The sequence below is a fragment of the Neorhizobium descurainiae genome, assembly GCF_051400715.1.
Classification (GTDB): Bacteria; Pseudomonadota; Alphaproteobacteria; order Rhizobiales; family Rhizobiaceae; genus Neorhizobium.
Window position 1 is genome coordinate 1 of sequence record NZ_JBLFFK010000019.1, and the last position, 54980, is coordinate 54980.

The 54980-nt window shown below is 62.6% G+C and carries 56 protein-coding genes; 19 read left to right on the forward strand and 37 right to left on the reverse strand.

Annotated features, from left to right (window positions below; genetic code table 11):
• Positions 1–600 precede the first annotated feature (600 nt).
• The 5 genes from ACMGE0_RS25260 to ACMGE0_RS25280 all read left to right on the forward strand — a co-directional run bounded on the left by ACMGE0_RS25260 (position 601) and on the right by ACMGE0_RS25280 (position 2596).
• Complete coding sequence (locus ACMGE0_RS25260) at positions 601–783, forward strand: hypothetical protein (protein WP_436818648.1); 183 nt, start codon at positions 601–603, stop codon at positions 781–783.
• 64 nt (positions 784–847) lie between these two features.
• Positions 848–1036 carry a hypothetical protein gene (locus ACMGE0_RS25265; RefSeq protein ID WP_436818649.1) on the forward strand — a complete coding sequence of 63 codons (189 nt, stop codon included), beginning with the start codon at positions 848–850 and terminating at the stop codon, positions 1034–1036.
• A gap of 436 nt (positions 1037–1472) precedes the next feature.
• Positions 1473–1685: a DUF982 domain-containing protein gene (locus ACMGE0_RS25270; protein ID WP_436818650.1), complete on the forward strand. Its 213-nt coding sequence runs from the start codon at positions 1473–1475 to the stop codon at positions 1683–1685.
• 114 nt (positions 1686–1799) lie between these two features.
• On the forward strand, positions 1800–2189 hold the full coding sequence (locus ACMGE0_RS25275) for a hypothetical protein (protein WP_436818651.1): 390 nt from the start codon (positions 1800–1802) through the stop codon (positions 2187–2189).
• A 107-nt stretch (positions 2190–2296) separates the two neighbouring features.
• Complete coding sequence (locus ACMGE0_RS25280; RefSeq protein WP_436818652.1) at positions 2297–2596, forward strand: GCG_CRPN prefix-to-repeats domain-containing protein; 300 nt, start codon at positions 2297–2299, stop codon at positions 2594–2596.
• A 7-nt stretch (positions 2597–2603) separates the two neighbouring features.
• On the opposite strand, the gene ACMGE0_RS25285 is transcribed toward ACMGE0_RS25280, so the two are convergent.
• The 5 genes from ACMGE0_RS25285 to ACMGE0_RS25305 form a co-directional block, all read right to left on the reverse strand.
• On the reverse strand, positions 2604–3326 hold the full coding sequence (locus ACMGE0_RS25285; RefSeq protein WP_436818653.1) for an enoyl-CoA hydratase/isomerase family protein: 723 nt from the start codon (positions 3324–3326) through the stop codon (positions 2604–2606).
• A gap of 32 nt (positions 3327–3358) precedes the next feature.
• Positions 3359–5704 (reverse strand): xanthine dehydrogenase family protein molybdopterin-binding subunit, encoded by a 2346-nt coding sequence (locus ACMGE0_RS25290; RefSeq protein ID WP_436818654.1) that lies wholly within the window; start codon positions 5702–5704, stop codon positions 3359–3361.
• 192 nt (positions 5705–5896) lie between these two features.
• Positions 5897–6676, reverse strand: a complete 780-nt coding sequence (locus ACMGE0_RS25295; protein ID WP_436818655.1) for an alpha/beta fold hydrolase — start codon at positions 6674–6676, stop codon at positions 5897–5899.
• 70 nt (positions 6677–6746) lie between these two features.
• On the reverse strand, positions 6747–7871 hold the full coding sequence (locus ACMGE0_RS25300) for an LLM class flavin-dependent oxidoreductase (protein WP_436818656.1): 1125 nt from the start codon (positions 7869–7871) through the stop codon (positions 6747–6749).
• A gap of 69 nt (positions 7872–7940) precedes the next feature.
• The gene (locus ACMGE0_RS25305) at positions 7941–8552 is read right to left on the reverse strand and encodes an NADPH-dependent FMN reductase (RefSeq protein ID WP_436818657.1); all 612 of its coding nucleotides are present in this window, start codon (positions 8550–8552) and stop codon (positions 7941–7943) included.
• 199 nt (positions 8553–8751) lie between these two features.
• On the opposite strand from ACMGE0_RS25305, the gene ACMGE0_RS25310 reads away from it, so the two are divergent.
• Positions 8752–9450, forward strand: a complete 699-nt coding sequence (locus tag ACMGE0_RS25310; RefSeq protein ID WP_436818658.1) for a GntR family transcriptional regulator — start codon at positions 8752–8754, stop codon at positions 9448–9450.
• Between the two features lie 17 nt (positions 9451–9467).
• Here ACMGE0_RS25310 and ACMGE0_RS25315 read toward each other — a convergent pair whose 3' ends face one another.
• The 8 genes from ACMGE0_RS25315 to ACMGE0_RS25350 form a co-directional block, all read right to left on the reverse strand.
• Positions 9468–10670, reverse strand: a complete 1203-nt coding sequence (locus ACMGE0_RS25315; protein WP_436818659.1) for an acyl-CoA dehydrogenase family protein — start codon at positions 10668–10670, stop codon at positions 9468–9470.
• Positions 10671–10684: 14 nt separating this feature from the next.
• Positions 10685–11839: an acyl-CoA dehydrogenase family protein gene (locus tag ACMGE0_RS25320; RefSeq protein ID WP_436818660.1), complete on the reverse strand. Its 1155-nt coding sequence runs from the start codon at positions 11837–11839 to the stop codon at positions 10685–10687.
• Between the two features lie 161 nt (positions 11840–12000).
• On the reverse strand, positions 12001–12843 hold the full coding sequence (locus tag ACMGE0_RS25325) for a p-hydroxycinnamoyl CoA hydratase/lyase (RefSeq protein WP_436818661.1): 843 nt from the start codon (positions 12841–12843) through the stop codon (positions 12001–12003).
• 11 nt (positions 12844–12854) lie between these two features.
• Entirely contained in the window at positions 12855–14297 is a 1443-nt protein-coding gene (locus tag ACMGE0_RS25330) for an NAD-dependent succinate-semialdehyde dehydrogenase (protein WP_436818662.1), read from the reverse strand.
• Positions 14298–14465: 168 nt separating this feature from the next.
• A complete protein-coding gene (locus tag ACMGE0_RS25335; RefSeq protein ID WP_436818663.1) occupies positions 14466–16589 on the reverse strand; it encodes an acetate--CoA ligase family protein in 2124 nt (707 codons plus the stop codon).
• A gap of 12 nt (positions 16590–16601) precedes the next feature.
• Positions 16602–17453 (reverse strand): p-hydroxycinnamoyl CoA hydratase/lyase, encoded by an 852-nt coding sequence (locus ACMGE0_RS25340; RefSeq protein ID WP_436818664.1) that lies wholly within the window; start codon positions 17451–17453, stop codon positions 16602–16604.
• Between the two features lie 59 nt (positions 17454–17512).
• Positions 17513–18241, reverse strand: coding sequence for an SDR family oxidoreductase (locus ACMGE0_RS25345; protein ID WP_436818665.1), 729 nt, complete (start codon positions 18239–18241; stop codon positions 17513–17515).
• 30 nt (positions 18242–18271) lie between these two features.
• Positions 18272–19078, reverse strand: a complete 807-nt coding sequence (locus tag ACMGE0_RS25350) for a helix-turn-helix transcriptional regulator (protein WP_436818666.1) — start codon at positions 19076–19078, stop codon at positions 18272–18274.
• A gap of 139 nt (positions 19079–19217) precedes the next feature.
• On the opposite strand from ACMGE0_RS25350, the gene ACMGE0_RS25355 reads away from it, so the two are divergent.
• Positions 19218–19751 carry a VOC family protein gene (locus ACMGE0_RS25355; protein ID WP_436818667.1) on the forward strand — a complete coding sequence of 178 codons (534 nt, stop codon included), beginning with the start codon at positions 19218–19220 and terminating at the stop codon, positions 19749–19751.
• A 285-nt stretch (positions 19752–20036) separates the two neighbouring features.
• Here ACMGE0_RS25355 and ACMGE0_RS25360 read toward each other — a convergent pair whose 3' ends face one another.
• Together ACMGE0_RS25360 and ACMGE0_RS25365 are read right to left on the reverse strand one after the other, a co-directional pair.
• Positions 20037–21215: an alpha/beta fold hydrolase gene (locus tag ACMGE0_RS25360; protein WP_436818668.1), complete on the reverse strand. Its 1179-nt coding sequence runs from the start codon at positions 21213–21215 to the stop codon at positions 20037–20039.
• Positions 21216–21304: 89 nt separating this feature from the next.
• A complete protein-coding gene (locus ACMGE0_RS25365) occupies positions 21305–22525 on the reverse strand; it encodes an FAD-dependent monooxygenase (protein WP_436818669.1) in 1221 nt (406 codons plus the stop codon).
• A gap of 465 nt (positions 22526–22990) precedes the next feature.
• On the opposite strand from ACMGE0_RS25365, the gene ACMGE0_RS25370 reads away from it, so the two are divergent.
• From ACMGE0_RS25370 to ACMGE0_RS25390, 5 genes are all read left to right on the forward strand, one after another.
• Positions 22991–23437, forward strand: a complete 447-nt coding sequence (locus ACMGE0_RS25370; RefSeq protein ID WP_436818670.1) for a tripartite tricarboxylate transporter TctB family protein — start codon at positions 22991–22993, stop codon at positions 23435–23437.
• A 3-nt stretch (positions 23438–23440) separates the two neighbouring features.
• Positions 23441–24946, forward strand: a complete 1506-nt coding sequence (locus tag ACMGE0_RS25375) for a tripartite tricarboxylate transporter permease (RefSeq protein ID WP_436818671.1) — start codon at positions 23441–23443, stop codon at positions 24944–24946.
• Positions 24947–24979: 33 nt separating this feature from the next.
• Complete coding sequence (locus ACMGE0_RS25380; RefSeq protein ID WP_436818672.1) at positions 24980–25963, forward strand: Bug family tripartite tricarboxylate transporter substrate binding protein; 984 nt, start codon at positions 24980–24982, stop codon at positions 25961–25963.
• Positions 25964–26013: 50 nt separating this feature from the next.
• On the forward strand, positions 26014–26994 hold the full coding sequence (locus ACMGE0_RS25385) for a Bug family tripartite tricarboxylate transporter substrate binding protein (RefSeq protein WP_436818673.1): 981 nt from the start codon (positions 26014–26016) through the stop codon (positions 26992–26994).
• An 83-nt stretch (positions 26995–27077) separates the two neighbouring features.
• Positions 27078–28061 (forward strand): Bug family tripartite tricarboxylate transporter substrate binding protein, encoded by a 984-nt coding sequence (locus ACMGE0_RS25390; RefSeq protein ID WP_436818674.1) that lies wholly within the window; start codon positions 27078–27080, stop codon positions 28059–28061.
• Between the two features lie 70 nt (positions 28062–28131).
• Here the strand turns inward: ACMGE0_RS25390 and ACMGE0_RS25395 are convergent, their stop codons facing one another.
• The 6 genes from ACMGE0_RS25395 to ACMGE0_RS25420 all read right to left on the reverse strand — a co-directional run bounded on the left by ACMGE0_RS25395 (position 28132) and on the right by ACMGE0_RS25420 (position 33817).
• The gene (locus tag ACMGE0_RS25395) at positions 28132–28944 is read right to left on the reverse strand and encodes a class II aldolase/adducin family protein (protein WP_436818675.1); all 813 of its coding nucleotides are present in this window, start codon (positions 28942–28944) and stop codon (positions 28132–28134) included.
• An 11-nt stretch (positions 28945–28955) separates the two neighbouring features.
• Entirely contained in the window at positions 28956–29930 is a 975-nt protein-coding gene (locus ACMGE0_RS25400; protein ID WP_436818676.1) for a 2-hydroxyacid dehydrogenase, read from the reverse strand.
• Between the two features lie 108 nt (positions 29931–30038).
• Positions 30039–31637 (reverse strand): thiamine pyrophosphate-dependent enzyme, encoded by a 1599-nt coding sequence (locus ACMGE0_RS25405; protein ID WP_436818677.1) that lies wholly within the window; start codon positions 31635–31637, stop codon positions 30039–30041.
• A gap of 214 nt (positions 31638–31851) precedes the next feature.
• On the reverse strand, positions 31852–33081 hold the full coding sequence (locus ACMGE0_RS25410) for an amidohydrolase family protein (protein ID WP_436818678.1): 1230 nt from the start codon (positions 33079–33081) through the stop codon (positions 31852–31854).
• A 36-nt stretch (positions 33082–33117) separates the two neighbouring features.
• Entirely contained in the window at positions 33118–33468 is a 351-nt protein-coding gene (locus ACMGE0_RS25415; protein WP_436818679.1) for a hypothetical protein, read from the reverse strand.
• On the reverse strand, positions 33455–33817 hold the full coding sequence (locus ACMGE0_RS25420) for a Rieske (2Fe-2S) protein (protein ID WP_436818680.1): 363 nt from the start codon (positions 33815–33817) through the stop codon (positions 33455–33457). The genes ACMGE0_RS25415 and ACMGE0_RS25420 overlap by 14 nt, the downstream gene beginning before the upstream one ends.
• A gap of 94 nt (positions 33818–33911) precedes the next feature.
• Here ACMGE0_RS25420 and ACMGE0_RS25425 point away from each other — a divergent pair, with 94 nt between their 5' ends.
• Both ACMGE0_RS25425 and ACMGE0_RS25430 read left to right on the forward strand, forming a co-directional pair.
• The gene (locus tag ACMGE0_RS25425; protein ID WP_436818681.1) at positions 33912–34703 is read left to right on the forward strand and encodes an IclR family transcriptional regulator; all 792 of its coding nucleotides are present in this window, start codon (positions 33912–33914) and stop codon (positions 34701–34703) included.
• Between the two features lie 91 nt (positions 34704–34794).
• Positions 34795–35286, forward strand: a complete 492-nt coding sequence (locus ACMGE0_RS25430) for a MarR family winged helix-turn-helix transcriptional regulator (RefSeq protein WP_436818682.1) — start codon at positions 34795–34797, stop codon at positions 35284–35286.
• 232 nt (positions 35287–35518) lie between these two features.
• On the opposite strand, the gene ACMGE0_RS25435 is transcribed toward ACMGE0_RS25430, so the two are convergent.
• From ACMGE0_RS25435 to ACMGE0_RS25470, 8 genes are all read right to left on the reverse strand, one after another.
• Complete coding sequence (locus ACMGE0_RS25435) at positions 35519–36052, reverse strand: 2,4'-dihydroxyacetophenone dioxygenase family protein (RefSeq protein WP_436818683.1); 534 nt, start codon at positions 36050–36052, stop codon at positions 35519–35521.
• Positions 36053–36079: 27 nt separating this feature from the next.
• Positions 36080–36838 (reverse strand): SDR family NAD(P)-dependent oxidoreductase, encoded by a 759-nt coding sequence (locus tag ACMGE0_RS25440; RefSeq protein WP_436818684.1) that lies wholly within the window; start codon positions 36836–36838, stop codon positions 36080–36082.
• A gap of 166 nt (positions 36839–37004) precedes the next feature.
• Positions 37005–38456 (reverse strand): aldehyde dehydrogenase, encoded by a 1452-nt coding sequence (locus ACMGE0_RS25445; protein WP_436818685.1) that lies wholly within the window; start codon positions 38454–38456, stop codon positions 37005–37007.
• 21 nt (positions 38457–38477) lie between these two features.
• Positions 38478–39191 (reverse strand): ABC transporter ATP-binding protein, encoded by a 714-nt coding sequence (locus tag ACMGE0_RS25450; RefSeq protein WP_436818686.1) that lies wholly within the window; start codon positions 39189–39191, stop codon positions 38478–38480.
• Entirely contained in the window at positions 39184–39912 is a 729-nt protein-coding gene (locus ACMGE0_RS25455) for an ABC transporter ATP-binding protein (protein ID WP_436818687.1), read from the reverse strand. Before ACMGE0_RS25455 ends, ACMGE0_RS25450 begins: the two co-directional genes overlap by 8 nt.
• The gene (locus ACMGE0_RS25460; RefSeq protein WP_436818688.1) at positions 39909–40856 is read right to left on the reverse strand and encodes a branched-chain amino acid ABC transporter permease; all 948 of its coding nucleotides are present in this window, start codon (positions 40854–40856) and stop codon (positions 39909–39911) included. Before ACMGE0_RS25460 ends, ACMGE0_RS25455 begins: the two co-directional genes overlap by 4 nt.
• Entirely contained in the window at positions 40853–41725 is an 873-nt protein-coding gene (locus ACMGE0_RS25465) for a branched-chain amino acid ABC transporter permease (protein WP_436818689.1), read from the reverse strand. The genes ACMGE0_RS25460 and ACMGE0_RS25465 overlap by 4 nt, the downstream gene beginning before the upstream one ends.
• Before the next feature lie 81 nt (positions 41726–41806).
• On the reverse strand, positions 41807–43048 hold the full coding sequence (locus ACMGE0_RS25470) for an amino acid ABC transporter substrate-binding protein (RefSeq protein WP_436818690.1): 1242 nt from the start codon (positions 43046–43048) through the stop codon (positions 41807–41809).
• A gap of 184 nt (positions 43049–43232) precedes the next feature.
• On the opposite strand from ACMGE0_RS25470, the gene ACMGE0_RS25475 reads away from it, so the two are divergent.
• Complete coding sequence (locus tag ACMGE0_RS25475; protein WP_436818691.1) at positions 43233–44132, forward strand: helix-turn-helix domain-containing protein; 900 nt, start codon at positions 43233–43235, stop codon at positions 44130–44132.
• A gap of 29 nt (positions 44133–44161) precedes the next feature.
• On the opposite strand, the gene ACMGE0_RS25480 is transcribed toward ACMGE0_RS25475, so the two are convergent.
• The 4 genes from ACMGE0_RS25480 to ACMGE0_RS25495 form a co-directional block, all read right to left on the reverse strand.
• The gene (locus tag ACMGE0_RS25480; RefSeq protein WP_436818692.1) at positions 44162–44566 is read right to left on the reverse strand and encodes a type II toxin-antitoxin system VapC family toxin; all 405 of its coding nucleotides are present in this window, start codon (positions 44564–44566) and stop codon (positions 44162–44164) included.
• Positions 44554–44790: a type II toxin-antitoxin system VapB family antitoxin gene (locus tag ACMGE0_RS25485; RefSeq protein ID WP_436818693.1), complete on the reverse strand. Its 237-nt coding sequence runs from the start codon at positions 44788–44790 to the stop codon at positions 44554–44556. The genes ACMGE0_RS25480 and ACMGE0_RS25485 overlap by 13 nt, the downstream gene beginning before the upstream one ends.
• A gap of 63 nt (positions 44791–44853) precedes the next feature.
• Entirely contained in the window at positions 44854–45357 is a 504-nt protein-coding gene (locus tag ACMGE0_RS25490; RefSeq protein WP_436818694.1) for an invasion associated locus B family protein, read from the reverse strand.
• A gap of 292 nt (positions 45358–45649) precedes the next feature.
• Positions 45650–47956: an FdhF/YdeP family oxidoreductase gene (locus ACMGE0_RS25495; protein ID WP_436818695.1), complete on the reverse strand. Its 2307-nt coding sequence runs from the start codon at positions 47954–47956 to the stop codon at positions 45650–45652.
• A gap of 177 nt (positions 47957–48133) precedes the next feature.
• Between ACMGE0_RS25495 and ACMGE0_RS25500 the strand changes: the two genes are divergently transcribed.
• From ACMGE0_RS25500 to ACMGE0_RS25515, 4 genes are all read left to right on the forward strand, one after another.
• Entirely contained in the window at positions 48134–48805 is a 672-nt protein-coding gene (locus tag ACMGE0_RS25500) for a TetR/AcrR family transcriptional regulator (RefSeq protein WP_436818696.1), read from the forward strand.
• Positions 48805–49665 (forward strand): amidohydrolase family protein, encoded by an 861-nt coding sequence (locus tag ACMGE0_RS25505; protein ID WP_436818697.1) that lies wholly within the window; start codon positions 48805–48807, stop codon positions 49663–49665. Before ACMGE0_RS25500 ends, ACMGE0_RS25505 begins: the two co-directional genes overlap by 1 nt.
• An 80-nt stretch (positions 49666–49745) precedes the next feature.
• Entirely contained in the window at positions 49746–50708 is a 963-nt protein-coding gene (locus ACMGE0_RS25510; protein ID WP_436818764.1) for a Bug family tripartite tricarboxylate transporter substrate binding protein, read from the forward strand.
• A 198-nt stretch (positions 50709–50906) separates the two neighbouring features.
• Positions 50907–51467: a GrpB family protein gene (locus tag ACMGE0_RS25515; RefSeq protein ID WP_436818698.1), complete on the forward strand. Its 561-nt coding sequence runs from the start codon at positions 50907–50909 to the stop codon at positions 51465–51467.
• A 60-nt stretch (positions 51468–51527) separates the two neighbouring features.
• Here ACMGE0_RS25515 and ACMGE0_RS25520 read toward each other — a convergent pair whose 3' ends face one another.
• From ACMGE0_RS25520 to ACMGE0_RS25535, 4 genes are read right to left on the reverse strand one after another with little or no spacing between them, the layout of a single operon-like run.
• A complete protein-coding gene (locus ACMGE0_RS25520) occupies positions 51528–52247 on the reverse strand; it encodes an ABC transporter ATP-binding protein (RefSeq protein ID WP_436818699.1) in 720 nt (239 codons plus the stop codon).
• Positions 52244–52993 carry an ABC transporter ATP-binding protein gene (locus ACMGE0_RS25525; RefSeq protein WP_436818700.1) on the reverse strand — a complete coding sequence of 250 codons (750 nt, stop codon included), beginning with the start codon at positions 52991–52993 and terminating at the stop codon, positions 52244–52246. The genes ACMGE0_RS25520 and ACMGE0_RS25525 overlap by 4 nt, the downstream gene beginning before the upstream one ends.
• Complete coding sequence (locus ACMGE0_RS25530) at positions 52990–54048, reverse strand: branched-chain amino acid ABC transporter permease (RefSeq protein WP_436818701.1); 1059 nt, start codon at positions 54046–54048, stop codon at positions 52990–52992. Before ACMGE0_RS25530 ends, ACMGE0_RS25525 begins: the two co-directional genes overlap by 4 nt.
• Positions 54045–54902, reverse strand: a complete 858-nt coding sequence (locus tag ACMGE0_RS25535; RefSeq protein ID WP_436818702.1) for a branched-chain amino acid ABC transporter permease — start codon at positions 54900–54902, stop codon at positions 54045–54047. Before ACMGE0_RS25535 ends, ACMGE0_RS25530 begins: the two co-directional genes overlap by 4 nt.
• Positions 54903–54980: the final 78 nt, after the last annotated feature.

Here is a 54980-nt window from a genome sequence, read left to right on the forward strand (position 1 = left end):
TCTGGACCGCAACAAGCCAAATCATCCTCGAAAAGGTCGAGCGCTTATGCAAAGCTATTTGCGGGACAGAACACTAGTCCCTACCGCGTCAGATCTTGTGCCGATACCAAGCTTCCAGAGCAGTGTTAGATTTCAGCCGTCTCAACCTCGGCGGAGTTCTTGTCATGGTTAAACTATTCATTTTGGCGCTGTCGCTCGTGCTGGTTGGCCTCTGGGGTTCTGTCGGCGTCTTGATGTACTCGTTGTTGATGTGATGGGCTTCCTGATCGAGGCTTATGGGAATTAAGTTCTTCGCATAGCCGAAACAAGATTTTTCGATTATTGTAACTCCCGGCGATGGAGGTTGCCACGGGAGGAACAGATGAACGACCCCCTATTCGGCTTTCTGTTGGCGGCTGAACTTTCAGCCCTTTTCTGGACGGGGCTGATTGTCGCCGTCTTTTAAGGCCGCTGGCTGTCTTTTTTTCTCAAGATCAGCCCAATTTAAGGCTTGATCGGCGCCAGCGGGAGGGCGAGCGTCCCGCCGGCGTCTCCGGGTCTTGCCTTTCCTCTCATGCCGTGCGTTCTTCAGGGCCGGCATGGATTAACTTGGCGATGAGGATGGCCTATATTGACCAGATGATCATGTTTTGCGCCGGTCTCTGGATGGCAGCGGTAGGCTTTGGCTATGTGCGATTCAACACCACCCAAGTTCCGTGGCTCGCCAAGCTGACAGGGCACTTTCGGTGGATGGGGCCGCTGTTGATCGTAATCGCTATCATTCTGGTGTTTGCGCCAAGATAGCTTCAGAATACTTGTGAGGCTCTATCCAGTCGGCTAACGATCATGTCCTGACGGAGTAACGGCTATGCAGAGCACCAAGAAATCACTGTCTGTCACCGTGCGCGCCGATGACCAGGGCCATTGGGTCGAATGGACCAATGGCGACCAAACCGGGTCGCTCGGCCCTTATCAAACCTCGAAAATGGCCGAGGACGTGAGGACCGCCAAGGAGCGAGAGTTCTCCGAAAACAAGCGGCATATCACGGACGTATAAGAAACGAGCCCCCGCCATTCTGACGGGCCGAAAGGCCCCTGATAAGCGCGAGCCATATCACTCGGGGTTCAGGAAACGAGACCCCGTGAGGAAGTAATACACGTATGCACACTGAACGGCAAAAACGGAACCGGAACGTAGAGTTTGATTCTATTCTCACTCCGACTAACACGGGAATACTTCGGCTGGTTGTCATTTGCAGCTTTCACCGCTTTTCTTCTGTTTCGTTACCTCGGCTTCGCGTCGAGGTATCGCCCGGTTGGCTTCTGACGCGGCCCTGGCTCCCCCAACCTGGCACCTTAGCTTTTGCGGCTTGACTACGTCGAGGGCCCTGGGTGAATGGGATTGCCGGGCCGTTTTTGAATTTTTCTACGCCTTTCGAGCCACTTGCCAGCACCCGCAGGCGCTCTAATTTCCAGTTTGACGGAGGAAGTAAATGCCCAACGCGATCTGGAACGAGCCCATCCTGGTCGGCGACGACCTCATTTTTTCTGCGAGGCAGGCAGAAAAATACCTGACCAGCATGCAAATGACCGGCGAGCGCATCGACGTCGCACGGGCAGCAATCCTGGGCGCGCTGGACGGGCGGGTCTCAGCAGACCGAGCGCGGGAAACATTTGTGGCGGCGGTAACGGCTTATCGGAACTGACCGGCGGGGTCGCCTTTGTGCGGTATGGCCGATCACGTCGTGCCTCGATGCCCTTGTCAATCGGAACAAAGCCCCCTTCGCCGCTGTTGTTGGCTGAACCAGGAGGCGACCCCAATGAAACTTGCAATCATTGCCACGACTGCAGCCCTTGCGATCTCATCCAATACCACCTTCGCCCAGCAAGGTCCCGACGCTCCGCCAAGCCCTCCCCCGCAGGCCGGGCAGGATCGCCGCCTTGATCCGCCAACCCCGCCAATCGATCCTCCCGAACGTACTGACGAGATGACAAAGAGCGACTGGCGAATGCATCCGCCGGTGCGAGAGCGAGGAGCACGTTTTCGGATCGAAACCGGCCGAACCACCATCGACCTCCGCTGCCCTGATGGGGAACCGGCGAAAGACTGCGCGGACCTCCTTCTGCAGGTGCTGGACCGATTGCAGGGCGCACCCTCGGACGACAGAGGCCGGCGCGGCGATGACCGGGAACGTCCACGCGATTGGTGAGCGGCCAAATGGCCCCGGATCGAATTCTTTCGAAAAGATGAACGGCGGCTTCAGCCAACATTCAGGGCGAAGCGCTTTAAATGCCTCCATCAACAGGAGGCATGCACATGCGAAAGTTCATCATCGCGACCGCCCTGTTCGCGGGCTCCCTATTCGGCACGGGTGCGAACGCAATGCCGGTCGGCAGTATCAATACGCCGGCAGCATCTCCCATTGTGAGTGTGGATTGGGCATGCGGTCGAGGCTGGCACCTGAACCGGTGGGGAGAATGCCGCCCGAACCGTTGGCGTCCGCCCCCCAGGCGTCACTATGGGTGGGACCGCCCGAGAGGTTGGCATTACGATCATCCGCGCCATCATCATCGGCGCGACCACGCCTGGCGAGAACGCCGGTGGCGGGATTGGTGACCACCACTCAACGGAACTTCTCAGCCGTCGCCACGCAGTTGATCAGCGCGGCGAGTTCCTTGCGGGAGGCAAACGAGGTCTCCGGGCTGACCGAGATGAAGGCCTTGATGCCGCGCACCGTCGCGACCGAGTTCTTCTCCAGTTGACCGACAATGCGGGCGGCTTCGGCGTCAAGACCATCGGCCGGTACCGTGACGCCGATCAGGCCGAGCACCTTGGCTTCCGCAGCCGGGATCACATCGCGGGTAAAGACCATGCGGGCGAGAGCGGCGCGCGAGATGCGGTCGGCGAGTGCGTTCAGGACCAAGGTCGGGGCAATGTCGTGGTTCATTTCCGGCACCTGGAAGGTGGCGGCCTCGGTGGCGATCGCTACATCTGCCAGAGCCGCGATGGCGCAGCCGACGCCGGCGGCCTTGCCGCTGACGGCAGCGATGAACGGCACGGGGATTTCGCGCAGCGCTTCATAAAAATCGAGCACCGGATCGGAGATCGCGTTGCGCAGGTCGAGTGCGGTGGCGCGCGTGCCCGGCGCCGGCATGGCGGCACTGCGGCCGATGCAGAAATCAGGCCCGTTCGCCTTCATCAGCACGACGCGGGTCTCCGGCAACGGCGACTTCAGCGCCGCGGTTATGGCTTCCGCCATCTCGGACGTCAGCGCATTGCCCTTGTCGGGACGGTTGAGGACGATCTCGAGGACGTTCCCCTTCGTGGAAATCAGGACTTCGGACATTTCTTCCTCCTCATTGGGCTTTCCCCTCGTTTTCACCGGTTGGCCTTTTCCTGCCGGATCGCCTGCCAGATGCGGAACGGCGTCACCGGCATTTCGATATGAGTGACGCCGAGATCGGCCAACGCGTCGGTGATAGCATTGACCGTCACGCCGAGCGACGGAGTCGTTCCACCTTCCCCGCCGGGGCGGAAGCCGAGCGGATGGCTTTTCGCAGGTACTTCGCTGATATGGGTGTCGAAGCTCGGGAAATCCGAGGCGCGCGCCACCTGATAATCCATGAAGGTGGCCGACAGGTTCTGGCCGGTCTCACGATCGTAATGCGACCATTCGAACAGCGCCTGGCCAGCGCCCTGCACGATGCCGCCATGGGTCTGGCCGTCGACGATCATCGGGTTCAGCGCCTTGCCGACGTCGTCCACGGTCGAATAGCGCGGAATTTCGTAAAAGCCGGTTTCCGGATCGATCTCGATCTCGCAGACCGCGGCACCGTAAGGATAGGCAAGCCCGTGGGTCGTCTCGTCGGCAATCGCGGCAAGCACGCCCTGCAGCTCTTCCGGCAGGCCGAGATCCGTCTCGGAGGCGGCGGCCGCTTCGAACAGGCTCATGACGCCATTCGACCCGCGGGCACGGAAATGGCCTTCGGCATAGTCGATCGCGTCGGGCGAGACATTCAGCATGAAGGCGGCGATCTTCCTGCCGCGTTCGATGATATCGGCGGTCGCCTTGTGCATGACGATCGAGGAGAAACGCAGCGACCGTCCGGAATGCGACCCGCCTCCGGCTAAGACGAAATCGGTGTCGCTGGCGCGGATCTGCACGACCTCGTGGGAAATGCCGAGGAAGGAGCCGACGAGTTGAGCAAAGGCCGTCTCATGTCCCTGCCCCGTGTTCTGGGTGCCGATCACCACGTCCACGATTCCGGAGGTCGGGTCGATGGTGATCTCGGCGCGCTCGCGCGGCACGCCGCTGGTGCCCTCGATATAGTTGGACATGCCGATGCCGCGATATTTGCCGCGGCTGCGGGCTTCGGCGCGGCGGGCCTCGAACCCTTTCCAGTCGGCCATTGCGAGCACCTTGTCCATGCAGCCGATATAGTCGCCGTTATCGTAGGAGACACCGAACGGATTGGCATAGGGACAGTCCTCTTGCGGGATCATGTTGATCCGGCGCAACTCCACCCGGTCGAAACCGAACTTACGGGCCGCAAGGTCGATCATCCGCTCTATGATGTACATGGCCTCCGGCCGGCCGGCGCTGCGATAGGGGATGGTCGGCACGGTGTTGGTCATCGCCGCACGGAATTCCACATGCGCCACCGGCACGCGGTAGAGGCTGGTCATCAGCTGGATGCCCTTGTTGAGCGCGGTGTACGAGACCGTATGGGCGCCGATATTGCTGGTATTGACCGAGTGGAAAGCCAGGAACCTGCCGTTCTCGTCGAGCGCCAGGCGGGCCTTGACATGCAGGTCGCGGCCCTGGAAGTCGGACAGGAAGGCTTCGATGCGCTCGGCCTGGTGCTTCACCGGCCGCCCGGTGAGCTTGGCGGCATAGGCCAAAAGCACGAATTCCGGATAGGTGGCATTGCGGGTGCCGAAATTGCCGCCGACGTCGCGAGGAGCGACGACGCGCACGAAAGCCATATCGACGCCGAGCGAGGCGGCGATCTGCTCGCGCATCATCACGACGCCATGGCCGCCGGAGGCGTGGATGGTGAATTTGCGGGTCTCGGGATCATATTCGGCGGATGAAGAGCGCGGCTCCATATGGACGCCCGTCACACGCTGCGCCCAGCTTTCGAACTCGATGACATGCGCGGCCCGGGCGAAGGCTTCGGCCGTGCCGGTCTTGTCGCCCGCCTCGCCGTCCATCGCCCGGTTGCCCGGCACGTGGACCCAAAGCTGCGGTGCGCCCTCCTCCAGCGCATCGATGCCGCGCACGACGGAAGGCAGCTCCTCCCATTCGATCATCACGGCTTCGGCCGCATCCTTGGCAAGATTGGTGGATTCGGCCACCACCATCACAACCGCCTCGCCGACGAAACGGGCCTTGTCGGTCGGCAGGGCCTGGTGGTGGGTGCGGGCGCGCTCGGAACCGTCACGGTTCTTGATGCGGATGTCGGAGCCGAATTGCGAACTGCCGATCGCATGCGGAATCGGCGAAATTCCGGCAGCGACGATGTCCTCGCCGGTGAGCACTGCCAACACGCCCGGCATTTCCAGCGCCGCGGACGTGTCGATGCTTCTGATGAGCGCATGCGCATGCGGCGAACGGACGAAAGCGGCATAGGCCGTGTTTTCGTATTTCAGATCGTCGGCGTATTCACCCCGGCCGGTGATCAACCGGAGGTCTTCCTTGCGCCGGACTTCTTCACCGATCATGCCATTCCTCCCTTGCGCGTCGGCCCTATATGCCGACCGACGGCGTTCCACCTGCAGTTTTCGTGCTGCCTTGCCGGTGGCGCGCAAGTTCATTCATAATAGACATACTCGATCCGTCAATGTTGAAATTTTATGACCGTAAGAAAAAAGGCCCGGCAGAGCCGGGCCAAGCTTCCCTGGGAGGGGAATTTATCAAGCCGCTTCCGGTCCCTGATTGAGCACATAACCCGGGCCGCGTTTCAGGAAGGCGGTCCACAGACGGAGCGTGCGTTCCGGCTGGTCGACCTCGATCGAATGGGCCGCATCGAAGATGAAGGCGCGCTGCGAGGCCGGGATATGGCGTTTGAGATGCGCGCCCGCCTCTGCGGGCACCACCTTGTCCTCCGTGCCCAGCAGGATCAGCGTTACCGCCTCGATCGAGGGAAGGCGCGCACTGAGGGCCTCGTCAACCTGAATATTGGCGGCGAGCCGCTCATAGGTCTTGCCGTTGTTCGCCATGACCTCCGGCGTCTTCGGCCTGGAGGTGATCTTCTGCGGATAGGCGTAAAGCGCCTTGAAGCGGGCCTCCGGATCTGCCGGCAGGCCGCCCTTGCCGCCGAAGCGGAAGCCGGCCGGCACGCCCAGGATCAGGTGGTCGACCATCCTCGGGTTTTCGGCAGCGAGCCACAGCGCCGTCCAGCTTCCGAAGGAGGAGCCGATCACGTCGAAGCGCGGCCCGACAATCTTCTCGGCGAATTCGGCGACCATGACCGCCCAGTCCTGCACGCTCTTCAGGCCTTCATTGCCTTTTGTGCCGTCGAAGCCCGGGCAGATCGGCGCAAAGACCGCGTGGTCGCGGGTGAGCGCCTTCAGCGGTTCGGTGAGCATGACGCCGCCGGCGGCGTGCAGGTAGAGGACCGGCGTCCCGGTGCCGCCCGCATGGTAATCGAGCTTGCCGCGGCTGAGCTCGATCGTCTTGATTTCAAAAGCCATGGATCAAATTCCATCCTTGTTTTCATGCAATTCCTGACGAAAACCGCTACACACTTTCCCGGAATTGCTCTCAGAGACCGGCAACATGCGGGGCGACGCGGTCGCGGAACAGTTCCATCCCACGGCGGACGACGCTTCCCGGCATGTTGCCGACCTTGATCGTCAGGTTCAGCAGACCGCAGCCGAGCTCCTGATTGAGACGCGTGATCTGCTTGACGACCGATTGTGGGCTGCCGCAGATGATCGAGCCCGCCTCGATCTGTTCGTCGACCGTGCGGCTGCGCAGCGTCGCCAGGCGCTTCTGGAAGTTTTCGCCGACATCGCTGCCGGTATAGTAGCGGCTTTGCTGCAGCACGAGCTGCTGGGCGGAGCGTTGCGGGCGCATCAGCGTCTGATGGAAATAGGTCTGGGCCGCGGCCATATGTTCCCTCGCTTCCTCGTCCGTATCGGCAATGCAGATCTGCTGGCCGACGAGGATATCGTCCGGCGTCGGGTCCCAGCCGTAACCGCGCGCGACGTTTTTGAAATGGTCGATCGCCTTCCTGGCGGCACCGAGGTCCTGGATGAGCGTGATGCCCATGATGGCGCGCATCTTGGCGACGAATTCGGCGGATTCCTCGTTGCTGGCCGACATCAGAATGCGCGGATGCGGCTTCTGGATCGGCTTCGGCCAGATGGAGACGGCCGGGAACTGGTAGTGCTCGCCTTCCCAGCCGAAAGGTTCGTCCTCGGTCCAGGCCTTGATGATGAGCTCGGTCGCCTCGCGCAGGCGGCTGCGGGATTCGCTTGGCGGGATGTTGTAGGCGATATATTCGTGGGGGATGCCGCGCAGGAAACCGGCGATCAGACGACCGCCCGACATGACGTCGATCATCGCGTATTCCTCGGCGACCCGGATCGGGTTCAGGAGCGGCAGAAGATTGCCGACGATCGCGATCTTGGCCTTGCTTGTCTGGCGGGCGAGCGCGCCGGCGATGAGGTTCGGGTTCGCCATCAGGCCGTAGGGGCTGTAATGATGTTCGTTGCAGCCCACCCAGTCGAAGCCGTAGTTCTCGGCATCGGCCATTTCATCGACATACTCGTTATAGAGCGCCTGGATGCGGCGGCTGTCGATGCCATGCGTGCTGACAGGCCATTCATGCGGCAGCTTGTCGTAATCCGGATAGGGCATGAGGTGGAAGAAGTTGAACTTCATGGAAAACTCCGCAAAGACCGACACCCTGTGACGGGCGAGCCGGTCCGGTGGTGATCACTGGAATGGAGATCAGTTGGCGACGACGAGGCGCGGCGCGACGTCCTCGACACGGGAAGCCATCGCCATCTCCGCGAAGCCGACGACCTGCGAGGCGACGATCTCCAGCGCCTGAACCACGTCGCGCCTGGCAGGTTGGCCGTCGACGAAAGGCTTGTCATTGGATTTGATGGTCGCAGCATAGGGGGTAGGCCAGCCGCGCAAGGCATGCACCATCATGCGCAGGCCCATCAGGCCCGAGCCAAGCGCCTGGTCGCCGGCAGCACAGACGATGCAGCCCACGGCACGACCATCGAAATAGGGGCGCGCGTCCTCACGCATGTCTTCGGTATAGTCGATGGCATTCTTGATCATGCCCGACATGCCGCCGTGATAGCTGGGCGTCGCGATGACGATGCCGTCGGCACGGCGAAGCGCCTGAATGAGGCGGCGCGTCGCCGGCGTGCGATGCGCCACGCCGGGATCGAAAAGCGGCAGTTCAAGCGCCGCGCCGCAGATGATGTCGGTCTCCGCGCCGGTCCTTCCGGCTGCGGCGAGACAATAACGAAGCGCAAGCTCGGAGCTCGAGCCGGGGCGCTGCGTGCCGCCGATGCCGACGATATAGGGCTTTCTCGTCTGGGTCATGCTCATCTCCTCCCACGGCCGAAGCCGGCCTCCTTCAAGCCTATAGGCATTTTTGTATACCTTTTTTATTGAAGTCAAGCATAGTATGTCATTATCAGACTACATTTGCCAAATTGGTATACACTTTTTGGAGATTGCTTCTATGGACGGCTGCCTTATTTTCCCACATCATCAGCAGGGCAAAATTGCAGGTAGTGGTTTGAAGAACGATGTCACCAGGGATGGCGCAACACAAAGTGCGGTCGAGACGGCCTATCGCCGCATTCGACACCTGATTCTCACCGGCGAAATGCGTTCCGGAGACAAGCTGCTCGAAAACCAGCTCGCGACCACGATTGGCGTTTCCCGCACCCCGGTCCGCGAGGCGCTGAACAGGCTGAATGCAGAGGGCCTCGTCGTGCTGGAACGCTATCGCCGCGGCGTCGTCGCAGATTTCTCGCTCGACGACGCGGTCGAGATTTTCCGCCTGCGGGCCATTCTCGAAGGCCATGCGGCCGGCCGCGCCGCGACGCGGATTTCCGATGCCGACCTCCAGCGCCTGCGGGAACTGGAACAGGTGATGGAAAAGCAGTTCGAGGAGCTCGGCTGGAACGAACATCTCGAGGGCTTCGACCAGCTCAATACCGAATTCCATGCGGTGATCGCCGCGGCGGCGGAAAGCCCGCGGCTCGAAAAGATCCTCGCCTCGTCGCTCGAACTGCCGGCCGCGATCTTCAACCGCTATTCCGAACCGGTCGAGGTGCGCACACGGCGTACCCACGCCCAGCACCGGGAAATCCTCGCCGCACTGAAGGCCCGCAACCCGGAATGGGCGCAGGCCGCCATGAACGCCCACCTCTTCTCGCTGCTGCCTTCTGCCTCGGGCTCACTGGAGCATGAGGACGCCGGCGCGGATTGAGGACGCCTCTTTGGCCCTCACCGCAACAATGTCTTGGCGATGATCTCCAGTTGGATCTCGTTGCTGCCGCCGAAGATGCTCTGCGAGCGCGAGTTGAAATAGACGGCCGCGGCCACCTTCCGCTCCTCGTCGATTTCGCCTTCCTCCGGCAGGTCGTGCAGCGGGCGACGCTCTTCCCAGCGCAGCGCATCGGGGCCAAGGATCGAAGCGGCAAGCTCGGCAATCGACTGACGGATGCGGCTCCTCTCGATCTTCATCGTGGACGAGGGCACCGAGCCCGGATTGCCGCCCGCCTGCACCTTGGACATGACCGCGAGCTCCAGCATGTCGTTGGCATCGACATCCGTGGCGATCTCGGCAAACCGCGCCAAGAACAGCGGATCGTCGATCATCCTGCGTCCGTCCGGCAGGGGTTCGGATGCAAGACGATGGAGCCGTGTCAGCATGGCGCGCAGCACGCCGCCTGCAAAGGCGCCGCCCCGCTCGAATTCGAGCAGGTATTTGGCGATGTCCCAGCCATCACCCTCCTCGCCGATACGGTCTGATACCGGTACCTTCACGTCGTCGAAGAAGACCTGGTTGAATTCATGCGTGCCGCAGATGGAGCGGATCGGCCGGATCGTGATACCCGGCGATTTGAGGTCGACCAGGAGAAAGGTGATGCCCTCCTGCTTCTTGCCCGTGTCGGCGGTGCGCACCAGCGCGAATATGCGGGTGGCGTGATGCGCCAGCGTCGACCAGATCTTCGAGCCGTTGACGACATAATAGTCGCCTTCGAGCATCGCCTTCGTCTTCAGCGAGGCAAGGTCGGAGCCAGCGCCCGGTTCGGAATAACCCTGCGCCCAGACATCCTCGCCGGAGAGGATGCGCGGCAGATAGAAAGCCTTCTGCCCATCCGTACCATAACGCATCAGGACGGGCGCGATCATCTTGATCGAGGCGCCGCGGAAATGCGGCTCGCCGGCCCGTTCGCATTCCTGGTCGAAAATGTAGCGCTCGGCGAGCGTCCAACCCGTGCCGCCATATTGTTTCGGCCAGGAGGGTGCGACCCAGCCTTTCTCGTTAAGCTTCGCCTGCCATTTCAACCCGACATCGGGATCGGCGAGAAAACTCGGATTGAGCCGCTCGGCACGCTTCAGGCCCTCGTCCAGATGGGCATTCAGGAAGGCCCTTACCTCCTCGCGGAAGCGGACCTCGTCTTCGGTCATCAGCAGATCCATGACGGTGCCCCTTCTCAGGCCGATTCGCGCAGCAGGCTGCCGGAAAGCACGGCGGGATCGCGGATGATCTCGCCATAACGCTTCAGATGGTCGGCGGTCGTGCCGAACGTGTTTTCGATGGCGTAGAGCCGGCGGAACCAGGCGCCGATCGGCATTTCCCCCGAAAAACCCATGGCGCCGTGAAGCTGGATCGCCTCCTGCGCCACAGAGCGGGAGACCTTGCCGATCTTGGCGCGGGCGCCTGAGACGCCGCGGATGCGCATAGAGCGCGACGCATCGACGGAAAGCGTGGCGAGAAGAGCCGAGGCACGCGCCTCCTGGCATTTGACCGCCATCTCGGCCATGCGGTGCTGCAGCGCCTGGAAGGCGGCGAGCGGCTTGCCGAACTGCACCCGCTCCTTGGTGTAGGAGACGGTGGCGTCGAGCAACGCATCCATGATGCCGACCGCTTCGAAGGCGAGCGATGCATTGGCGCGGTCGTAGGCCGCCTCGATTTCGCAAAGCGTATCGCCGCCGTTAAGTAGCGCCGAGGCCGGCACGGAGACGCTGTTCAGCATGAGGTCGCTGGCGCGGCTGCCATCGACCAGCTTGACGGTCTCGCGGGCGAGGCCCGCAGCATCCGCAGGCACCGCGAACAGCCGGATTTCCCCGCCCAGTTTGGCCGAGACAAGAAAGACATCCGCAAACGGACCGCCGAGCACCAGCGGCTTTTCACCGGACAGCGAATAGCCGTCTGCCGTCTTCACGACCGTGGCGGAAACATTGTCGAGGTCGAAACCGGACCGCCGTTCCATGTGCGCCAGCGCCGGGCGCGACGTACCGGCGGTCAGTCCGCCGAGGATCTCGGCCTTCTGCTTTTCCGTGCCGAGCCTTTCGACGAGACTGCCGGCAAGGATGACGGAGGCGAGATAGGGCTCCACCACCAGCGCCCGACCGATCGCTTCCATGATCAGCGAGATTTCCACCGCACCGCCGCCAAGCCCGCCGTTTTCTTCGGCAAAAGGCAGCGCCAGCCAGCCCAGATCGGCCATGTCGGTCCAGATGGCGGTATCGAAGCCATCGTTGGAGGCGAGAATCCTGTTCCGCGTCTCGAAGTCATAGCGGTCCTTCAAAAACCGCTCCGCACTCTCCTTCAAGAGGAGCTGCTCGTCCGAATAGTTCAGGTCCATGGTTGGCCTCGTGGTTAGATGGAGCGAGGCGGTGCGCGGAGCCCCTTTCCCTTGCGGGAGGGTTGGGGGACTTCGCTCCGCGTCAGGCCCCCTCCCGACGGGAGGGTTAGGGAAGCCGCCTCGTTTCATCCTCATGCGATCGCCCGCTTAAAAGTGAGCGCTCATTCCTCGCGCTTGTAGCTCCCGTGCCCCGGCCGGTAGGTCTTGGTATCGAGGAACTGCGAAAGCCCCTTTTCTCTTCCCTTTTCCGGATCGACGAACGTGGTCTGGTCGGCCTTGGCGGTCAGATATTCGGCCGACTCCTCCCAGGTCATCTCGCGCACATACTTGTAGGCCATGCGGGCCTGGCGGAGCACTGTCGGGTTCTTTTCGAGGAGAACGCGGGCGATCTCGACGGTGCGTTCGCGTAAGCGTTCGGCCGGCACGGCCTCGTTCACCAGGCCGAGCTGCTCGGCCATCTTGCCGCCGAACTTCTCGCCGGTCATCACGTAATACATGGCCTTGCGGTCGTTCATCAGCGTCGAGATCGCCTTGGAGACGACGCCGCCGGGGATGACGCCCCAGTTGATTTCCGACAGGCCGAAGACGGCGTCTTCCGACGCGATGGCGAGATCGCAGCAGATCAGCGGCGTGAAGGCTCCGCCGAAGCACCAGCCGTTGACCATGGCGATCGTCGGCTTGGCGTAATGCATCAGGAGGCGCCACTGCCAGGCGCGGGTGGAGCGGTAGGCGCGCATGCGCCTGACATCCGAGACACCATCGGTGGCGCGGAAGAAGTCCTTCAGATCCATGCCGGCGGAGAAGGCCTCGCCCTCACCGGTCAGGATGATGACGCCGGCGCGGTCGTCGACCTCCAGCTCGTCGAGCACACGGATCATGTCTTCCGCGAGGCCGACGCTCATCGCATTGCGCTTGTCCGGACGGTTCAGCTTCACCCAGGCGATGCCGTCCTCGAATTCGACCTTGACGTTTTCGCCGCCGAGATCGCTTGCTTCGATGGCCATGATGTTGCTCCTTACGACTGGCTGGTGAATTTGGTGACGAGATAGGCTTCCATGCCTTCCGAACCGCCTTCGGAGCCGTAGCCGCTCTCTTTGACGCCGCCGAAAGGTGTCTCGGTCATGGAAATCGCATTGTTGTTGATGCCGACCATGCCGGCCTCGATCGCATCGCTGACCATCGCGGCGGTCTTCGCCGACTGGGTGAAGGCATAGGAGGCAAGACCGTAAGGCAAACGGTTCGCCTCACCGATCACCTCGTCGAAGGAAGAGAAGCGGGCCGTGACGGCGATCGGGCCGAAAGGCTCCTCGTTCATGATGATCGCGTCCTGCGGCACGTCGGCGAGAACGGTGGGCTGGAAGAAAAAGCCGCGATTGCTGCCCCGTTCGCCGCCGGTCATCAGCTTGGCGCCACGGCTGACCGCATCCGCCACCATGCGCTCCATCGCCGGCACGCGGCGGCTGTTGGCAAGCGGTCCCATCTGGTTTTCCGGGTCGAGGCCGTCGCCCACCTTCAGCGTCGCCGCCGCCTTGGCGAATCCGTCTACGAACTTGTCATGGACGCTGTCGTGTACGTAGAAGCGAGTGGGCGAGATGCAGACCTGGCCGGCATTGCGGTATTTCGCATGGACCATGACGCGAATGGCGTGGTCGATATCGGCATCCTCGAAGATCAGCACCGGCGCATGGCCGCCGAGTTCCATCGTGGCGCGCTTGACGCCTGCCTGGGCGGCGAGCACGGCGAGCTGCTTGCCGACATTGGTGGAGCCGGTAAAGGTGATCTTGCGGATTCCATCCGCGGCGATGAGGTGTTGGGAAACCTTCGCCGGCCTGCCGTGCACGACGTTCAGAACGCCGTTGGGCAGGCCCGCGTCCTGCAGCGCGCGGGCGATTTCCAGCACCGTCGAAGGCGTCTCCTCGGAAGGCTTGATAACCATGGTGCAGCCGGTGGCGAGTGCCGCCGAGATCTTGCGGGCCGGGATGACGCCCGGGAAGTTCCAGGGCGTGAAGCCGGCAACGGGGCCGACCGGCTCCCTGGTCACGAACCAGCGGGCGCCCGGCAGGCGGGACGGGATGACGCGCCCATAGGTGCGGCGGCCCTCGTCGGCGGTCCAGTCGAGGATATCGGCGGAGATATGGACTTCCGGGATAGCCTCGCCGATCGGCTTGCCCTGGTCGAGCACCATGCGCCGGCCGATGTCGGCAGCACGCTCGCGCAGGATGTCGGCCGCCTTGCGGATGATTTTCGCGCGGTCATAGGCGGTCGTCATGCGCCAGGTCTTGAAGGCGCGGGAGGCGGCGGCGACCGCCCTTTCCAGGTCTTCCGCCGTCGCATGCGGCAGAACACCGATCGGCTCGCCGGTCGCGGGGTTGATGACGTCTTCGGTGACGCGGCCTTCCGGGCCGATCCATTCACCATCGATGAAGAGCTTCAGTTCACCGTAGGATCGGGTCTGCATCACGGTTTCCTCCCTCGTGACGGCTTTGAAATGTTGAAAGCGAGAGCTTAAGTCCTCGCTCCTTTTCTTGGAGGTCAGCGGCCTCTCCACCGTCATCCTCGGGCCTGTCCCGAGGATGACGTCAGAAACTGACGACGCTTCTCCATAATTTCGGCAAAGGCCTAAGCCTCACCGCACCACGAATAGCGCGTCGAGGGCCAGAACCCCGTCCCCCTCGCCATAGACAACCAGCGGGTTGATATCGACTTCGACGATCTCCGGCGCCCCGCGCATCAGCGCGCCGAGCTTCACCACCACGTCGGCGATCGCCTCCACGTCACGGGCCGGCTGGCCACGGAAGGGGCCAAGCAGCTTGGCGGCCTTGAGCTTCCTGATCTCCTCGATCGCCCGTTCGCGGCTGATATCGGCCGGCAGCAGGCGGGCATCCGCCAGCGCTTCGATCCAGACGCCGCCAAGGCCGACGAGCACGGTTGGGCCCCACTGGTCGCGCTTGGCGCCGACCACCATTTCGAGGCCCTGCCGCGCCATGCCTTCGATCAGCACACCATCCAGCGCAAGGCCCGGCTTGTGCCTTGCAATATCGGCATACATCTTCTCATGGGCGGCGCGCACGGCCGCTTCGTCGGCCAGGTTGACGATGACGCCGCCGACATCGCTCTTGTGGGCAAGCTCCGCTGCCTGCGCCTTCATCACCACCGGATAGCCGATCTCGCCGGCGATCTTCACGGCCTCGTCGGCGGATTTGGCGAGCGCGCCCCTGGGCGTCCGGATGCCGAGTTCGGAGAGGATGCGTTTGCCTTCGTATTCGACGACCAGACCGGAAGCCGGAACCTGCCTCAGGCGCGCGCCTTGCAGGGCGCGGTCGCGCGTGGCGGCCAACGCCGCCGCATACTTCATCACCACGGCCATGGCGCGCATGGCGCGTTCCGGCGAGCGGAAGAACGGGATGCCGCTGTCGCGCACCGCCTTCATGAAGGTCGGGTCAAGCGGATAGTCGTCGCCGATGATATTGAGGATGACCGGTTTTTCGGCGGTCGCGGCGACGGGAATGATCGCGTCCGACTTCTTGATCTGCATCGGCGGCGAACCGCCGGCATGCGAGAGAAAGACGATGCCGACATTCGGGTCCTTCAGCATCGCCGCCGTGGACGTGCCGAAAATGCCGGGATTGGCGAAACCGGTGGTGCCGATGTCGAACGGGTTGTCGACATGCACATAGGGCGGCACGAGCGAAGTGAGCTCGGCATGCACGTCTTCCGACAGCGTCGCGATCGGCAGGCCGACCCTTTCGCAGAAATCGAAGCAGAGGCCGCGGATCGCGCCCGAATTGGTGACGATGCCGGCCTCACCCGGCGGCGGCAAGGGGTAACGGGCCAGGATCGCCGCGACGTCGAAGAGTTCGTCGGTCGTGTCGACCAGCGCGACCGCTTCGTTGCGGACGGCTGCCTGCATGGTGGCATGGTCGCCAGCAAGCGCACCGGTATGGGACTGCGCCGCGGCCTTGCCGCGCTCGCTGGAGCCCGGATGCAGCATGACGATCGGCTTGCCGAGCTCGCGGGCGCGCCGCGCGACGGAAAGGAACTTTTGCGGGTTCTTGACCTGCTCCACATAGACCGCGACGACCGCGTTACGGGGGTCTTCGATCAGCCAGGCGATCAGGTCTTCGGCGGCGAGCACCGCCTCGTTGCCGGTCGCGACGACATAGGAAACCGCGATCTCGCGGGCATGCATGGCGAAGCGGATATTCGCCGCAGTGGCACCACTTTGGGCGACGATCGCCACACGCGAGCGCTCGCCGACACCACGCAGGTCGACCGGCTCGAAGGTGAGCGGAATGCCGTCGACATAGTTCGTATAGCCCATGCAGTTCGGTCCGAGCATCGCGATGCCTGCATTGCGGCAGATCTCGGCAAGCTCGTCCTGCTGCTGGCGGCCCTCCTCGCCGGCTTCGGCGAAGCCCGACGAATAGACGATGACGCCAGCCACTTCGCGCTCGATGCAGGCAATGACCGATTCCTTGATCGCCGCCTGGGGCACGATGAGGATCACCACGTCGACGCCCTTCGGCAGGTCGCCGATCGTCTTCACACAAGGCCGGCCGTTGATCTCGTCGCGCGAACGGCTGACGAGGTGCAGATCGCCCGAATACTTGAAGAGCTCGAGGTTTGCCAGCACGCCACCGCCGATCGAGGCGCGATCGGGCGAGGCGCCCACGATCGCGATGGATCGTGGACGCAAGAGACGATCGAGGTCGAACGTCTTGGGAGAAGTGGTCGTCATCGTGTCAGCCATGGCGGATCACTTTTAGTCGCGGCGATAGGCGCCGAGGCCCGGGCGGAAGGATTTTTCGTCAAGGAACTGGCTCATGCCGACATTGCGGCCGTTTTCCGGATCGCGCAGCTCGGTCTGGTCGGACTTGGCCATGAGATATTCGCCGGCCTGTTCCCAGCTCATGTCGCGGGTAAAGCGGCAAGCGGTCTTGGCCTGGCGCAGCACGAATGGGTTCTTGCCGATCAGCGTCTGGGCGAGCTTGCGGGTCGCCTCCTTCAGCTCTTCCGGCGCCACCGCCTTGTTGACCAGTTTCATCTCGGCGGCCTGCTTGCCGTTAAAGGTCTCGCCGGTCATGATGTAATACATGGCATCGCGGAAGCTCATCGTTTCCAGCACCGACTTGGTGACGATGCCCGCCGGGATGATCCCCCAGTTGATTTCCGAAAGGCCGAAAATCGCTTCTTCGGATGCAATGGCGAGGTCGCAGCCGACCAGGAACTGGAAGGCCCCGCCGAAGCACCAGCCATTGACCATGGAAATGGTCGGCTTCGGATAATACATCATCCGGCGCCACTGCCAGGCGGCGTTGGCCCGGAACAGGCGCTCGCGCTGGATCGGCGGCACCTTGTCGGTGGCGCGGAAATATTCCTTCAAGTCCATGCCGGCCGAGAAGGATTCGCCCGCCCCGGTCACCACCATCACCTTGCAGCGGTCGTCCTCTTCCAGCGCGTCCATGATCGCGTTCATTTCCCAGACGATGCCAGGATTGATGGCGTTGCGCTGCTTCGGGCGATTGAGGGTCACCCAGGCGATGCCCTCGTCGAATTCGACGGTGACATATTCGCCCCATTTGCCCGGACTGGTGGATTCGGTCTGATTTTCCATGACAATTCTCCCTGCTTGTCGATTGAATATCAGGGACCCGAATATGTGTCAACAAGCTGTTAGCCGCGCCCCAGGAAAGGCATCTCCACCGGCAGGATTATGCTTTCGTAGAGGTTAACGTCGTCCGGCAGGGTGGCCATCAATACGACGATCCGCGCCACGTCGAGCGGCATCATCGTGGCGGGGCGGACCTGATCGGTGACGCCCGGAACGAGCGAGCTGACGGTCGAGCCCGGATGCACCATGGAGACGGCGATACCGTGTTCGCGGCCATCGACGGCGAGCGAACGGGTGAAACCTTCGAGCGCGAACTTGCTGGCCGTATAGGCGGCGGTATGCGGGCGCGGCACTTTCGAAGACAGACTGCCCATGTTGATGATGCGGCCACGCTTCTGTTCCATCATCATGGTGAAGGCGGCTCGGCTGCAATAGAAGACCGAGTGAAGATTGGCGCCGATCACCTCGTGCCAGCGCTCGTTGGTCAGCTTTTCGATCGCCGTATGATCGGCGATGCCGGCATTGTTGATGAGGATGTCGAGCCGGCCGTATCGCTCCTTCACGCGATCGAAAAGTTCCGAGACCTGAGCCTCGTCGGTGACGTCGGTCGGCACGACGAGCGTACGGCCGCCCTCTGCCTCGATCTCCGCCGACAGCTTTTCAAGCTTATCCGCGCTGCGGGCGGCGAGCACGGTGACGGCGCCCTCGGCGGCGATCGCCTTGGCGATGCCCCAGCCTATCCCGGAACTCGCGCCGGTGACGACGGCAATGCGGTCCTTGATCGAAATCATCTTGAAATTCCCCTTCCCGATGAACCGCGCTCAATTGCGCGAAATTCCCTCATAAAGCGCTTCAAGGCCGCGCCGGTCGCTCACTCCAAGCTTGCGATAGGCGCGCTGACGGTAGGTGACGATGCTCGACAGCGCGAGCCCGACCTTTTCGGAAATCTCCCGGTGCGTGCGCCCGAGCAGCAGGCCGGCGGAAACCTCCGCCTCGCGGCCCGAGAGCGCATAGCCCGCCTGCAAGAGCCGTCCGGCAATCTCCTGTTGCGGCGGATGCAAGGGCGCCGTCTGCGGCCGTCCCTGCAGGCGCACGTGCTTGACAAGCATCGCCATCAGAAGCGGAGCCATGGTTTCGACACGCTCCACGGCCGAAATCGGAAACGGTCCGCTCTCACGCGTCCGGTAAAGACTCGCGAAAATCCGCGGCGTATCGGCATGGTAAAGCGTCAGCCGCTCCAGAACATGGGCGCGTTCGTAACAGTCGCGGCGGTATTCCGGATCGCTAATGCCGTTCCAGGCCTGCCGCACCACCTGCACCTTGCGATGACCCGAGTTGCTATGATCGGGACTGCCGTTCAGCATCTGCCGCGTCACCCGGTCGCGCTGCCAGTAGCGGCGGGCGTAATCGAGCGAGGCGCGCTCGGCAAAGCCGGGGATCGTCGAATGGTAGCCGCAGGCGAAGAGGTAGCTCAGCGACCCGTCTTCCTCCACCTGGAAGGCGGAACAGAAATCGGTGCCGGCGATGCCGCGCAGCGTTTCCAGGAATTTCTCCGGAAAGCCGGGTTCGCCGACTTCGTCCATCAGCACGGCCATCGGGGCCAGGGTGTCCATATCAAGCGCCGGCATTGACGCCTCCTGCCATCTTCATAAATTTGCGACGTGGAGATCCGATCGGAGGACGTCCCCTCTCAAGGTGGACATGGGAGAAACGGCAAAGGCCTACCATCACGGTCAATGCAACAAGCCTGGATATGGAGGAACGACCATGGTTGACGCACCGAAGCTTCGCAAGCTCTATCACTTTTCCTACCCCTGCCGCGACGGCGAAGAGACCCGCAAGTTCTACGAGGACCTGCTCGGCCTGCCGCTGGTCAACTGCATGACCTCCGACCGCGTGCCGTCCACGGGCGAGGAAAAGCCCTACGCGCATTTCTTCTTCGAAATGGGCGACGGCTCCTATATGGCCTTTTTCGACCTCGGCGAAAACATCATGCCGCTCCCCTCGCCGAACACGCCGGACTGGGTCCAGCACTTCGCCATGGAGGTCGACTCGGTCGAGGAAGTGCTGAAGTTCAAGAAACGGCTGCAGGACGCCGGCGTGAAGACGACCGACGTCATCGATCACGAGTTCATCAACTCGATCTACTTCTTCGATCCGAATGGCCTGCGTCTGGAAATCACCGCCCGCACGGAAGAGCCCGGCTACCTCGCGAAGGCCGCGTCCGAAGCCCATGACAGCATGAAGGCATGGGTCAAGAAGAAGGCTGCGCTCATCGCCAAGAAGTCGGCGGCGGCTTGAGACTATTGTCCTGCGGCGGTGCCGCAGTCTTAACCCTCCCCCTTGTGGGGAAGGTGGCCGGCCGGCGGGAGGGGTTTCGATGCGACGTGGTGTCCCCTCCCCAACCCCTCCCCACAAGGGGGAGGGGCTTAACCTGCCGCACCGTCTCATATTCTCATAACGGTTTGCCTTCGATAGCGACAAACCAGCACCATCGTTCCAATCTGGACGGTGGTGCTTTTGTTTAAAGCACACTGTCAAATCCTCCTGATGGTAGGGAACCCGCTCCCCACGGGTCCCTGTCCCTTACGTCAACAACCCCTGCCGGCGGCTCCAATCCATCACCCGGTCGATGCAGATATTCAAAAGCTCCGGCTGGCCGAGATAATAATGGGTCGCGTGCGGGATCGTCAGATATTCCTTGTTGGGCGTCGCGAGTGCGGCGCGGATGGTCGGATTGTGGGTCGCCGGAACCGCCTCGTCCGCATTGTTCTCGATTTGCAGCACCGGCGAGCGCTTGATCAGCGCCGCGTTCACCGACCCCTTGGCGTTCGAAAGGTCATAACTCCACTGGCTGAGCCAGGAACGCAACGTCGTGAAGCGGGCAAGCCCGACCGGCCCGACATTGACCGTTCGCGGATCGCCCATGTAGCTCTTGCCGATCGGCCGGTCGTTCGGGTCGATCGTGCCGTCGAACCAGCGCACGTCACACATGGTGCGGTGAACGACGAAGGCGCGTTCCTGCTCCGGGCCGCCGCGACGCTTCAGTTCGGCGAGCGTGTCGAGCGCCCACTGGGTGATCTTGCGGTTGCGGGCGACCTGTGCGGCGCGAAAGCGCTCGACGAACTCCTTCGTATAGGGCGGCTGGTGCGGACAGTCCGGCGAATAGATATCGAATTCCGGATCGCGGATATCCGGGTTCATCTCGTCGATGACCGAGGGGTCGAGCCATTCGGTGAGCGTTTCGGCCCGCGACAGATGCGCGGCGATGAAGATGACGCCGTCGGCGGGTTTCAACCCGGCTTCCACGAGGTTCACCTCGTCGCCGGCCGGCGTGTGGGTGATTGTCGGGTTTTCCGCCTGCGCCTGATAGAAAAGCGACAGCGAACCGCCGCCCGACCAGCCGACCAGCACGACCTTCTCGTAGCCGAGTTCGCCGCGGGCGTGATCGAGCCACTTGCCGAGATCGATCGCCACCTTTTCCATGATGAGGGCGGTGTCGTTCTTCGGATAGCGGCTTGCGGCGCAGAGCACGTGCAGGCCCGCGTCCGCCAGCGCCGTCGGCATCGGCAGGAGCTGCAGCGTCGAAGTGGGATGCATGAAGACGTAAACGGTCTTCGACGGGACGTTGGCCGGGCGCAGCAACTGTCCTTCGAGATTCACCTTGCCGGAATTGCCGGCAAAGCCGTAGGTCTCGGTATATCTCGCCGTCTCCGGGAACGAGACGATCAGCGGGATTCGCTGCCATTCCGCCTTGGTGTTCATGATTTCCTACCCGTTATGCTTCGCCCGCCCGCCCGGCCGGCCGGCAAGCCGGCGAGCGGGCTCTTTTTGCGTGTGCTCTGGTTCCGTCTTCAGAAGACGGTTTCCGGTGATTTGTTGCCAACCACGACCGGCACCGAACTGGCGTCATAGGTGAAAAGCCATTCGTAGCGCTGCTTGACCTTGTCTTCCTGCCATTCGGCATTGACGTAATCCTCGGCAAGCTTCGGGTCCTTCAGCGCCGGATTGTGGAAGCGGCTTAGATTTCCCTCGGCACCACGGACAATCTTGCCGGTCCGCTCGACGCGAGCCGCCTCGTAACCGGCGAAGGCCGCTTCATGATTGCCGCCGTTCTCGGCCAGCGCACGGGCCAGAATGAAACCGTCCTCGATTGCCATGACCGCGCCCTGCGCCAGGAACGGCAGGGTTGGATGGCAGGCGTCGCCGAGCAGGGTCACCCGGCCCTTCGTCCACTTGTCCATCGGCGGACGCAGCATCAGCGCCCATTTGTAAGGCACGTCGATCGCCTTGATCAGCGTGTGGATGTCCTCATGCCAGCCTTCGTAGTCGGCAAGGCATTCTTCCGTCGTGCCAGCGACCGACCAGGATTCCACCTGCCAATTTGAGCGCTCGACCACAGAGACGTAGTTCATCAGCTTGCCGCCGCGCAGCAGGTACTGGATGACATGGCCGCCGGGGCCTATCCAGTTGGTGGCGACCGGGCGCAGCATGCGCTGCGGCAGGCGCTCGACCGGAATGACGCCCCGCCAGGCGACGATGCCGGTGAATTTCGGATCGTCACGGCCGAACAGCGTCTCGCGGATCTTCGAATGCACGCCATCGGCCCCGACCGCGATATCCGACGTGGCACTCGTACCGTCGGCGAACGAGATCGTCACGCCCTTATCGTCCTGGGCAATCCCCACGCACTTCTTTGAAAGCTTGATGGCATCCGGCTTGATCCTGCGAACGCCCGCCGCGAGCGTCTGGTGCAGGTCGTTGCGATGGATGGTGATGTAAGGAAAGCCGTAGCGTTCGATGGATAGCGGGCCGAGGTCGAACAATTTCCAGGTCTGCCCGGTATTCCACAGCCGGATCTCCTTGCCGTCCGCCTGGGCGGCAATCTCCATGATCTCGCGCTCAAGGCCCAAAGCGAAGAGGATTCGCGTGCCGTTGGCGCTGACCTGGACGCCGGCGCCGACCTCCTTCAACTCAACCGCCTGCTCATAAACGTCGACGTCGAAGCCTTGGCGGAGCAACGACAGAGCCGCCGTCAAACCACCAATCCCACCTCCCACGACTGATATCTTCATTTTCTTATCCTTTGAAATCCTGACGGATAATCTCTTCGCACCGCATCCGCCTGTCAACCATTTTTGATAAAGTATAATTGACTTTGTTTAAAACCAATTTCATATCTGGCCACGGGAAGCTGTTGAAAACGTCTTCGCCATAGGCCCATGCAACGGGAGGTTTCAATCCACAGATCAAAAACTTGAAAGCAAGTCCGGAAATTACACCTCAGATGTCTGGTTTCCTGATATTATTGGGATAAGATCGGAAACACGGCTCAGGTGTGGTATCTGGTCGAAAAAAGGCAGCGGAATTCGATTGACTGACAAGAGGGGTCCTCTTGTATATAGTCAAATCTGGTTGCCCATAGACGAATTCAGCCGGCAGGTTCGAGGTGCGGGGCGAACGGTATGCGCAATGGCGGTTTGGCCGATGCTGAAGCGGAGCCAGGCCGGTTACACAGTCAGGTTTTCAGGGAGGAAACCATGGTCATCAAAAGTCCGCAGGATTTCGGCGCGGGCATCTTGTTCATCCTCTTCGGCGCAATCGGCCTCTATATCGGTTCGGATCTCACATTCGGTTCCGCGCGCAACATGGGACCGGGTTATTTCCCGATGATCATCTGCGGTCTGATCGTGCTCATCGGCCTGATTGTCACGGCGAAATCGCTCTCGCTCGAAGGGCCGGCGATCGAGCGTATCCAGTTCCGCCCGATCCTTTTCATCCTGCTGGCGATCGCAGCCTTCGGTCTTTTGATTGCGCAGGTCGGCGCGGTGATCTCCTCGATCCTGCTGATCCTGTTCGCAGCTTACGCACGGCGCGGGGTTAACTTCATCGAGACGATCGTCTTTGCGGTCTGCACCGCCGCATTCGTCGTCATCATCTTCGTCTATGCGCTCGGGCAGCCGATGCCGGTCTGGTGGGGCAGGTAACCAATGGAAGTCTTCGAACATCTCGCAACCGGCTTCATGGCCGCAGGTACGCTGGAGAACCTGCTCTTCTGTCTGATCGGCACGGTGCTCGGCACGCTGATCGGTGTCCTCCCTGGCATCGGTCCTATTCCTGCCCTCGCCATCCTTCTGCCGATCACCTTCGGTCTCGACCCGCTCTCCTCGCTCATCATGCTGGCCGGCATCTATTACGGCGCCCAATATGGCGGCTCGACCACCTCGATCCTGGTCAACATGCCGGGCGAAGCTTCCTCGGTGGTAACCTGCATCGAAGGCCACCAGATGGCCCGGCGCGGGCGCGCTGGCGCGGCGCTCGCGATCGCTGCCCTCGGCTCGTTCTTCGCCGGCTGCGTCGGCACGGTCTTCATCGCCGCCTTCGGCCCGCCGCTGTCGGCGATCGCCCAGCAGTTCAACTCGCCGGACTATTTCGCGCTTATGCTGCTCGGCCTCGTCATGGCGATCGTGCTGGCGCACGGCTCGGTGCTCAAGGCCGTCGCCATGGTGCTCATGGGGCTACTTCTCGGCCTCGTCGGCACCGACATCAACACAGGCCTCACCCGCTACACCTTCGGGCTCTCCGGCCTCTGGGAAGGCATCGACTTCCTGCCGCTGGTCCTCGGCCTCTTCGGCATCGTGGAAATCATCCGCAACCTCGAAAACCCGCCCCCGCCGCGCGAGACGATCAGCACGCGGCTGCGCGATCTCTGGCCCAACAGACAGGAGATAAAGGAGTCCATTCCGGCGGCGCTGCGCGGCACCGGTCTCGGCTCGATCCTCGGCATCCTGCCCGGCGGCGGCGCGGTTCTTGCCTCCTTCGCCAGCTATACGCTGGAGAAGAAGATCACCAAGACACCCCGCAAGTTCGGCAACGGCGCCGTCGAAGGCGTGGCCGGGCCGGAGGCTGCCAACAATGCGGCAGCGCAAACCTCGTTCATTCCGCTTCTGACGCTCGGCATTCCGTCGAACCCGATCATGGCGATCATGATGGGCGCGATGATCATCCAGGGCATCCAGCCGGGTGCGGCCGTCATGACCACCCGTCCGGACCTCTTCTGGGGCATGGTCGCCTCCATGTGGATCGGCAACCTGATGCTGGTCATCATCAACCTGCCGATGATCGGCATCTGGGTGAAGCTGCTGTCGGTTCCCTACCGACTGCTCTACCCGGCGATCCTGCTGTTTTGCGCGATCGGTGTCTATTCGACCAGCACGGAGCCGTTCATGATGGTCCTGATGATCGTCTTCACGATCTTCGGCTATATCCTGCACAAGCTCGGCTGCGAACCGGCGCCCATGGTGCTCGGCTTCATCCTCGGTCCGCTGATGGAGGAGAACTTGCGGCGCTCGCTGGTCATCTCGCGCGGCGATCCGATGATCTTCATAGACCGTCCGATCTCCGCGACGCTGCTCGTCGCAACGCTGCTGATGATCGGGCTGATCGTCTTCCCGCAATTCCGCAAGACGCGCGAGGAGGCGTTCCAGGAAGAATAATAGACATTCGCAACATTTTGGAGGAGGAGCCAAATGACTGCACAATTTCTGAAACTGACACGACGCACCTTCATCGCGGCGGCCGCCACGGCCGCCGTTCTGCCGGGGGTCGCATCCGCCCAATCGGGCTATCCCGGCGATACGGTCACGTTCGTATGCGCATTCCCGGCCGGCAGCGGCGCGGACGTTCTCGTCCGTTATTTCTCCGAGAAGATCGCGGCGGTCGCCAAGCAGACGGTGATCGTCGAAAACAAGCCGGGCGCCAACGGCAATATCGCAGCCGAATACGTAAGCCGCGCCAAGCCGGACGGTTACACGGTCTATGTCCATTCCGGCACGTCGACCGCCGCCAACATGTCGCTTTTCAAGAAGCCGCCGATCGACGTGACCAAGGCGCTGCGCGGCGTCCAGTTCATCAACAAGCAGCCGTTCATGATCGCGGTTGCGGCCGACTCGCCGATCAAGGACATCAGCGAGCTCACCCAGCATCTGAAGGCCAAGGGCGGCGAAGCCACCTACGGTTCGACCGCGACCTCGGGCAAGGTGCTTGCCGAGGTCTATCTGCAGCTCGCCGGCGTCTCGGCGACGGAAGTCGCCTATAAGACGGGGCCGGATTCGCTCAACGACATCGTCAGCGGCCAGCTCGATTTCGCGGCCCTCGACCCGGTCTTCGCGCTCAGCCAGCAGCGTGAGGGACGGCTGAGGCTGCTCGCCGTCGGCTCGCCGCAACGCATGAAGTCGACACCGGACATTCCGGCGCTCAGGGAATACGGCCTCAATGTCGATCAGCTCGGATGGTGGGGTGTCTTCGTGCCGGCAAAAACCCCGGACGACATCGTCATGAAGCTGAATGCCATGTTCCAGGAAGTGCTCGACAATCCGGAGACCGAGGCCTTCCTGAACAAGTTCGGCGGCGACGTCTATACGGGCACGCCGAAGGAGGTCGACGAGCTTCTTTTAAAGACCGTCGAGGAATGGCGCGGATACGTGGCGCTCGCGAAAATCCCGCAGAACTGAAACTGCCGGGCCACGTACCGCGACACATTTTGGCATCAAGGGAGGATTGAATGCCGATCAACACCGATATCACGCGCCGAAATCTCATGGCGCTCACGGCCGCAACCGTATTGGCTCCTGCCGGCGCCTTCGCGCAGAATGCCTATCCGAACGGCCAGATCACCTTCATCTGCGCGTTCCCGCCCGGCAGCGGCGCCGACGTGCTCGTCCGTTACTTCGCCGACAAGTTCGCCAAGGTTTCAGCCCAGACCGTCATCGTCGAAAACAAGCCCGGTGCGGCGGGCAATATCGCCGCGCAATACACCGCCCGCGCCAAGCCGGACGGCTATACGATCTATGTCCATTCCGGCACGTCGACGGCTGCCAACATGTCGCTCTTTAAGGCGCCGCCGATCGACGTGGTGAAGGAATTGCAGGCGACTTCCTTCATCAACAAGCAGGCCTTCATGTTCCTCGTGGCCTATGACAGCCCGATCAAGGACCTGAAGGAACTGACGGCAATGCTGAAGCAGAAGGGCTCGGACGCCAGCTACGCCACGGCCGCGACGTCCGGCAAGGTGCTGGGTGAGGTCTACAAGCAGATCGCCGGCGTCGAGCCGGTCGAGGTCAACTTCAAGGACGCCAACGATTCGCTCAACGACATGCTGAGCGGCGCCATCGACTACGGCGTCCACGACCCGGTCTTCGCGCTCTCGCAGGCCAAGGAAAAGCGGTTGCGCATCCTGGCCTCCGGTTCGCCGGTCCGGCTGAAGTCGATCCCGGACGTGCCCACCGCCAAGGAGCAGGGCTACGACATAGACCAGCTCGGCTGGTGGGGCTCCTTCGTTCCGAAGGCAACGCCGCGGCCGGTCGTTGACAGGATCAACGCGCTCTTCAACGAGATCCTGGCTCAGCCGGATACCGTCGCCTTCCTCGGCAAGTTTGGAGGAGACGTCTATGTGGGCACGCCGGACGAGGGCCAGGAGCTTCTCGCCAAGACGGTCGAGGAGTGGAAGACCTACGTGGCTTTGGCCAAGATTCCGCAGAATTAATCAACAGAATAGAAAGACCCTATCGCCATAGTGCGCCGGGGCCTTTCGCAGGGACCCTTATTCACCGCCATAGGAGACGAAAAGTGAGAAAATGGCTTAAGAAGATAGCGCAAGCCACCGCCGCCATGGCGATGCTGGCGGTCGCGCAGGTTGCACATGTCACTCCAGCCCAAGCTGCTTATCCGGACCAGACGATCACCTTCGTCTGCGCCTTCCCGGCAGGCAGCGGCGCCGACGTTCTCGTCCGCTATTTCGCGGACAAGGTCGCAAAGGTCTCGGGTGCCACGATCATTGTCGAGAACAAGCCGGGCGCGCTCAGCAATATCGCTGCGGAATACACCGCCCGCTCCAAGCCGGACGGCTACACGATCTTCGTTCACTCCGGCAACTCGATCGCCGGCAACATGTGGATCATGAAGAAGCCGCCGATCAACGTCGTCACCGACCTGATGACGATCGCCACCGTCAACAAGCAGGCCTTCATGATCGCTGTCGCGCCGGACAGCCCCTACAAGGACATGAAGGAACTGACCGCTGCCATGAAGGAAAAGGGCGACGGCGGCTCTTATGCCGTAAACGCCACGTCCGGCAAGGTTCTGGCCGAGGTCTACAAGCAGATCGCCGGCCTCGACACGGTTGCCGTCCAGTACAAGACCGCAGCGGACTCGCTGAACGACATCACCAGCGGCGCGATGGACTGGGGTTCATATGACCCGGTCTTCGCCCTGTCGCAGCAGCGTCAAGGCCGCCTGCGTCTTCTTGGCGTCGGCGCCGCCGAACGCATGAAGGGCGCTCCGGAAATTCCGACGCTGAAGGAACAGGGCTTTGACATCGACCAGCTCGGCTGGTGGGGTGCCATGGTTGCCAAGGGCACGCCGGACGACATCGTCACCAAGATCAACGGCTGGTTCAACACGGTTCTGGCCCAGCCCGACACCGTCAAGTTCCTGGCCGACCAGGGTGGCGACGCCTACATCACCACGCCGGCCGAAGCCCAGGCCCTGATGGCCAAGACCGTCGATGAGTGGAAGGAATACGTCCGGATTGCCCAGATCCCGCAGCAGTGAGCCGTGGCTCCTGGAAGCCAAACAGGAAAGCCGGCGGAAACGCCGGCTTTCTTCGTTTTTTACCCCATATCTAATCCCTGTACGACGGATCGATCCTGTCGAGCTTGCGCAGCATCGCCGGCCATTCCTTGAGGCCGGGTTTTGCCGGCGACATCTCGTACATATGCGCGGTCAGCTCGGCGATCTTCTCTTCCGGAACGGTGAGGCCCCGCGGCTGGGCAGCCATGGCGGCAAGCTGGGCTCGGGCGGCCTTTTCCAACCAGAAGGTCCACACGAAGGCCTCTCCGACCGTCTCCCCGGTGGTGAGCGTGCCATGGTTCTTGAGGATCATGTTCTTGTGCGGTCCAAGGTCGCGGATCAGCCGCTCCTGCTCGTCCATGTTGAGCGCCAGACCTTCGTAGCCGTGATAGCCGATGCGGTTATAGAAGAACATCGAATGCTGCGAGAGCGGCAGAAGACCGCAATCGAGCATGGAAAGCGCCATGCCGGCTTCGGTGTGGAGATGCATGACGCAGTTGAGTTCATGCCGGGCCTTGTGGACGGCGTGATGGATGACGAAGCCCGCGCCGTTCACCGGATAGTCCGACTTGCCGATGATCTTCGCTTCGTGGTCGATCTTCACGAGATTGCTCGCCTTGATCTCGTCGAAGGCAAGCCCGAACGGGTTGATCAGGAAATGGTCGTCGGTGCCGGGTACGCGGGCCGAGATATGCGTGTAGATGAGGTCGTCCCAGCCATAAAGCGCGGCCAGCCGATAGGCCGCGGCGAGATCGACGCGCACGGCCCATTCCTCATCGGTGATCGAGGACCGGTCGAATTCGGTGACGACCTCTTGATTGCCGTCCTGCCCCGCAAGACCGATAACATGACGCTGGAATGCCATTTCACACCTCCCTATAGTTCAAAAGCCCAGATTGCGACCGGGACCACCGGCGTCGGCAGCGGTGCTCCGACAAAATAAGCCTCGACGTTCTCGACCAGCAAAAGGGCCATGGCGAGGCGGGTATCGGCGGTGGCGCTACCCTGATGCGGGGTCATGATGACGTTCGGCAGGGTGCGCAGCTTTTCCGGCACCTTCGGCTCGTTGGCGAAGACGTCAAGTGCCGCAAAGCCGAGCTTGCCGGTTTCGAGCACTTCGATCAGCGCCGCCTCGTCAACGATCGAGCCGCGGGAGACATTGACCAGCGTGCCATCGGGGCCGAGCGCCTCGAGCACCTCCCGGTTGACGATGTTGCGCGTATCCTCGCCGCCGCGGCTGGCAATCACCAGGAAGTCACTCCCGGCCGCCATGGCGATGAGATCCGGCATGTAGCGGTAAGATACCGGCTTCCGACGAGGCCCGTGATAGGAAACGCACATGCCGAAAGCGGCCGCACGCTCGGCGATCGCCGCACCGATATTGCCGAGCCCAACAATGCCGATCGCCTTGTTCTTCAGCGAACGGCTGAGCGGCACCTTCGCCGCGATCGTGGTCCACCGGCCATCACGGACATATTGATTCTGCGTGACGATATCGCGGGCCGACGCCAGCATCAGCGCCATGGCAAGGTCTGCAACGTCTTCCGTCAGCAGGCCCGGCGTGTTGCAAATGCCGATACCCCGCGCCTTCGCGCTCGGCACATGGATCGCATCGACCCCAATCCCGTAACAGGCGATCAGCCTCAGGTCCGGAAATTTCTCGAGCACATCCGCGCTGGCGCCGACGCCGGGATCGGTGACCAGCACCTCGACATCGGTCATCGGCTTGCCAGCAAGTACCTCCTCGATGGCCATGCGTTTTCCGCCCATGCCTTCCAACGTCGCGACGACCGACGCCGGCAGTACCGCGGTGAGGATGACGATGCGGATGGTGTTCTGCCTTGATGTCACGGAAACGACGCCCTCCCCGGATCGAATTCCCGGGCGCGAGTTTATACGGCTCCCTGTCATCGCGATAGGGATTTCTGTCGATGATGAACGATATTTGCTATGGACGCATCAGCCGTGAATGAACTTCCACGGGCTTACCTCATTCTCTATCGACAGCGGCACCTCGATCAGCCACGGCCCGCCGCGGGAAATCGCGGTCTCGATCGCCTTGCGCAGGTCCTGCGGCGCGGTGACGCGGGCGAAATCCACATGGAAGGCGGCGGCGAGCTTTCCGAAATCGGGATTCTTCAGTTCCGCACCGATCAGCCGGCCACCGAAACTCTGCTGCTGATCGCGCTTGACATTGCCGAAGGCGGAATTGTTGAAAACGACGGCAATGACGTCGATGCCATACTGGGCGGCGGTCGCGAGTTCCTGACAGCCGAACATGAAGCCGCCGTCACCGGCGATCGACACGACCGGCACGTCCGGACGCGCCACCTTGACCCCGAGCGCGGTTGGGAACCCGAAGCCGAGCGTTCCTTCGAACCCGGTCGAGATGAACGTGCGCGGCTCATAGACCGGGTAGCAATACCAGGAGGCAAAACCCGCCTGGCAGACTTCCTCCACCAGGATGCCGTTATCGGGAAGCGCGGAACGGACCGCCTGCAGATAGCCGTAATGCGGGCTGATCTCCTTGATGGCCTCGGCCGTTTCTGCCCTGGCATTGCGGACCGCAGCCATCCAATCGGGTGCGGGGATGGGCGGCCCGATTTGCCCGAGCAGTGCGGCGAGCGAGGTTTTGGCGCGGCCGAGAACACCGAGCGCGTTCGGCGTCCGCGTCAGCTCCGCCGCGTCGATTTCCAACCGGACAACCGGCACCTCCGGTCGCGCCTGCCAACGCCAGCTTGGCACTTCGAGCCGTGTGCCGATGCCGATGACGCAATCCACCATCGGCCAGAGGCTGCGTGCCTCGGCGATTGTCAGCCCCAGCTGATGACGGTTGGAGACGATGCCGCGCCCGGATCGGAAGCCTACGACCGGCGCATGCAGCAATTCGGCAAGCCGCAACACCTCGTCGCGTGCCTCGAAGCCTGCGGGACCCACGAAGATCATCGGCCGCTCGGCCTTTTCGATCACCCGCGCGACTTCGCCGATCGCCACATCCGCCACCGGGTCCGGATGGTTTTCGAGCGGCGGAGCAATCTCGAATTCACCTTCCGCCGTGAACTGTTCCCAGGGCATCTCGACGGTGGCAGGTCCCGGTTTCAGCGAGCGCATCTCGCGAAAAGCGTGGGCGATCGCGGCGGAAACTTCCCCTGCCCCGTCGGCGCGCTCCGCCGACTTGGCGATACCGGCGAGTACGGCGCGCTGGTCGCGCATTTCGTGCAGGTGCCCGCGCCCCTTGCCGAGAAAGGCGGTCGGCACCTGGCCCGTCAGGCACAGCACTGGCTCGTTGCAGCCCCAGGCGGTCAAGAGTGCCGCGCCGGTGTTCAGCACGCCTGGTCCCGGCACGACCGAATAGACGCCGGGTTTGCCGGAAGCGCGCGCATAACCGAGGGCCATGTAGGCGCAGGTCTGCTCGTGCCGCGGCGTGATCACCCGCATGCCGTCGCGTTGCAATGCGTCGAACAACCCGTAGAGCTGGGCTCCCGGAATGCCGAAGACGGTGTCCACGCCATGCACGCGCAACGAAGCGGTAATGGCGTCGCCGCCGGTGATGCTCATGTGGGATGTTCTCCGATTGAATATGGTCGCAGTTGTAGAGGGGTTGAGGCGATGCGTGGCGTCCCTTCCCCTTCTGGACAGGGGCTGGGAAGGGAAAGGATGACTTGCCCCGGAGACCCTCTCCCGCCTGCCGGCCACCTCTCCATAATGGGGAGGGTCGGAAATGCCGCACCGTCCCGATATCCCATCAGCGATCGCTCGATCTCTTGGGTCCCTACAAACTCTTACGCGGCGTCGGGTCGAGATTGAACAGCCTTGCCGCATTGAGGCCCAGGATATTGCGCTTGGCCTGTTCGGAGAGGAACGGCAGGTCGTAGATTTCCTGCGGCAGATCGAAATCGAAATGCGGCCAGTCGGAGGCAAAGAGAAGCTGCGTCTCGGCGTTGATCATTTCGAGCGTCAGCTCCAGCGCCTTCATATTGACCGTTTCCATCGGCTGGGTCGTGTACCAGCAGCTTTCGCGCATGTATTCGCTCGGAAGCTTCTTAAGCTGCGGCGCTTCGGACGGCCGCATCAGATACTGGTCGTCCAACCGCTGCATCAGGAAGGGCACCCAGGCAAGCCCGCTTTCCACCCAGATGCTTTTCAGCTTCGGGAACCGTTCCGGAATACCGTTCAGGATCCAGTTGGTCATATGCACCATGTTGCACCAGACGAAGCCGAGCGCATGCATGCCCAGAAAGCGGTTGATCGTTGAAAGCGATTGGTCCTGCCAGTGATAGGCGGCGTGGAATGCGATCGGCAGGTTGCGCTCCTCGAGCATCGCATAGACGCGCATGTAATCATTGTGATGCACCGGCTTGTGACGGGTCGAGGGCACACAGAAGCCGATGACGCCGGGCTGATCGGCGAATTCCTCGATGGTGCGCTCCGCTTCCTTGGGCACGTTGAACGGCAGATAGGCGAGCGTCTTCAGCCGGTCGTCCTTGGTCAGCACCTTGTCGATCAGCCAGCGGTTATAGGCGCGGCCGAGATAGACTTCCATTTCCGGCTGCGGATGCAGGCCAAGCGTCAGCATCGGCGTCGGGAAAAGCACCATGTAATCGACGCCGAGCGCCTGCATCGCCCGTCGTGACAGGGTCACGTCCCGATGTATGCCATCATCCACCTTTTCGCGGATGCCCGCCTGGTGGGGAATGCGGCCGCCGACATCCTGGTATTTCAGCCCCATGTCGCCATTGAGACCGTAGGAGGCGGTGCCCATCTTCTCGTCGTGGAAGAGCATCGCCTGGTGGCGGATGACCGGGTCCTCGATATATTCGACCAGCTCATGCCAGGAGATGGTCTCGGTGTGGTGGGCATCCACATCGCAGATCAGCCAGTCCTGGAAGCCGCGGCGCTTCGCCGCCTTCTCGGCATGCGCGAGGATGTCGCGCGTATCGGTGAAGACGTCGATCTGCTGCACCGGCAATTCGCGGGCGTGATCCTTGTTCAAAACATCCATGTTCGCTCTCCTCCAGCGACAGGTTAACTTGCGGGCTTAGTCTTCGTCGGGCCGGCGCCGATACCAGAGCGCCAGTTCCATCGGCCCGAGATGCAAAGCCCTCAGGATTTCCGAGACGGCCGATAATGCCTCCGTCGCGGTCACCGTCTCGTCACGGGTGCCGGTGAGGGGCCTGAACGTGCGCTCCTCGCCGTCGCTTTTTGCGACATAGAGCCGGATCGCGGCGGTCATCATCCGCGCCACGGCCTCATCGGAGACGCGTGAAGCCTCGCCGCCTTCGAGCAGTTCGCCAGCGGCTTTCTCGATCTCGATTGCAGCATCCTCGATCCAGCCATAGGGATCGTTGCGCAGTATGTCCTGACGGACATTTGGATCAGAGGACGACATAGACCTGCCCCTCCCGGATCGCCAGTTCGGCACGGCGCAGGCGATAGCGCCCGGCGGCATTCCTGCCGGTCTCGATGTTGAACTCCCAGCCGTGCCAGGGACAGGCGACATGCATGCTCTCTTCGTTATATTGCAGCGTGCGCACTTCGCAGTTCTCGTCGATGGGCTCGACCACTTGCGGATAGATGCGGCCCTGACAGATCGGCCCCTGCCGATGCGGACAGAGATTGTGCCAGGCGTGCAGCGCGCCCTTCACCCGGAAGATGCCGATCTCCTTGTCGCCGCAGGCCACAACCTTGCGTTCACCATCGGCGATCTCCTCCTCCGAACAGACCAGATATTCCGCCAAGGTTCTCCTCCTTCCCCGGACGTTTATTTCAATATTATTGAAACTATTCAGTTATATTGTATAGTCGCGATCGACCACGTCAAGCGGAGAGATCATGGACGCGTCGGCAAAACAGGATACAGCAGGCAAGGGGGCGGGAATCCAGTCGCTGGAGAAGGGCTTGCGCGTGCTGACGACGATACAGCACGCGGGGCGGCCGATGCGGCTGAACGACATCGCGGCCGCAGCCGGCATGACGCCGAGCATGGCGCATGGCTATCTCGTCAGCCTCGTGCGCACCGGCTTTGTGGCGCAGGACCGGCTCTCCGGCCTCTACGATCTCGGCGATGCGGCGCTGCAGCTCGGGCTTGCCGCGCTTTCGCGCACGGATTTCCTCAGTCTTGCACGAACGACGATCTGCGAACTCGCCGCGGCGCTCGGCGAAACGGTGACGCTTGCGGTCTGGAACGGCGATGCGCCGGTCGTGGTCGACAAGATCGAGGGCCGCTCGGACAGCGTCTACGAGATCAAGGTCGGCTCGCTGGTGCGCCTGTGGCCCACGGCGACCGGCCGCGTCTTCATGGCCAATCTGCCGCAGGGCGAGTGGAGGCATCATCTGAGCGCCATGATGCGGCAGGGTGGCGAAAGCGAAGCCTCGGTCGAGCACTTTGTCGCCAACCTGGCGGACGTGCGTGAAAAAGGTTATGCCGCGACGCTGCCGACGACGGTTCCGGATTTCTCCGCCATAGCAGTTCCGGTCTTCGACCATCGCGGGCATCTGAAGGCGGTCGTCACCGTGCTCGGCCGTCAGGACGGCTTCGATATCGCTCCCTCCGGCCTGCCCCTCACCGCCACACTTAGCGCGGCAAAGGCTCTGTCGCTGCGGCTTGGCGCCTCAGTAAGTTGAGGGTTTCCCGCAAGGGCGGCTTGTGCCGCCGCGCTTTCTCGGCTACCCCGCTCATATAACCGTTTTAAACATTAGGGATCACCGCAACGTGATGGCTGAAGACGTGAAGTCCGAGGACGCAGGCACAGGCGAGTGGGTCATGCACTATCCCCGCGCCATCTATTTCCTGAATCAGGCAAACCATGCGGTGCGCACCCGGCTGGAAGCAGCTCTTGCCCCCATGCAGATGACCGGCATCCAATATACGGTGCTCAGCGTGATCGGCAGCCGCGACGGGCTTTCGTCGGCCGAGCTCTCCCGCCGCTTCTTCGTCACGCCGCAGACGATGAACGAGCTGATCGGCGGGCTGCAGCGCCGCAATCTGATCACCCGCAAGGAGGATCCGGCCAACCGCCGCATCCTGCGCATGAGCCTCACCAGCGAGGGCAAGCGGATGATCAAGGCTTGCGACGCCGCTGCGGATATCGTCGAGCGCGATGTCTTCTCGTTCCTGCCACAAGAAAGCTACGAGCAATTCCGCGAGCTCTGCCGGCTGATCGCGCGGAACCTGCGCGATCGCGACGAGCCCGCAAAGGCGGAATAGTCAGAGCCGCTACCCGTTCGTGCAAACGTCACGGCAATGAGATATTCGCACAATTTAAAGTTGAATTTCGTCACAACCCGCAAGCTTTTGACGCCACTTTCTTACGAAACGTTAATTTGACGGCAGGGGATGAGCCGCCCTTAGTTTCTGCAGCCGCCATGATGGCGGTCAGAGGCTCGCGTCCGCGCCCAAGCACGGACAACGCGAGCCTCGTCCAGGAGACGAGCCCCGTCTAGCGGAACAGGCTGTCCACATAATCGCGGCCGAGGCCCACTTTCTCGTAATGATCGCGACAGAGCGCGATGTAGTTGTGGACATCGAAGAAACCGTCGGGTTCGCCCTTGTCGTCGAGCCAGATCAGCGGCCCCTTCACCTGGAAGAAGACCTTCATCGGCTGATCGCTTTCATAGGCCACCAGCGTGTGCCCTTCGCCGGGCGTTTCATAGACGAAGTCGCCGGCCGTCGCCGTCCAGTCGTGCTCCAGATAGCCCCATTTGCCTGAAATCGTGTAGGCGAAGACCTCATGCGGGTGATAGTGGCGGTTCACCAGTCCCGCCTTCTTCGCCATCAGGATATCACACCACTTGTTCTGGGTAGGCGAAATCCACAGGGGCCGCGATGACACCGTTTCGGTGAAGGGCACGTAGTAACGCTCGTCCTCGGTCGGCGCGTTGTTGATATAGACCTCCGGCAGCGCGTCCGGCTGAAAGACCTTGTCTATGGGTGTCAAGTCCTTCCAGAATTCCGTCGTTGCAAGTTCGGGCATGGTTTCCTCCTTTTTTCAAGCTGGATTTCAGACGCTCATTCCGCCATCGACCATCAGCGTCGTGCCGGTCACGAAGCTCGACTGATCCGAGGCGAGATAGAGCACCGAACGGGCGATTTCCTCCGGTGTGCCGTGACGGCCGAGCGGGATCATGGCGTTGAAGAATTCCGTGCCGTCGCCGCCGATCGCCTCGCCGAGGCCCTTTTCGACCTGGAATTGGAAAGCATTGTCGATCGGGCCCGGATGGATGGTGTTGGCCCGGATCCTGCGCGGCGCCAGTTCCTTGGCGAGGCAACGCATCAGGCCGACCTGCGCGTGCTTGGCGGTGATATAGGCATAGACGCCGGCATCGCCGCGCATGCCGGCGACCGACGAGGTGATGACGATCGACCCGCCGTCATTCATCTTCGGCACGGCATGCTTGGCGGCCAGAAACGCGCCCTTCACATGCACTTCGAGGACGCGGTCGAAAACATCCTCGGGATATTCGTGGATCGGCGCGACCATCCCGAAATTGCCGGCATTGGAGAAAAGCACGTCGACCGGTCCGAAGCGTTCGACCGTCCTTGCGACATAGGCCTGCGCATCCGCCGCATCAGAGACGTCGGCGGCGATCAGCTCCACATTGCCTATCGGCAAGCCTTCCGCCGCCTGCTGCAGCGCCTGCATGGAAAGATCGACAAGCGCGACATTGGCCCCTTCTTCCAGGAACAGCTTCGCGGTCGCAAGGCCAAGGCTCCCCGCTCCGCCGGTGATGATGCAGGTCCTGTTGTCGAGAAGCGGCATTTTTTCCCCTGATGCCATGTCAATACGACCTCACCGCTTACAGCGGATGGGTAAATCCTCCCCTGGAGGGTGGCCCGGCAGGGCGGGAGGGGTTGCTGCGAAGCCCCCCGTCGCTTCGCTCCTCCTCCAGGGGCGGATTGGGCGCAAGCCTCGTCGGCAGCAATCCTCAGATCGGATAGTGAATGTGCCCGTCCTGGATGGTGATCCAGCGCAGTTCGGTGAACTCGGCGATGCCGGCCTTGCCGCCGAAGCGGCCGTAGCCGGATTCCTTGACGCCGCCGAAAGGCATCTGCGCCTCGTCATGCACGGTCGGACCGTTGATGTGGCAAATGCCCGATTCGATGCGTCTGGCAACACCCATGGCGCGGTTGACATCCTTGCCGAATACGGCGGCGGAAAGCCCGTATTCCGTATCGTTCGCCACCCGCACGGCCTCGTCCAGCGAGCCGACGCGGATAATCGAGGCGACCGGGCCGAAACTCTCTTCCCCGTAGATGCGCATCGCCGGCGTCACGCGGTCGAGCAGCGTGGCTTCCACGATCGTTCCCTCGACGCCGCCGCCGGCGGCGAGCACGGCACCCTTGGAGACGGCATCGCGCACCAGCGCGTCGATCCTTTGAGCCGCGCGGGCATCGACGACGGAACCGAGGGGCGTATTGCCCTTGCGCGGATCGCCGGCCTTCAACGTCTTCACCTTCTCGGTCATGGCCTGGACGAAGCGGTCGGCGATCTTCTCGTCGACGATCAGCCGTTCGGTCGACATGCAGATCTGGCCCTGGTTCATGTAGGCGCCGAAAGCTGCCGCCGCGACGGCCTCGTCGATGTCGGCATCGTCGAGCACGATCAGCGGCGCCTTGCCGCCAAGTTCCAGCAGTGCCGGCTTCAAATGCCGGCCGGCGGTTTCGGCGATGATGCGGCCGACGCGGGTCGAGCCGGTGAAGTTGACGCGGCGCACGGCAGGATGGGCGATCAGCGCCTCGACGATCTCGCTCGCATCCTCCGGGGCATTGGAAATGGCGTTCAGCACACCTTCCGGAAGCCCGGCCTCGTGCAGCGCGTCGACGATCAGCCGATGGGTGCGCGGGCAGATTTCCGAGGTTTTCATGACGACCGTATTGCCGCAGGCGAGCGGCATGGCGACGGACCGCACACCAAGGATGACCGGTGCATTCCACGGCGCCATGGAGACAATGACGCCGACCGGCTGGCGCACGGCCATGGCGAGGCTGCCGGGCCGGTTGGAAGGAATGACCTCGCCTGAAATCTGCGTCGTCATGGAGGCCGCCTCGCGCAGCATGTCGGCGGCGAGCATGACGTTGAACATCGCCCAGCCGGCGGTGGCACCGGTCTCCGACGCCATGGCATCGACGAAATCGGGGGCTTTTTCCTGCAGTTTGTCGGCCGCCGCCATCAGGATCTTGCGGCGCTCGCCAGGGCCGGTCGCAGACCAGCCGGGAAAGGCCTTGGCCGCGGCATTGGCGGCCTGGCGGGCGTCCTCGACGGAAGCGGCCGCAACGGTCGAGGCCACTTCTCCGGAAATCGGGTTCAGCCGCTCGAACCGGCGGCCGTCGGCGGCTTCGACTTCGGCATTGTTGATCTTCAGGCCCAGCATGTTCATGGGGTTCTCCTTCAGTTTGAATTAATGCGCAGCGCCCAGGAAGGCGCGCTGCACGGCAGCGTCGCCCATCAGGGCTTGCGCGGTGTTCTCTCCGCTGATACGGCCGGCCTCGGCGAGATAACCGCGCTCGGCAATCGACAGGCTCATCTTGACGTTCTGCTCGACGATCAGCAGCGCCAGCCCGCGCTCGCGGATGCGCCCGAGGCTCCTGAACAGCTCTGCGACCACGACCGGCGCCAAGCCCAAGCTCGGCTCGTCCAGCATCAAGAGGTCCGGCTTCGACATCAGCGCGCGGCCGATCGCCACCATCTGCTGCTCGCCGCCCGACATGGTGTTGACATATTGCGCCCGGCGCTCCTTCAGCTTCGGGAAGAGGTCGTAGACGAATTCCCGGTTCTCGCCGGCATGCGCCCGCGCGCGCCTGGCATAGGCGCCGAGCGCCAGGTTCTCCTCGACGCTGAGGTCGCCGAAGACGCCTCTGCCCTCCGGCACCAGCGCGATGCCCGCCTCCAGCACTTCATGCGCCGGCATGCCGGTGATCACCCTGCTCCCGAAGGAAACGATCGCGCCACTGTCCGGCCGCGTCAGGCCGGCGATGGATTTCAAGAGCGAGGATTTACCGGCCCCGTTGGCGCCGAGAATGACGACGGTCTCACCCTTTCCGACCCGGATCGACACCCGGTTCAGCGCCACGTGGCGGCCGTAATGCAGCGAAAGATCGGCCACTTCAAGCACGGGCGTCTCCGAGATAGGCGTTGATGACCTCGCGGTCCGCAAGCGCTTCGGCTGTCGGACCGTCGGCGATCCTGCGTCCGGCATTCATGACGACGCAGCGGCCGCACAACGCCCGGATCGCATCCATCACATGCTCGACAAGCAGGATCGTCACGCCGCGCTTCTGGATCGAGCGGATGAGCTCGATACCTGTCTTCAGCTCGGTCGGGTTGAGGCCGGCGAGCCATTCGTCGAGCAAGAGCAGTTCCGGCTCGGCGGCGAGCGCGCGGGCGAGTTCCATGCGTTTCTGGTCGATATAGGTGAGGTCCTGCGCGCTCTGGTCCGCCCGGTGGGCAAGACCCACCTCATCGAGCCGCAACAGGGCCTCCCTTCTTGCCGCCTCGCCCCAGAGTTTCCGTCTTCCGAAGGCAAGCGCGGCAATGACGTTTTCCGCCACCGTCAGCGACGGCAAGCCGCGCACCAGCTGGAAGGTGCGCCCGACGCCTTTCAAGGCGATGCGGTTGGGGGCAAGGCCGGAGATCGTCTGATTGGCCAACGCGATCGTGCCGCCCGTCGGCGGGAGATGCCCCGAGATCATGTTCATCACCGTCGTTTTGCCCGATCCGTTCGGTCCAAGCAGCCCGACCACCTCGCCGCGATCGACGGAAAAGGAGACCGCGTTGACGGCCGTCAATCCGCCGAAGCGCTTGGTGAGGCCGTTGATCGCAAGAAGCTCGCTCATTCGGCCACCGCCGGCAGATTCTTGATCTCGGTCCTGCGCCAGCGCCTCCAGCTCTCTTCTGCGAAGGCGAGCACGCCGCGCGGCAGGATGAAGACGATGGCGATGAAGATGAGGCCGAGAATGATGGAATAGTGGTTCGGGAAATTGGCCGAGAGCCATTCGAACAGCAGGAAGAGCGGCACCGCCCCAAGCAGCGGACCGGTGAGGCGGTGGGCGCCGCCAAGCAGCGCCATGATCAGCGTCAGGAACGAGATCGTCGGATTAAAGGCGATGACCGGTTCCACATAGGTCCAGCGCGGCGCCTGGATCGCGCCGACCAGCGTGATGATGACGCAGGAGACGGCGAAGAGCGCCAGTTTCACCCTTGCGATGTTGATGCCGCAATGGGCGGCCACGACCTCGTCGTCACCGATCACCTTTAGCGCAAGCCCGATGCGGCTGCGGCCGACCCACCAGGAGATCAGGAAGGTAATGGCCGCAAGTCCGAGAAGCTGCCAGTAGATGCCCTGTGGCGTGACCGGCAGGAAGATGTAGCGGCCGAGCGTACCGGTCACGTTGACCTCGTACCAGGTGACGAGCTGGCGCACGAGCTCGGCCAGGCCGAAGGTGAAGATGACGAAATAGACGCCGGCGAGCCGCAGCGTCGAAAGCCCGACGACGACGGCGACCGCAAGTCCGATCGCGCCGGCCGTGACGAGCAGCAGCGGATAGGGGATCGTCTCGCTGAAGACCGCAACCGTGTAGGCGCCGATCCCGAAGAAGGCGACGGTGGCAAGCGACACATAGCGCGTCGGGCCGGAAAACAACGCCCAGGCAGTGGCGAGCGTCACATAGCCGAGCATGCCGATGCCGAGCGTCACGCCGTAGGAGTCCGCGACCAGGGGCACGCAGGCGAGCGCTGCGACGACGACGACAAAGAGCGCCGGAGGGAGAATTCGGCTCATCGCGCCACCCTTCCGAACAGGCCGGCCGGGCGCCAGAGGAGCACCGCAAGGAAGATCGCGTAGGTCGCGGCAAGCGTCAGGCCCGGATCGACATAGGTCGCCACGAAGGTTTCCACGAGGCCGAGGATGAGACCGGCCGACAACGCGCCGATGAGATTGCCGACCCCGCCCATGATCACCACGATCAGCGCCTTCATGGTGAAGACGACACCGGTGGTGGCCGTAAATGTCTGATACATGGAGATGACCACGCCACCGACGGCCGCAAGCCCGCCGCCGAGCGCGAAGGCGAGCCGCGCGGCGCGGTTGACGTCGATGCCGACCAGCGGCGCGGCAGCCGGATTGACCGCGACGGCGCGCAGCGCCGTGCCCCAAAGGGTGCGGGTGAGAAGCAGATAGAGGCCGCCGCCGAAGACGACGGCGAGCACCAGCGCCAGCCCACGATTGGCCGCCAGCACCGTGCCGAAGATCGTCACCGGATCGTTCAAATAGCTGTAGCTGATGAAATTGGCGCCGAAGGTCACCAGCATGAGGCCCTGAATGACGAAGAGCAGGCCGAAAGTCGCGAGAATCGAGTCGATTTCGAGACTCGCCTTGTCGCGGGCACGTCTAACCAGAGGGCTCATCATGACGCCATAGACGGCGTAGCCGAGCGCAAACCCGGCCGGCACGGCGATCAGAAGACCGGCGACCGGGTTCAGGCCGAGCGTCGAGAACATCACATAGGCGAGAAAGGCGGCTGCGATGATTATCTCGCCATAGGCGAGATTCATGATGCGGGAAATGCCGTACTGGAGCGTCAGCCCCATGGCGACGAGCGCATAAGTTCCGCCGAGCACCAGCCCGGATAACAGGGCCGCGACAAGCATCGGGCCTCCTCCTTCACAATTCATGCCATGGATGAAGCCGCGACCGATGGTCCGCCCGCGGCTTCTGAAGGTCAACCCAAACTACTTCTTCTTCCATTCCCCTCGCGGCAGCACGACCTTGCTGGCGCCGGGGCGGTCGGTAGGCATGACGCCGACGAACTGGCCGTTCTGCCACTGGCCGGTCCACCAGAGCTGGCGCAGTTGGTTGTCCTCGAACTTCGTTTCGCCTAGCACCGTCTGGAACGTGCCGGAGGCGAGTTCGGCGGAGACGGCCGCCTTGTCGAGCCCCTTGCGCTTGATCGCTTCCTGCAGCATCTGCAGGCTCGCATAGGTGATGACGCTGCCCCAATAATCCGGGGCGACCCCTGTCACCGCCTCGTGGCGCTTGCGGTAATCGGCGTTCATCTTATTGTTCAGGTCGATGCCGCCGAGGCTCATGATGCCGGTGGCGTTCTCGCCGTTGTTCTTGCCGTAGACGGGAAACCCGGTGCCGACGCCGAGATAGAGAACCTTCGGGCTGAAATTGGCGACCTGCGCCTGCTGGGTGAGCGCAAAGGTTTCCGGCGGATAGGAGAAGGCGACGAAAGCATCCGCGCCGCTCGCCTTGGCCTCGTTGATCATCGGCGAGAAGTCGGACGTGCCGCCCGGATAGGTCTTGTCATAGGCCACCTCGATGCCGGCCTCCTTGAAGGCGGGGCGGGCGGCGGTGACGAGATCGATGCCGAAACCGTCGGCGACCGAGATCATCGCCACCTTGCCGTTGACCATGCCGGCCTTCTTGGCGTCGGCAAGGATCGCGGCGAGCGCCTTGGCATAGTCGTGGCCGCCGCCGAGCATCCAGAAACTCTTCTTCCAGCGCTTGACGAAATCCGGCGCCTTGTCGGTGACGGCCGAAACCGCAAGCTGCGGATAGCCGTAGCGGTCGAAGAGCGGTGCGACGGCCAGGTTGAAACCCGTGCCCCAGGGCACGAGGATGAAATCGACCTTGTCCTGGGTGGCAAGGCGCTCGACGGCGCGCACCACTTCTTCCGCCGACGAGCGGTCGTCATATTCGATCACTTCGATCGGCAATTTCTTGCCGTCCGGCAGTTCCAGCCCCCCGGCATCGTTCACGTCCTTCACCCAGAGCTGATAGTTCGGCAACGTGGTGATACCTGCGCCGCCGGCATTGCCGCCGGTCTTGGAAATGGCATAGCCGATCTTGACGGATTTGCGCTCCTGTGCGGCCGCTATGCCGGCAAAACCGGTCATCAGGCTGGCTGCGGCCACCGTTGTGGCCAGCGCCATCGTTCGCAGGACGCGCCTGCGCTCAAAGCGTTTCATGATTGTCCTCCCGACAGGGCCTGCTCCCGCAGGCCGTTTCAGCCGGCTTTCTTACCGCGACGTATTTGCCTTCCTCCATCGCGTGCAATTTGCCGACCATTGCAGGATAAGCCCGCAACCATCCCGTTGAAATAGACTTTTACAGGAGATACTTGTACTTTTCAGAGAAGGAGCACCACAAGATATGTCGATTTCCGTCTCAGCACAGAATGCTGCGCCGCACGTCGTCTCGCGACCGCCGGCTCAGATCGAAGCGCGACTTTTCCGCGGCGCACTTTCCCATTCAGAATGGACGTTTCGCGGCAAACGCAACCGCATCTTCCTGATCGCTTCGGGTGCAGGTCATATACGGCTCGATAAGCTGGAAGTGCCGCTTTCCGGTCCCGCCATCGTCTGGGCGCCGGCCGGCGAAACGGGCTCGATCCTCTTCGAAGCGGGATCGGAAGGCGCCTCGCTGGCTGTCCCCGACGTGGCGCTCGGCTCGGCCATGCCAACCGGCGCCGTCTTCGCGCAGGTACGCGAGGCGATCGCAAGGCCGATCCTCGGCAATCGTCTGCCTTCCCCCGATGCGCGGCGCATGCTGGGCACGATCGCGACGATCGAGCAGGAACTGAAGGCCGATCAGCCGGGCGCGCAGGAGGTCATCCGCCATCACTTAGCCCTGCTTTTGCTCGCCATCTGGCGGCTCGCCGATCCGGTCAACGAACAACCGCGGCCCTCCCCGCGCGCTATCGTGCGTGGCTTCGTACATCTCGTCGAACTTCATATCCGCGACCACTGGACGATCCCGGATTATGCCGCTGCGCTGGGCGTGACGGCCGACCGGCTGAACACGGCGATCCGCCGCGCCACCGGCCGCTCGCCGATGGAGCTGATCCACACACGGCTGATGACCGAGGCCGCCATGCTGCTGGACGGCTCGGCACTGCAGGTGGCCGAGATCGCCGAGGCGCTCGGCTTCAAGGATGCGGCTTACTTCAGCCGCTTTTTCAAGCGTATCGCCGGTGTCTCTCCCCGCGCTCATCGCGAGGGCGTGGCGCTCAAGAAGATCCGCCCGGAGACGAGCTATGCGGCCTGGCCATGAGGCTGCACGGCTCGGGATCTACGGCCGCTTCAGGCAAGATCGGTGCGCGCGAAATCCTCTCCCTTGTAGAGCAAGGACATGCCACGGTTCTTGGCGCAGGCATAGGAAAGGCAATCGGCCAGATTGAGCTGCGCAGGATGGCCCCTGCCCTTGCCGTAGTCGCGGAAGGCTCGCACCGCCAACCTGCCGTCGGCTTCGTCGATAGGGACGATATCGATAGCGGCGCGTTCAAGGAAACCCTCCACTGCCGCCTCTGCCTCGATCGGATCGACACGCATCTTGCTGATCAGGCGCATTGTCGCCTCCACGACAACCAACGGGCTCGTACAACGCCCAGCGGCACGATAGAGCTGTTCCAGAAAATGCTCCGCATCATCTTCCTTCGATAAAATCGCTATGACGACCGAACTATCGACGAACACTAGTGGCCCCACATCTCGTCGATCTCTTCCTTCGTCATATCCCGGCCACCGGGCTTGCCTTTGGCAGCCAGTTCATCCGCCAGAGCCTTAATTCGCGCAAAATAGGCCTCTTTCTCCTCTTCGCGCAGCTGAGCTTCGAGAGCCTCGATCACCGCTTCCGTCATGGTGATGTTGCGCTTTTCCGCCAACCGGCGGGCGAGTTCATGGGCGCGTGGATCGCGTATCTGCAGGTTCATGGCCGTTTCTCCACTCTGTCATGACAGATAGCACATCTGTCATGACAATGCGAGCGGCATGGATCAGTTGCAGCGGTCGGCCTGGTTCAGCGCGGCAGAGACGCCGGAAAGCGAGAAGACGTAGCTCGTCTGCGTGCCGCGCCTGGATGTCGCCTGGAGGGTCATCTGGCTTCCCGCCTTCATCGCGGCGATCAGTTCCGCGTCGCTGCTTTCCTGCTGCGTCCAGCCGGAATTGCCCTGCGGTACAAGAACGAAATTCTGGTCACCGATCGTCACCGTCATCTGCGATCCGTTCCTCAAATCATAACCCATGATCGCCTGAGGATAATAACCGGAACCGGAAGGCTTCGGTGCGACAAGGAAATAGTTGTCGCCGTGATCGACATTCGCCGGGCGCATCTGCTTGGGCGCTGTCAGCACGTAGCAGGTAGTCCCTCCATTCGCTTGATAGGAATAAAGACCCCAGTCGTTGAACGTCTGCACCATGCGCGGGCTCGGCTGAGCAAAAGCCGGTACGGAAAGGGCGGAAAGGGCAAGCGTGGCGAGGACGAAAGGCTTGATGGACAATCTTGTCTCCATGGTCGGAACTGCGAGGGAGCTGCGGCGCGAAGGCCGCCGCGGAAAATAGCCCATTGGAAAATCCATCGGTTATCAGAATGTTAATCACGCGTTTTCGATGCGCCGGAACGGGGCAGCCGCACGGCTGGAATCCGGCCGGAACGTGATCCGCGTCATCGGCTTTGCCACTAGGATTCAAGGGAAACCGCCGGCTCCGCAGGACCGAGGTCACAGACCGGTCACAATCATGTCAGGAGGCCGTAAATACCCCGCAGTCGCGGCGCGCGGGTGATCCGGCGCGCTATTGCGCCGCCTGCAGCCGCGGGCCGTCACTTTCGGCAACCAGCCGCACCGGCACGGACTTCGCCGCCGGCACCTTGCTCTTCTCGGCATGCTGGGACAGCGGGATCAACACGTTGCATTCCGGATAATAGGCGCCGCAGCAACCTTCCGGAATATCGTAAGGCACCGCCCGCAAGCCGGAAACGGACCGGGTGACGTTGTCGGCCGCAATGGTTTCGAGCATCACGTTTGCGCCTTCCGCAACACCCAGCCGCGCCATGTCGGCCGGATTCAGGAAGATCACCATGCGCGTGCCTTCGACGCCTCGGAACCGGTCGCGATAGCCATAGACCGTCGTGTTGAACTGGTCGTTGCTCCTCAACGTGATGAGCCGCAGCACGTCGTCACGCGTGCCACTGTCGAAGCTGGCGGACAGCGCCTGCGGCACCTTGAAATTCGCCTTGCCGGTTTTCGTCTTCCACTCGCGCCTGTTGGCCGGAAGCGGCTTTTCAAAGCCGCCCGGCGTCCACATGCGCCGGTTGAAGTCCATGAAGATGTCCGGCCAGGTCGCCTCGATGGCGCCGCGCACCTTGGAATAGTCCGCGACCCATTCCCCCCAGGGAACGCGCGGGTTTTCCGGCAGCGCAGCCCTGGCGATCCCGGCGATGATTGCCGGCTCCGAAAGCAGGTGCGCGCTGATCGGTCGCGCGCGGCCCTGCGAGGCGTGGAAACAGGCCGTCGAATCCTCCATCGTCACGGTTTGCGGACCGGACGCCTGCATGTCCACCTCCAGCCGTCCGAGACAGGGCAGGAGATAGGCGACGTCGCCGTTGAAGAGATGGCTGCGATTGAGCTTGGTCGCCACCTCGACGGTCAGCCGCATCTTCGGCCAGGCGTCTTCCATCGGCCCCGTCTCCGGCACGGCACGCAGGAAGTTGCCGCCAAGACCGATGAAGGCGCGCACTTCGCCGTTGAGGATGCCGCGGCAGGCGTCGATCGTCGACAGGCCCTCCTCGCGCGGCGGCTCGAAACCGTAGAGCTCGGCCAATCTGTCGAGTGGCACGAGGTCCGGCTTTTCCGAAATGCCGACGGTGCGCTGCCCCTGCACGTTGGAGTGGCCGCGAACGGGGCAGATGCCGGCGCCAGGCCTGCCGATATTGCCGCGCAGCAGCAGCAGGTTGACGAGCGACTGCACCGTCGTCACCCCGAGCTTGTGCTGGGTCAATCCCATCCCGTAGACGCCCATGACCGCATTGGCGCGCGCATAGATCCCGGCCGCCTCCTCCATCTCCGCCCGCTTCAGGCCGGATTCCTTTTCAAGCACGCCCCAGGACTGCTCCTCGCAGAAGACCCGGAAATTTACAAAGCCATGGCAATGCTCCGCGAGGAATGCGTGATCGAGAATGCCGCCCGAAGCCGCCTCGCGTTCGAAGAGCGATTTGCACAGGCCGGTGAGCGCGGCGATGTCGCCGCCGGCCTTCACCTGATAGTAACGATGGCTGATCTTCGTCTCGCCGCCTGTCAGCATCTCGACCGGATTTTGCGGATTGGTGAAGCGCTCCAGCCCCCTCTCCTTCAACGGATTGAAGGTGACGATCACGCAGCCGCGTTTGGCTGCCTCCTGGAGTTGGTGCAGCATGCGCGGGCTGTTCGAACCGGTATTCTGGCCGAAGAAGAAGATCGCATCCGCATGCTCGAAATCGTCCAGCCGAACCGAACCCACCGGCTGACCGATCACCTCCGGAAGCGCCACCGAGGTCGTCTCGTGACACATGTTGGAACTGTCCGGCAGGTTGTTGTTGCCGTAAAGCCGGGCGAGAAGCTGATACATGTAGGACGCCTCGAGCGAAGCGCGGCCCGACGCGTAGAAAACCACCTTCTTCGGGTCTTCGGCGCGGATCGCCTTCAGCTCCCGGCCGATCTCCTCGAAGGCGACCTCCCAGGAAACCGGTTCGTAGATGTCGAGCAGGTGATCGTAGCGCATCGGATATGTCAGCCGTCCGATCGCCTCGAGGTTATAGTCGTCCCAGGTCCGCAGCTCGGTCACGGTATGGGTGGCGAAGAATTCCGGCAGGGCCTGCTTTCCGGTCAACTCCCAAAAGGTCGCCTTGGCGCCATTCTCGCAGAATTCCGCCACATGCGGATGCGCGGGCTTGGCCCAGGCGCAGCTCACGCAGGCAAAGCCCTTCGGCTTGTTCTGATGCGCCAGCGCGTCGATCGTCGCAAGCCGCGCGCGGCTGCGCACCGCATTGCGGAGCAGCGAATGCACCGAGCCCCAGCCGCCGGCCGGGCCTTCGTAATGTCTGATACGGATATGGGAAGCCATGGCAGGTTTCCGTCTTGAGACCAGCCGGACGGATTTCCGGCACGTTGATACTCATAATCACCCTCCTGCCCGATCGTTCCCGACCGTGACTGCGGGTTTTTTCTCCTGCCCGGTTGACTCCGGCTTTCAATTTGTACACTTGTATAAATTATAAGGACGATCGACTTCCGGAACGATATGCGCCCCAGCCTGCGGGAAACCCTTCTCAGAAACGCCGTGACGCTGTTTTCCCGCAGCGGCTACAATGCCGTGTCGCTTCGCGACATCGCCAAGGCGTCGGGCGCCAATGTCGGCAGCCTCACCTATCATTTCGGTTCCAAGGCCAATCTGCTCAGGGAAATCTACGAGCGCCACACGAAGCCGATGAACGCGCGCCGTCTCGAACTGCTCGGCGAAGCTCGCCGGATCAGCAGTCCCGACGAGCGGCTGATGGCCGTTCTCAGGGCCTATGTCGTGCCCGCCTTCACCTCCTCGATCGAAGGTGACGGCGGAGGCGCCGAATTCACCCGGATGCGTGCCGTCCTTTCGGCTGAGGGCAATGCGGATGCGCGCGAAATCATCGCCGATGCCTTCGACGAGACAAGCCGGCTCTTCATTGAGGCCCTCGCCGACTGCATGCCCGGCGCGCCGCTGGAAGGGGTCGTCTGGCGCAGCCAGTTCCTGCTCGGTGCCCTCTATTATGCCCTCGTCAACCCCGAGCGCGTGACGCGCCTTTCCGGCGGCGTCGCGAATGGAGAGGACCAGGAGACCGCCGTCAACCAGATCGTCGAGGCAAGTTATGCGAGCTTCCGGAGCCTTCCGGCCGGGCTTGCCGCGCCTGCAGCATCCATGAAGAAAGGTAGAAATTGATGACCGCTGCCCTCCATGCGAACGAAACGCGGCGCAAGCCGGATTTCATTCTGCCTGCCGGCAGTTGCGATGCCCATTGCCACGTCTTCGGGCCCGGCGCCGTCTTCCCTTATGCGCCGGATCGCCGCTACACGCCTGAGGACGCCCCCAAGGAAGCGCTGGCCGCGCTTCACGAGAGGCTTGGCGTCGATCGCGCGGTCGTCGTGCAGGCGAGTTGCCACGGGACCGACAACCGCGCGATGCTCGATGCGATCGCCTGGCGGCCGGATCGCTATCGCGGCGTCGCCATCGTCGACGACAGCTTCGACGAGCGTGCCTACCAGCAGCTCGACGATGGCGGCGTGCGGGGCGTACGCTTCAATTTCGTCCGCCATCTCGGCGGCGCACCGGACATGGGCATCTTCGAGCGCGTGATCGACCGGATCAAGGGGCGCGGCTGGCACGTCGTCCTGCATCTGGACGCCACCGACATCGTGCCGCTCTCCGACATGATCCGCCGCCTGCCCGTGCCCTTCATCATCGACCACATGGGTCGGATCGACACTAGGCTCGGCACGCAGCAGCCGGCTTTCCAGGCGCTGCTGGAGCTCGCCAGGCGGGAGAACTGCTGGGTCAAGGTCTGCGGCTCGGAGCGCATCTCAAGCTTTCCCTTCGATGCGGCGGTGCCGTTCGCGCGGGCGCTGGTCGAAGCCAGCCCCGAGCGGACCATCTGGGGCACCGACTTCCCGCATCCCAATCTCAAGGAGCCGGTCGACGAGGCGGATCTTGCAGATCTCGTCGCGCGCTTTGCCATCAACACGGAGGAGCGGCAGAGGCTGCTCGTCGACAACCCCGCACGGCTTTACGGTTTTGCCGCCTGAGCGGTCTCAAGGAGGAGGAAAGAATGATCTATACCGTCGCGCAAAATCCCGGTGGGCTGTTCCGGCAGACCACCAAATTCATGAAATGGCTGGCTCCCGCGCTCGCACTCATGCTTGCGGCCCCCGCCGTTGGATCGGCGCAGGAGGATTATCCCTCGCGCGACATCACCCTCGTCCTGCCGTTCGGCCCGGGCGGGATCGCCGACATCACGGCGCGCCTTGTCGCCGATTCGCTCGGCAAGAAGCTCGGCAAACAGATCGTCATCATGAACCAGCCCGGTGCCGGCGGCGCCACCGCTGCGCGTGCGGCTCTGAACGCCGAGGCCGACGGCTACACGCTCGCGCTCCTCTCGAACGGAACGGCGATCAGCGTGCCGTTGTTCAAGAACCTGCAGTTCGATCCGGTCACGGATTTCGTGCCGGTATCGAGCCTTGCCTATTTCGACTTCGTCTTCGTCACCAGGGGCAACGGCAAATACAAGACCCTCAAGGACGTGCTGGACGCCGCCCGCGCCAATCCGGGCGCTTTGAATGTCGGCACGATCAATGTCGGAAGCAGCCAGAATCTCGCCGCCGAGCTCTTCAAATCGACATCCGGAGTGGATTTCACCATCGTGCCCTACAAGGCGACCCCCGATCTTCAGGTCGCGCTGCTCGGCGACGAGCTCGACGTGATCATCGACAGCCAGACGGCATTGAAAGCGGCACTCCAGCAGGACAAGGCAATTGCCGTCGCATCCTCCGGCCCCGTTCGCTCCAGCCTGCTGCCGGACGTGCCGACGGCCCAGGAACAGGGCGTGCAGGGCTTCGACGTGACCTCCTGGAATGCGATCTTCGCACCCGCCGGCACGCCGCCGGACGTGGTGAAGAAACTTCACACCGCCCTCGTGGAAATCCTGGCCGACCCGGCTCTGCAGAAACGGTTTGCCGAGCTTGGCGTGGAAGCACGCTCCAGCACGCCGGAAGAGATCGGCAACCGCCTGAAGGATGACATCAAGAAATGGTCGGCCGTGATCGAGAAGGCCGGAATTCCGAAGCAGTGAGCTTCGGAATTTTCCACAAGCATTCTTCATAATCTAAAAACAGAACTCCCTTGCCATCGAAGCATCGGCGGCAAGGGAGTTTGTTTTGTTTCCATAACCATAAAATCCTGTATTCGCCGGCCAGTCACATTGTGACATTGTCGCGTCATCGACTGGAGTTAGGGGCTCCAGCACAACGCAGCACGATGAGGAACGCCCGTGCGGATCGAGATTGTACAGCCTCTACAAAATTGGGCGGAAGATTTCGCCAGTCTCAGGACGATCATCATGCGGGCAGCGCCGGCGGGCGCCCAGGTTCATCATATCGGCTCGACCGCCGTTCCGGGTCTGCCCGCAAAGGATATCATTGATATCCAGCTCACCGTCGACGATCTGGAGCAGGTTGATGTCGCCGCCTTTGAACAGGAACGTTTTCGACGCAGTTCGGCGATGAACGATCATTGCCCGCCGGGTGTCGAACTGCCGGAATGTGAACTGCGGAAAATCCTTTTTCGCAGCATGAGCGGGCGTTCGGCAAATGTCCATGTTCGCGAAAAGGGACGTTTCAATCAGCGTTACCCTCTCCTCTGCCGTGATTTCCTGCGTACCCACCCGGTAGCGGCGAATGCCTATGGGCTCATCAAGGAAAGGTTGGCAGAACGCTTTCCCATGGACGAGGACGCCTATTACGATATCAAGGATCCGGTCTTCGACATCATCGTGGAAGGTGCAAACGAATGGGCGAAAGCGATCGGCTGGTCGGAACCGCCCAGCGACTAAAACCCATTCGCCGGACCAATTCCCTCTGGATCGGGCGGCCTGTTGCCGATCCGAAGGTCCTTAGTGCCGCGCGCCCTTCTCGACACCGAGATGTTGGCCGAGAATTGCCTCATTCGCCAGCAGTTCGGCGCTCGTGCCCTGGAAGACCACCGCACCGCGGTCGAGGATCACCGCATCGTCGGAAAGCGGCAGCACCTTGCGCGCCTTCTGCTCGATAATGATCGCCGAGATGCCCTCACCCTCAACAATCCGGCGGATCGCCGCCAACAGTTCGTCAACGATGATCGGCGCAAGTCCTTCCAGCGGCTCGTCGAGCAACAGCAGCTTCGGATTGACCATCAGCGCCCGGCCGACCGCCAGCATCTGCTGCTCGCCGCCGGAGAGCTGGTTGCCGAGGTTGCCGCGCCGTTCCTTCAGCCGCGGAAACATGCCGTAGACGCGCTCCAGATTCCACACGCCAGGCCTCGCAATCGCGGTGAGGTTTTCCTCCACCGTCAGCGATTTGAAGATGTTGCGCTCCTGCGGAACCCAGCCGATGCCCGCCGCGGCGCGCCGGTCGGCCCTGAGCTTCGTCACGTCGCGGCCCATCAGATGGATCGCGCCGGAGTGATGCGTCGTGACGCCCGCAAGTGTATTGACGAAGGTCGTCTTGCCCGTGCCGTTGCGGCCGAGCAGCGCCAGCGTGCGGCCCTGCGGGATGGTCAGGCTGATGCCGGACAGCACGCTGGCCTCGCCGTAACCCGCCACCAGCTTTTCGGTGACCAGAACCGGGGTACTCATGCGTTTTCTCCGAGATAGACGGCCTTGACGCGCGGATCGGCGGAGACTTCCGCAACCGTGCCTTCGACGAAAAGCGCACCGGCCACCAGAACCGAGATGCGGTTCGCGAACGAGAAGACCAGATCCATGTCGTGCTCGATCAGGAGCACGGTCACGTCGGACGGAAGGTCCGAGACGATCGCCAGCACCTCGTGCCGCTCGTCCTCCGGCACGCCGGCGGCCGGCTCGTCGAGCAGCAGCACGCGCGGGCGCGCGGCGAAGGCAAGCGCGATCTCCAAGAGGCGCTGCTTTCCATAAGGCAGGATGACGGTCCGTTCACCCATGACCGATGCCAGGCCGAAGCGAGCAAGCAGCGCCGCCGCCTCGTCCACCACCTTGCCGTAACCGGCGATCGACTTCCAGAGATTATGGCCGACGCCCTCGCGCTCGGCGATTGCCAGCGAGACGGTTTCGAGCGGCGTGAAGTCGTTGAAGAGCTGGTTGATCTGGAAGGTGCGGGTGAGCCCCCGCTTGACGCGCCTGAAGGAGGCAAGCGAGGTAATATCCTCGCCTTCGAGGAAGACCTGACCCTCCGACGGCGGCAGAACGCCGGTCAGAAGATTGATCAGCGTCGTCTTGCCGGCCCCGTTCGGGCCGATCAGGGCATGGCGGGCGCCGCGCTCTACCTTGAGGCTGACGTCATTGGTGGCAAGGAAGGCGCCGAAGCGGCGCTTCAGATTGCGGGTTTCGAGAACGATATCGCTCATTGCCTGCTTTCCTTCTGGGGGCCGTCCTCCTTCTTCGAGAAGCGTTCCGGCAGATATTCCACCCAGCGCGCCAGCCGCTCGCGGCCGATCAGGACCAGGATGACCAGCAGAAGGCCGATATAGAACATCCAGTATTGCGGCGTGATGACCGAGAGCCAGTCCTTCACCAGCGTGAAGAGAACGGCCCCGAAGATGCCGCCGTAGAGATAGCCCGTGCCGCCGATGACGAGCACGAGCAGCACGTCGGCGGAGCGGTGGAAGGCAAGCACGTCCGGCGAGACGAAAGCGGTCGTCTGGGTGAGCAGCGCGCCCGCCATGCCGGCGAAGACCGCCGCGATCGTGTAGGCAATGACGATGCGCCTGCGGGCCGGTACGGCGATCATGCCGGCACGCATGGAGTTCCCCTTGATCGCCTTCAAGGATAGGCCAAAGGGCGAAAAGGCGATGCGGCGCATGATCATCGTGCCGAGGAAGAGCACGGCCAGACAGTAAAGATAACCGGTCTTGCCGAAGAGATCGAACTCGAAGAGACCAAGGATCGCGCCCGGCGAAAAACCGCTCAATCCGTCGGCGCCGCCCGTCAGCCAGGCCATCTGGTTCGCGACTTCCGCCATCATCAGGCCGATGCCGAGCGTCGTCATCAGACGGGTCAGGTCCGTGCCGCGCAGGATGAGGAAACTTGTGAGCAAGCCAAGCGCGCCGGCCGCAATGCCCGCGACGATCAGGCCGGTCACGGGTTCTGCGACATAGTGCAAGGCCATCAGGCCCGCTATATAGGCACCGAGCCCGAAGAAGGCGGTGTGCCCGAGCGAGACGATGCCGGCGAACCCGAGCACCAGGTCGAGCGACACGGCAAACAGCGCCAGGATGGCGATCTCGGTGAGGATCAGCATTTTCGACGGCAGCACAAAATAGGCGGCGATCGCGGCGATCCAGATGATGATCTCGTAGAAGCGGATACGGCTCCTGCGCTTCATCAGCTTGGCGGCGCGGCTTGTCGCGCTGGCGGTGGAGGAGTTTGCCGTCACGGTGGTTTCCTGTTGAACAACGCTCATCGGCCGCCCCTCGCGAACAGGCCGTTCGGGCGAACGATCAGCATGATGATCATCAGCGCGTAGATGACGAAGGGACCTATGGCCGGAACGTAATATTTGCCCGCCACGTCGGCGATGCCGAGCAGCAGGGCGGCGAGAAACGGTCCGGAAACGGTCGAGGTGCCGCCGACGGACACGACGATCAGAAAGTAGATCATGAATTTCAGCGGGAAGTTCGGATCAAGCCCGAGGATTTCCGCGCCCATCGCGCCGCCGAGCCCGGCAAGACCCGAACCGAAGGCAAAGGTGAGCGCGAAGACGACGGGCACGTTGATGCCGAGGCCCATGGCGACGCGGCGATCATCGACGGCGGCGCGCAGCCGGCTTCCGAAACGCGTCTTCGACAAGATGAGCTGCAGCGCAACCGCCAGCACCGCGCAGAGGACGATGGTGAAGAGGCGGTAGCGGCCGATGCCGACGCCGAAAACATCCATGCGGCCGGAAAGCTCCGGCGGCAGGTTGATGAGCTGTTGCTGGCCACCCATGAAGTAGTCGGTGGCGGCAATTGCCATGAAGACCAGGCCGATCGAGAAGAGCACCTGATCCAGATGCGGTGCCTGGTAGAGCCACCGATAAAGCGTGCGCTCCAAAATGAGGCCGATGATCGCCGCAACGATGAAGGCGGCAGGCAGGCACCAGTAAAAGGAGACGCCGTAGCGGTTCATCATGATGACGGTCACATAACCACCGGCCATGGCGAAGGCACCGTGAGCCAGGTTGATGAAGTTCATCAGGCCGAGCGTCACCGTCAGGCCGCAGGCGAGGATGAACAGCAACATGCCGTAAGCGACGCCATCAAACAGAATGGTCAGCATATGAATCTTCTTTGTGAGACTTCCTCAGCTCGCAACCGCGCCGCTTCCAGCGAACGGCAGGGTCCTTCCCGTTGAAAG

What these genes read in the sequence shown, in the direction of transcription:
- ACMGE0_RS25260 (WP_436818648.1), top strand. Translation starts at nt 601, where the DNA reads ATGGCCTATATTGACCAGATGATCATGTTTTGCGCCGGTCTCTGGATG.
- ACMGE0_RS25265 (WP_436818649.1), top strand. Translation starts at nt 848, where the DNA reads ATGCAGAGCACCAAGAAATCACTGTCTGTCACCGTGCGCGCCGATGAC.
- ACMGE0_RS25270 (WP_436818650.1), top strand. Translation starts at nt 1,473, where the DNA reads ATGCCCAACGCGATCTGGAACGAGCCCATCCTGGTCGGCGACGACCTC.
- ACMGE0_RS25275 (WP_436818651.1), top strand. Translation starts at nt 1,800, where the DNA reads ATGAAACTTGCAATCATTGCCACGACTGCAGCCCTTGCGATCTCATCC.
- ACMGE0_RS25280 (WP_436818652.1), top strand. Translation starts at nt 2,297, where the DNA reads ATGCGAAAGTTCATCATCGCGACCGCCCTGTTCGCGGGCTCCCTATTC.
- ACMGE0_RS25285 (WP_436818653.1), bottom strand. Translation starts at nt 3,326, where the DNA reads ATGTCCGAAGTCCTGATTTCCACGAAGGGGAACGTCCTCGAGATCGTC.
- ACMGE0_RS25290 (WP_436818654.1), bottom strand. Translation starts at nt 5,704, where the DNA reads ATGATCGGTGAAGAAGTCCGGCGCAAGGAAGACCTCCGGTTGATCACC.
- ACMGE0_RS25295 (WP_436818655.1), bottom strand. Translation starts at nt 6,676, where the DNA reads ATGGCTTTTGAAATCAAGACGATCGAGCTCAGCCGCGGCAAGCTCGAT.
- ACMGE0_RS25300 (WP_436818656.1), bottom strand. Translation starts at nt 7,871, where the DNA reads ATGAAGTTCAACTTCTTCCACCTCATGCCCTATCCGGATTACGACAAG.
- ACMGE0_RS25305 (WP_436818657.1), bottom strand. Translation starts at nt 8,552, where the DNA reads ATGACCCAGACGAGAAAGCCCTATATCGTCGGCATCGGCGGCACGCAG.
- ACMGE0_RS25315 (WP_436818659.1), bottom strand. Translation starts at nt 10,670, where the DNA reads ATGGATCTGCTGATGACCGAAGACGAGGTCCGCTTCCGCGAGGAGGTA.
- ACMGE0_RS25320 (WP_436818660.1), bottom strand. Translation starts at nt 11,839, where the DNA reads ATGGACCTGAACTATTCGGACGAGCAGCTCCTCTTGAAGGAGAGTGCG.
- ACMGE0_RS25325 (WP_436818661.1), bottom strand. Translation starts at nt 12,843, where the DNA reads ATGGCCATCGAAGCAAGCGATCTCGGCGGCGAAAACGTCAAGGTCGAA.
- ACMGE0_RS25330 (WP_436818662.1), bottom strand. Translation starts at nt 14,297, where the DNA reads ATGCAGACCCGATCCTACGGTGAACTGAAGCTCTTCATCGATGGTGAA.
- ACMGE0_RS25335 (WP_436818663.1), bottom strand. Translation starts at nt 16,589, where the DNA reads ATGGCTGACACGATGACGACCACTTCTCCCAAGACGTTCGACCTCGAT.
- ACMGE0_RS25340 (WP_436818664.1), bottom strand. Translation starts at nt 17,453, where the DNA reads ATGGAAAATCAGACCGAATCCACCAGTCCGGGCAAATGGGGCGAATAT.
- ACMGE0_RS25345 (WP_436818665.1), bottom strand. Translation starts at nt 18,241, where the DNA reads ATGATTTCGATCAAGGACCGCATTGCCGTCGTCACCGGCGCGAGTTCC.
- ACMGE0_RS25350 (WP_436818666.1), bottom strand. Translation starts at nt 19,078, where the DNA reads ATGCCGGCGCTTGATATGGACACCCTGGCCCCGATGGCCGTGCTGATG.
- ACMGE0_RS25355 (WP_436818667.1), top strand. Translation starts at nt 19,218, where the DNA reads ATGGTTGACGCACCGAAGCTTCGCAAGCTCTATCACTTTTCCTACCCC.
- ACMGE0_RS25360 (WP_436818668.1), bottom strand. Translation starts at nt 21,215, where the DNA reads ATGAACACCAAGGCGGAATGGCAGCGAATCCCGCTGATCGTCTCGTTC.
- ACMGE0_RS25365 (WP_436818669.1), bottom strand. Translation starts at nt 22,525, where the DNA reads ATGAAGATATCAGTCGTGGGAGGTGGGATTGGTGGTTTGACGGCGGCT.
- ACMGE0_RS25370 (WP_436818670.1), top strand. Translation starts at nt 22,991, where the DNA reads ATGGTCATCAAAAGTCCGCAGGATTTCGGCGCGGGCATCTTGTTCATC.
- ACMGE0_RS25375 (WP_436818671.1), top strand. Translation starts at nt 23,441, where the DNA reads ATGGAAGTCTTCGAACATCTCGCAACCGGCTTCATGGCCGCAGGTACG.
- ACMGE0_RS25380 (WP_436818672.1), top strand. Translation starts at nt 24,980, where the DNA reads ATGACTGCACAATTTCTGAAACTGACACGACGCACCTTCATCGCGGCG.
- ACMGE0_RS25385 (WP_436818673.1), top strand. Translation starts at nt 26,014, where the DNA reads ATGCCGATCAACACCGATATCACGCGCCGAAATCTCATGGCGCTCACG.
- ACMGE0_RS25395 (WP_436818675.1), bottom strand. Translation starts at nt 28,944, where the DNA reads ATGGCATTCCAGCGTCATGTTATCGGTCTTGCGGGGCAGGACGGCAAT.
- ACMGE0_RS25405 (WP_436818677.1), bottom strand. Translation starts at nt 31,637, where the DNA reads ATGAGCATCACCGGCGGCGACGCCATTACCGCTTCGTTGCGCGTGCAT.
- ACMGE0_RS25410 (WP_436818678.1), bottom strand. Translation starts at nt 33,081, where the DNA reads ATGGATGTTTTGAACAAGGATCACGCCCGCGAATTGCCGGTGCAGCAG.
- ACMGE0_RS25415 (WP_436818679.1), bottom strand. Translation starts at nt 33,468, where the DNA reads ATGTCGTCCTCTGATCCAAATGTCCGTCAGGACATACTGCGCAACGAT.
- ACMGE0_RS25425 (WP_436818681.1), top strand. Translation starts at nt 33,912, where the DNA reads ATGGACGCGTCGGCAAAACAGGATACAGCAGGCAAGGGGGCGGGAATC.
- ACMGE0_RS25430 (WP_436818682.1), top strand. Translation starts at nt 34,795, where the DNA reads ATGGCTGAAGACGTGAAGTCCGAGGACGCAGGCACAGGCGAGTGGGTC.
- ACMGE0_RS25435 (WP_436818683.1), bottom strand. Translation starts at nt 36,052, where the DNA reads ATGCCCGAACTTGCAACGACGGAATTCTGGAAGGACTTGACACCCATA.
- ACMGE0_RS25440 (WP_436818684.1), bottom strand. Translation starts at nt 36,838, where the DNA reads ATGCCGCTTCTCGACAACAGGACCTGCATCATCACCGGCGGAGCGGGG.
- ACMGE0_RS25445 (WP_436818685.1), bottom strand. Translation starts at nt 38,456, where the DNA reads ATGAACATGCTGGGCCTGAAGATCAACAATGCCGAAGTCGAAGCCGCC.
- ACMGE0_RS25455 (WP_436818687.1), bottom strand. Translation starts at nt 39,912, where the DNA reads ATGAGCGAGCTTCTTGCGATCAACGGCCTCACCAAGCGCTTCGGCGGA.
- ACMGE0_RS25460 (WP_436818688.1), bottom strand. Translation starts at nt 40,856, where the DNA reads ATGAGCCGAATTCTCCCTCCGGCGCTCTTTGTCGTCGTCGTCGCAGCG.
- ACMGE0_RS25465 (WP_436818689.1), bottom strand. Translation starts at nt 41,725, where the DNA reads ATGCTTGTCGCGGCCCTGTTATCCGGGCTGGTGCTCGGCGGAACTTAT.
- ACMGE0_RS25470 (WP_436818690.1), bottom strand. Translation starts at nt 43,048, where the DNA reads ATGAAACGCTTTGAGCGCAGGCGCGTCCTGCGAACGATGGCGCTGGCC.
- ACMGE0_RS25475 (WP_436818691.1), top strand. Translation starts at nt 43,233, where the DNA reads ATGTCGATTTCCGTCTCAGCACAGAATGCTGCGCCGCACGTCGTCTCG.
- ACMGE0_RS25485 (WP_436818693.1), bottom strand. Translation starts at nt 44,790, where the DNA reads ATGAACCTGCAGATACGCGATCCACGCGCCCATGAACTCGCCCGCCGG.
- ACMGE0_RS25495 (WP_436818695.1), bottom strand. Translation starts at nt 47,956, where the DNA reads ATGGCTTCCCATATCCGTATCAGACATTACGAAGGCCCGGCCGGCGGC.
- ACMGE0_RS25500 (WP_436818696.1), top strand. Translation starts at nt 48,134, where the DNA reads ATGCGCCCCAGCCTGCGGGAAACCCTTCTCAGAAACGCCGTGACGCTG.
- ACMGE0_RS25505 (WP_436818697.1), top strand. Translation starts at nt 48,805, where the DNA reads ATGACCGCTGCCCTCCATGCGAACGAAACGCGGCGCAAGCCGGATTTC.
- ACMGE0_RS25510 (WP_436818764.1), top strand. Translation starts at nt 49,746, where the DNA reads ATGAAATGGCTGGCTCCCGCGCTCGCACTCATGCTTGCGGCCCCCGCC.
- ACMGE0_RS25520 (WP_436818699.1), bottom strand. Translation starts at nt 52,247, where the DNA reads ATGAGTACCCCGGTTCTGGTCACCGAAAAGCTGGTGGCGGGTTACGGC.
- ACMGE0_RS25525 (WP_436818700.1), bottom strand. Translation starts at nt 52,993, where the DNA reads ATGAGCGATATCGTTCTCGAAACCCGCAATCTGAAGCGCCGCTTCGGC.
- ACMGE0_RS25530 (WP_436818701.1), bottom strand. Translation starts at nt 54,048, where the DNA reads ATGAGCGTTGTTCAACAGGAAACCACCGTGACGGCAAACTCCTCCACC.
- ACMGE0_RS25535 (WP_436818702.1), bottom strand. Translation starts at nt 54,902, where the DNA reads ATGCTGACCATTCTGTTTGATGGCGTCGCTTACGGCATGTTGCTGTTC.